The 57,671-nt window shown below is 68.6% G+C and carries 51 protein-coding genes (2 of these 51 only partly in view); 26 read left to right on the forward strand and 25 right to left on the reverse strand.

The window, feature by feature from the left end; genetic code table 11:
- Positions 1 to 1,052, reverse strand: partial view of a DUF6049 family protein gene (locus EV192_RS02265; RefSeq protein ID WP_132110581.1) — the start only. Its footprint begins 1,111 nt before the window's first position; only the first 1,052 of its 2,163 coding nucleotides appear in the window; it begins with the start codon at positions 1,050 to 1,052; its stop codon lies off the left edge, out of view.
- Positions 1,049 to 1,621 carry an NUDIX hydrolase gene (locus EV192_RS02270; protein ID WP_132110583.1) on the reverse strand — a complete coding sequence of 191 codons (573 nt, stop codon included), beginning with the start codon at positions 1,619 to 1,621 and terminating at the stop codon, positions 1,049 to 1,051. Before EV192_RS02270 ends, EV192_RS02265 begins: the two co-directional genes overlap by 4 nt.
- Before the next feature lie 55 nt (positions 1,622 to 1,676).
- Here EV192_RS02270 and EV192_RS02275 point away from each other — a divergent pair, with 55 nt between their 5' ends.
- Positions 1,677 to 3,170, forward strand: coding sequence for a CCA tRNA nucleotidyltransferase (locus EV192_RS02275; RefSeq protein WP_243726697.1), 1,494 nt, complete (start codon positions 1,677 to 1,679; stop codon positions 3,168 to 3,170).
- Here the strand turns inward: EV192_RS02275 and EV192_RS02280 are convergent.
- Positions 3,084 to 4,343, reverse strand: a complete 1,260-nt coding sequence (locus EV192_RS02280; protein WP_132112875.1) for an MFS transporter — start codon at positions 4,341 to 4,343, stop codon at positions 3,084 to 3,086. The genes EV192_RS02275 and EV192_RS02280 overlap by 87 nt on opposite strands.
- A gap of 1,043 nt (positions 4,344 to 5,386) precedes the next feature.
- Between EV192_RS02280 and EV192_RS02285 the strand changes: the two genes are divergently transcribed.
- Entirely contained in the window at positions 5,387 to 5,968 is a 582-nt protein-coding gene (locus EV192_RS02285) for a YqgE/AlgH family protein (protein ID WP_165960172.1), read from the forward strand.
- Here EV192_RS02285 and EV192_RS02290 read toward each other — a convergent pair.
- Positions 5,930 to 6,346: an SdpI family protein gene (locus tag EV192_RS02290; protein ID WP_424923330.1), complete on the reverse strand. Its 417-nt coding sequence runs from the start codon at positions 6,344 to 6,346 to the stop codon at positions 5,930 to 5,932. The genes EV192_RS02285 and EV192_RS02290 overlap by 39 nt on opposite strands.
- 66 nt (positions 6,347 to 6,412) lie before the next feature.
- On the opposite strand from EV192_RS02290, the gene EV192_RS02295 reads away from it, so the two are divergent.
- Positions 6,413 to 7,525: an esterase-like activity of phytase family protein gene (locus tag EV192_RS02295; RefSeq protein WP_132110589.1), complete on the forward strand. Its 1,113-nt coding sequence runs from the start codon at positions 6,413 to 6,415 to the stop codon at positions 7,523 to 7,525.
- A 136-nt stretch (positions 7,526 to 7,661) separates the two neighbouring features.
- Positions 7,662 to 10,496, forward strand: coding sequence for a leucine--tRNA ligase (gene leuS / locus EV192_RS02300; protein WP_132110591.1), 2,835 nt, complete (start codon positions 7,662 to 7,664; stop codon positions 10,494 to 10,496).
- Here the strand turns inward: leuS and EV192_RS02305 are convergent, their stop codons facing one another.
- Positions 10,497 to 13,667, reverse strand: coding sequence for a hypothetical protein (locus tag EV192_RS02305; protein ID WP_132110593.1), 3,171 nt, complete (start codon positions 13,665 to 13,667; stop codon positions 10,497 to 10,499).
- 22 nt (positions 13,668 to 13,689) lie between these two features.
- Positions 13,690 to 14,409 carry a TetR/AcrR family transcriptional regulator gene (locus EV192_RS02310; protein WP_132110595.1) on the reverse strand — a complete coding sequence of 240 codons (720 nt, stop codon included), beginning with the start codon at positions 14,407 to 14,409 and terminating at the stop codon, positions 13,690 to 13,692.
- Between the two features lie 146 nt (positions 14,410 to 14,555).
- Between EV192_RS02310 and EV192_RS02315 the strand changes: the two genes are divergently transcribed.
- From EV192_RS02315 to ptsP, 3 genes are all read left to right on the forward strand, one after another.
- Positions 14,556 to 16,667 (forward strand): MMPL family transporter, encoded by a 2,112-nt coding sequence (locus EV192_RS02315; RefSeq protein ID WP_207925862.1) that lies wholly within the window; start codon positions 14,556 to 14,558, stop codon positions 16,665 to 16,667.
- 280 nt (positions 16,668 to 16,947) lie between these two features.
- A complete protein-coding gene (locus tag EV192_RS02320) occupies positions 16,948 to 17,811 on the forward strand; it encodes a ribokinase (RefSeq protein WP_132110597.1) in 864 nt (287 codons plus the stop codon).
- 11 nt (positions 17,812 to 17,822) lie between these two features.
- Positions 17,823 to 19,451 carry a phosphoenolpyruvate--protein phosphotransferase gene (ptsP, locus tag EV192_RS02325; protein WP_132110599.1) on the forward strand — a complete coding sequence of 543 codons (1,629 nt, stop codon included), beginning with the start codon at positions 17,823 to 17,825 and terminating at the stop codon, positions 19,449 to 19,451.
- Position 19,452: 1 nt separating this feature from the next.
- On the opposite strand, the gene EV192_RS02330 is transcribed toward ptsP, so the two are convergent.
- Genes EV192_RS02330 through EV192_RS02345 form a run of 4 tightly spaced genes read right to left on the reverse strand, consistent with a single transcriptional unit; the run spans position 19,453 to position 23,037 of the window.
- Positions 19,453 to 20,085 carry a DUF1707 SHOCT-like domain-containing protein gene (locus EV192_RS02330; protein ID WP_132110601.1) on the reverse strand — a complete coding sequence of 211 codons (633 nt, stop codon included), beginning with the start codon at positions 20,083 to 20,085 and terminating at the stop codon, positions 19,453 to 19,455.
- 15 nt (positions 20,086 to 20,100) lie between these two features.
- Positions 20,101 to 20,754, reverse strand: coding sequence for a response regulator (locus tag EV192_RS02335; RefSeq protein ID WP_132110603.1), 654 nt, complete (start codon positions 20,752 to 20,754; stop codon positions 20,101 to 20,103).
- A complete protein-coding gene (gene macS / locus EV192_RS02340) occupies positions 20,751 to 21,920 on the reverse strand; it encodes a MacS family sensor histidine kinase (RefSeq protein WP_132112881.1) in 1,170 nt (389 codons plus the stop codon). The genes EV192_RS02335 and macS overlap by 4 nt, the downstream gene beginning before the upstream one ends.
- Complete coding sequence (locus EV192_RS02345; protein ID WP_132110605.1) at positions 21,871 to 23,037, reverse strand: AI-2E family transporter; 1,167 nt, start codon at positions 23,035 to 23,037, stop codon at positions 21,871 to 21,873. Before EV192_RS02345 ends, macS begins: the two co-directional genes overlap by 50 nt.
- A gap of 96 nt (positions 23,038 to 23,133) precedes the next feature.
- Here EV192_RS02345 and EV192_RS02350 point away from each other — a divergent pair, with 96 nt between their 5' ends.
- From EV192_RS02350 to EV192_RS02370, 5 genes are all read left to right on the forward strand, one after another.
- Positions 23,134 to 25,209, forward strand: a complete 2,076-nt coding sequence (locus tag EV192_RS02350) for a translocation/assembly module TamB domain-containing protein (RefSeq protein WP_132110607.1) — start codon at positions 23,134 to 23,136, stop codon at positions 25,207 to 25,209.
- 210 nt (positions 25,210 to 25,419) lie between these two features.
- Positions 25,420 to 26,166, forward strand: coding sequence for a hypothetical protein (locus EV192_RS02355; RefSeq protein ID WP_132110609.1), 747 nt, complete (start codon positions 25,420 to 25,422; stop codon positions 26,164 to 26,166).
- Positions 26,167 to 26,335: 169 nt separating this feature from the next.
- On the forward strand, positions 26,336 to 28,459 hold the full coding sequence (locus tag EV192_RS02360; protein ID WP_132110611.1) for an autotransporter outer membrane beta-barrel domain-containing protein: 2,124 nt from the start codon (positions 26,336 to 26,338) through the stop codon (positions 28,457 to 28,459).
- Positions 28,460 to 28,512: 53 nt separating this feature from the next.
- Complete coding sequence (locus EV192_RS02365; RefSeq protein ID WP_132110613.1) at positions 28,513 to 29,025, forward strand: hypothetical protein; 513 nt, start codon at positions 28,513 to 28,515, stop codon at positions 29,023 to 29,025.
- 53 nt (positions 29,026 to 29,078) lie between these two features.
- On the forward strand, positions 29,079 to 29,864 hold the full coding sequence (locus EV192_RS02370; RefSeq protein WP_132110615.1) for a hypothetical protein: 786 nt from the start codon (positions 29,079 to 29,081) through the stop codon (positions 29,862 to 29,864).
- A 57-nt stretch (positions 29,865 to 29,921) separates the two neighbouring features.
- Here EV192_RS02370 and EV192_RS02375 read toward each other — a convergent pair whose 3' ends face one another.
- Both EV192_RS02375 and EV192_RS02380 read right to left on the reverse strand, forming a co-directional pair.
- A complete protein-coding gene (locus EV192_RS02375) occupies positions 29,922 to 30,293 on the reverse strand; it encodes a nucleotidyl cyclase domain-containing protein (protein WP_132110617.1) in 372 nt (123 codons plus the stop codon).
- 43 nt (positions 30,294 to 30,336) lie between these two features.
- Positions 30,337 to 31,116 carry a dioxygenase family protein gene (locus EV192_RS02380; RefSeq protein WP_132110619.1) on the reverse strand — a complete coding sequence of 260 codons (780 nt, stop codon included), beginning with the start codon at positions 31,114 to 31,116 and terminating at the stop codon, positions 30,337 to 30,339.
- Positions 31,117 to 31,216: 100 nt separating this feature from the next.
- Between EV192_RS02380 and EV192_RS02385 the strand changes: the two genes are divergently transcribed.
- From EV192_RS02385 to EV192_RS02400, 4 genes are read left to right on the forward strand one after another with little or no spacing between them, the layout of a single operon-like run.
- The gene (locus tag EV192_RS02385; RefSeq protein ID WP_132110621.1) at positions 31,217 to 31,555 is read left to right on the forward strand and encodes an ArsR/SmtB family transcription factor; all 339 of its coding nucleotides are present in this window, start codon (positions 31,217 to 31,219) and stop codon (positions 31,553 to 31,555) included.
- Complete coding sequence (locus tag EV192_RS02390) at positions 31,548 to 31,991, forward strand: SRPBCC family protein (RefSeq protein WP_132110623.1); 444 nt, start codon at positions 31,548 to 31,550, stop codon at positions 31,989 to 31,991. Before EV192_RS02385 ends, EV192_RS02390 begins: the two co-directional genes overlap by 8 nt.
- A complete protein-coding gene (locus EV192_RS02395) occupies positions 31,988 to 32,710 on the forward strand; it encodes a DUF899 domain-containing protein (RefSeq protein ID WP_132110625.1) in 723 nt (240 codons plus the stop codon). Before EV192_RS02390 ends, EV192_RS02395 begins: the two co-directional genes overlap by 4 nt.
- A 23-nt stretch (positions 32,711 to 32,733) precedes the next feature.
- Positions 32,734 to 33,555, forward strand: coding sequence for a class I SAM-dependent methyltransferase (locus tag EV192_RS02400; protein WP_132110627.1), 822 nt, complete (start codon positions 32,734 to 32,736; stop codon positions 33,553 to 33,555).
- A gap of 1 nt (position 33,556) precedes the next feature.
- Here EV192_RS02400 and EV192_RS02405 read toward each other — a convergent pair whose 3' ends face one another.
- Positions 33,557 to 35,158: an FAD-binding oxidoreductase gene (locus tag EV192_RS02405; RefSeq protein WP_132110629.1), complete on the reverse strand. Its 1,602-nt coding sequence runs from the start codon at positions 35,156 to 35,158 to the stop codon at positions 33,557 to 33,559.
- 215 nt (positions 35,159 to 35,373) lie between these two features.
- Between EV192_RS02405 and EV192_RS02410 the strand changes: the two genes are divergently transcribed.
- Positions 35,374 to 35,850 carry a cupin domain-containing protein gene (locus EV192_RS02410; protein ID WP_132110631.1) on the forward strand — a complete coding sequence of 159 codons (477 nt, stop codon included), beginning with the start codon at positions 35,374 to 35,376 and terminating at the stop codon, positions 35,848 to 35,850.
- Positions 35,851 to 35,852: 2 nt separating this feature from the next.
- On the opposite strand, the gene EV192_RS02415 is transcribed toward EV192_RS02410, so the two are convergent.
- Positions 35,853 to 37,094: a flavin-dependent oxidoreductase gene (locus tag EV192_RS02415; protein ID WP_132110633.1), complete on the reverse strand. Its 1,242-nt coding sequence runs from the start codon at positions 37,092 to 37,094 to the stop codon at positions 35,853 to 35,855.
- A gap of 96 nt (positions 37,095 to 37,190) precedes the next feature.
- On the opposite strand from EV192_RS02415, the gene EV192_RS02420 reads away from it, so the two are divergent.
- Positions 37,191 to 38,078 (forward strand): aminoglycoside phosphotransferase family protein, encoded by an 888-nt coding sequence (locus tag EV192_RS02420; protein ID WP_132110635.1) that lies wholly within the window; start codon positions 37,191 to 37,193, stop codon positions 38,076 to 38,078.
- 68 nt (positions 38,079 to 38,146) lie between these two features.
- A complete protein-coding gene (locus tag EV192_RS02425; protein ID WP_132110637.1) occupies positions 38,147 to 38,710 on the forward strand; it encodes a dihydrofolate reductase family protein in 564 nt (187 codons plus the stop codon).
- Positions 38,711 to 38,731: 21 nt separating this feature from the next.
- Here the strand turns inward: EV192_RS02425 and EV192_RS02430 are convergent, their stop codons facing one another.
- Entirely contained in the window at positions 38,732 to 39,625 is an 894-nt protein-coding gene (locus tag EV192_RS02430; protein ID WP_132110639.1) for a LysR family transcriptional regulator, read from the reverse strand.
- 83 nt (positions 39,626 to 39,708) lie between these two features.
- On the opposite strand from EV192_RS02430, the gene EV192_RS02435 reads away from it, so the two are divergent.
- Together EV192_RS02435 and EV192_RS02440 are read left to right on the forward strand one after the other, a co-directional pair.
- The gene (locus EV192_RS02435; protein ID WP_132110641.1) at positions 39,709 to 40,965 is read left to right on the forward strand and encodes an MFS transporter; all 1,257 of its coding nucleotides are present in this window, start codon (positions 39,709 to 39,711) and stop codon (positions 40,963 to 40,965) included.
- Positions 40,962 to 41,639 carry an alpha/beta fold hydrolase gene (locus tag EV192_RS02440; protein WP_132110643.1) on the forward strand — a complete coding sequence of 226 codons (678 nt, stop codon included), beginning with the start codon at positions 40,962 to 40,964 and terminating at the stop codon, positions 41,637 to 41,639. Before EV192_RS02435 ends, EV192_RS02440 begins: the two co-directional genes overlap by 4 nt.
- Here EV192_RS02440 and EV192_RS02445 read toward each other — a convergent pair.
- Positions 41,636 to 42,316 carry a TetR/AcrR family transcriptional regulator gene (locus EV192_RS02445; protein WP_132110645.1) on the reverse strand — a complete coding sequence of 227 codons (681 nt, stop codon included), beginning with the start codon at positions 42,314 to 42,316 and terminating at the stop codon, positions 41,636 to 41,638. The two genes, EV192_RS02440 and EV192_RS02445, sit on opposite strands and share 4 nt — an antisense overlap.
- A 66-nt stretch (positions 42,317 to 42,382) precedes the next feature.
- Here EV192_RS02445 and EV192_RS02450 point away from each other — a divergent pair, with 66 nt between their 5' ends.
- A complete protein-coding gene (locus EV192_RS02450) occupies positions 42,383 to 43,492 on the forward strand; it encodes an FAD-dependent oxidoreductase (RefSeq protein ID WP_132110647.1) in 1,110 nt (369 codons plus the stop codon).
- 21 nt (positions 43,493 to 43,513) lie between these two features.
- Here the strand turns inward: EV192_RS02450 and EV192_RS02455 are convergent, their stop codons facing one another.
- Positions 43,514 to 44,668 (reverse strand): FAD-dependent oxidoreductase, encoded by a 1,155-nt coding sequence (locus tag EV192_RS02455; RefSeq protein ID WP_243726587.1) that lies wholly within the window; start codon positions 44,666 to 44,668, stop codon positions 43,514 to 43,516.
- An 87-nt stretch (positions 44,669 to 44,755) separates the two neighbouring features.
- Here EV192_RS02455 and EV192_RS53585 point away from each other — a divergent pair, with 87 nt between their 5' ends.
- On the forward strand, positions 44,756 to 45,337 hold the full coding sequence (locus EV192_RS53585; RefSeq protein WP_165960174.1) for a TetR/AcrR family transcriptional regulator C-terminal domain-containing protein: 582 nt from the start codon (positions 44,756 to 44,758) through the stop codon (positions 45,335 to 45,337).
- A gap of 137 nt (positions 45,338 to 45,474) precedes the next feature.
- Here EV192_RS53585 and EV192_RS02465 read toward each other — a convergent pair whose 3' ends face one another.
- From EV192_RS02465 to EV192_RS53590, 7 genes are all read right to left on the reverse strand, one after another.
- Complete coding sequence (locus EV192_RS02465) at positions 45,475 to 45,969, reverse strand: DUF3592 domain-containing protein (RefSeq protein ID WP_132110649.1); 495 nt, start codon at positions 45,967 to 45,969, stop codon at positions 45,475 to 45,477.
- Between the two features lie 179 nt (positions 45,970 to 46,148).
- Complete coding sequence (gene dnaB, locus EV192_RS02470) at positions 46,149 to 47,960, reverse strand: replicative DNA helicase (protein ID WP_424923331.1); 1,812 nt, start codon at positions 47,958 to 47,960, stop codon at positions 46,149 to 46,151.
- 430 nt (positions 47,961 to 48,390) lie between these two features.
- Positions 48,391 to 48,846, reverse strand: a complete 456-nt coding sequence (gene rplI / locus EV192_RS02475; protein ID WP_132110651.1) for a 50S ribosomal protein L9 — start codon at positions 48,844 to 48,846, stop codon at positions 48,391 to 48,393.
- A 14-nt stretch (positions 48,847 to 48,860) separates the two neighbouring features.
- Positions 48,861 to 49,103 (reverse strand): 30S ribosomal protein S18, encoded by a 243-nt coding sequence (gene rpsR / locus EV192_RS02480; protein WP_054296255.1) that lies wholly within the window; start codon positions 49,101 to 49,103, stop codon positions 48,861 to 48,863.
- 37 nt (positions 49,104 to 49,140) lie between these two features.
- A complete protein-coding gene (locus tag EV192_RS02485; RefSeq protein WP_132110653.1) occupies positions 49,141 to 49,671 on the reverse strand; it encodes a single-stranded DNA-binding protein in 531 nt (176 codons plus the stop codon).
- A gap of 27 nt (positions 49,672 to 49,698) precedes the next feature.
- Positions 49,699 to 50,007: a 30S ribosomal protein S6 gene (gene rpsF, locus EV192_RS02490; RefSeq protein ID WP_132110655.1), complete on the reverse strand. Its 309-nt coding sequence runs from the start codon at positions 50,005 to 50,007 to the stop codon at positions 49,699 to 49,701.
- Between the two features lie 110 nt (positions 50,008 to 50,117).
- Complete coding sequence (locus EV192_RS53590; protein ID WP_165960175.1) at positions 50,118 to 51,131, reverse strand: hypothetical protein; 1,014 nt, start codon at positions 51,129 to 51,131, stop codon at positions 50,118 to 50,120.
- Between the two features lie 186 nt (positions 51,132 to 51,317).
- Between EV192_RS53590 and EV192_RS02500 the strand changes: the two genes are divergently transcribed.
- From EV192_RS02500 to EV192_RS02510, 3 genes are all read left to right on the forward strand, one after another.
- Positions 51,318 to 52,088, forward strand: a complete 771-nt coding sequence (locus tag EV192_RS02500) for a deoxyribonuclease IV (protein ID WP_132110657.1) — start codon at positions 51,318 to 51,320, stop codon at positions 52,086 to 52,088.
- A 39-nt stretch (positions 52,089 to 52,127) separates the two neighbouring features.
- Positions 52,128 to 53,570: a glycosyltransferase family 87 protein gene (locus EV192_RS02505; RefSeq protein ID WP_132110659.1), complete on the forward strand. Its 1,443-nt coding sequence runs from the start codon at positions 52,128 to 52,130 to the stop codon at positions 53,568 to 53,570.
- A 96-nt stretch (positions 53,571 to 53,666) separates the two neighbouring features.
- A complete protein-coding gene (locus EV192_RS02510) occupies positions 53,667 to 54,929 on the forward strand; it encodes an SGNH/GDSL hydrolase family protein (protein WP_132110661.1) in 1,263 nt (420 codons plus the stop codon).
- A gap of 49 nt (positions 54,930 to 54,978) precedes the next feature.
- On the opposite strand, the gene EV192_RS02515 is transcribed toward EV192_RS02510, so the two are convergent.
- Positions 54,979 to 57,671 carry the 3' portion of a hypothetical protein gene (locus EV192_RS02515; protein ID WP_132110663.1) on the reverse strand. The gene runs 67 nt beyond the window's last position, so the window shows 2,693 of its 2,760 coding nt (coding positions 68-2,760); the start codon falls outside the window, past its right edge; it ends in the stop codon at positions 54,979 to 54,981.

A 57,671-nucleotide genomic window follows, 5' to 3' on the forward strand; every position in this document is an offset into this window, starting at 1 on the left:
TGGACCGGCTGCAGCACCTCCGCCACCTTGGCGAAGCCCTGCTCGACCGCGATCTTGGTCAGGTCCGCGACGCCCGCGCGAGACAACGCGGAAAGGTCCGCGTCGGCGTACGGCAACGCGATCACACACTGGCCCTTGGTCAGCTGCCGGAGATTGTCGAGCCAGCGCTGAGCCGCGTCCCTGCCCCTGCCGGGCGCGGCCTGGCCGGTCGGGCCGAGCACCTGGTAGCCCTCGGACATCGACTTCACGGTCGCCAGCAGGTCACCGTCCACCGCGAAGCAGATCGACGACGGCAGGGACTGGTTGTCCTTGGTGGCGATCTCGACGGCGTTGAGCATCCCGAAGAGCCGTCCGCCGACCGACAGCGAGGTCGACAGGTCGTCGTCGGTCAACACCGCCTTGCCGTTCACCACCTGCTGCACCACTCGCGGGTGGTCGTCCACCAGCGGCCACAACACGGTCACCCCGGCGGTCTTGCCGGGCGGGGCGGCGCCGCGCAGCACGGGCAGCAGGATGTTCAGGCCCGCGAGGCGTTCGACACCGCCGTACGCCGGCCGGCCGTTGACGTTGATCAACACCGGGTAGACCCCCGGCTGGTCGACCTTGAGCGAGTCCACCGGGGTGCTGAACGTGAAGTCGGTGCTGGCACCCGGATCCAGCGCACTGCGCACCGGCTGGAACTGCGGCTTGACCAACTCGGCCGCGGGCGCCTGGCGCATCGCGTCGCGCAACTTGCCGTCGTTGGTGATCGGGTCGCCGCGCTGCAGGCGGATCTCGATGTCCTCGATGCGTCGGTCGCTGGTGTTGGTCAGGCGCCCGGACACGGTGACCGCGCCCTCGGTGCGGATCACCCGCGGCGCGAGCTGGTTGACATCCAGCCGTACCCGGGACGGGGTGTCGGCCGGCTGCGGTGGAGCCAGCCCGATCGGCGCCACCAGCGGCTCCAGCGCGGTTGGCGGCTGTTGGGCGGCCGCGCTCGAGCCGGTGGCGGCGAACGCGCCGGCGGCCAGCGCGGCGAGGACGATGTGGGTGGCGGACCGCACCCGACTCATGGTTTTCGACCCTTCGGCACGTCCAGTCCATCCGGCACGGCACCCTCGCGAGGCGCTGGTGCGTGCCTGGGATGTGTCGACTCGGAGAGTAGTTGCATGGCCTTGCGCACCAATCGGCGCTCGTCCGCGTACGCCAGCCGGTCGTCAAGATCATCAAGCGCGACCCAAGCTACCTCAGTCACCTCGGTGTCCTCGTCGGAGAGCTCCCCTGACTGCGCCACCAGCAGATAGTGGTGCACGGTCTTGTGCACCCGCCGGTTCTCCGCCACGAACCAGTAGTCGATCGAGCCGAGCGACCGGACCACCTCACCAGTGATCCCGGTCTCCTCCCGGACCTCGCGCACCGCCGTCTGCTCCGGCGTCTCACCCTCCTCGATGTGTCCCTTCGGCAACGACCACAGCAACCGGCCCTTGCGGTCCAACCGCCCGATGATCACCGCGTTGACCTGGTCCTCGTCGACCACCAGGCCGCCAGCCGAGGTCTCGTCGACCGTGGTCAGGCGTCTGCTCCGGCGCCGGCCACGGCGCCCGCCGCGGGCGCCGTTGGGACGGCCGGATGCCGGGGACATGAACTCGATCGTAATCGGGTCGCGACGTCAACTAGCCTGGTTCGCCGTGTCGACGATGCTGGCAAAGCAGAATGCGGTGGTGGAACTGCTGCGGATCTCCCCGGTCGCGGACGAGCTGACCGCCTTGTTCACCAAGGCTGGTCAGAGCCTGTTCCTGGTCGGTGGCAGCGTCCGGGACGCGCTGCTCGGCCGGCTGGGCAACGACCTCGACTTCACCACGGACGCTCGACCCGATCAGGTGATGCGACTCGTGTCCGGCTGGGCCGACGCGGTGTGGGACATCGGCATCGAGTTCGGCACCGTCGGCCTCACCAAGAACGGGGCGACGTGCGAGATCACCACGTTCCGGGCGGACGCCTACGACGGGGTCACCCGAAACCCCGAGGTGCGGTTCGGCGACTCGATCACCGACGACCTCAAGCGCCGGGACTTCACCGTCAACGCGATGGCCGTCAACCTGGCCACCAAGCAGTTCGTCGACCCGTACGGCGGGATGGACGGCCTGGCCGCGCGCGTCATGGACACGCCCGCGGCGCCGGAGGAGTCGTTCGGGGACGACCCGCTGCGGATGATGAGGGCCGCGCGGTTCGTCAGCCAGCTCGGCTTCACCGCCGCGCCACGCGTGGTCGAGGCCATGACGGCGATGGCGGAACAGATCGAGCGGATCACGCCGGAGCGGATCCAGGTCGAGCTGTCCAAGCTCCTCTGTGGCGCGCACCCGCGCGCTGGTGTCGAGCTGATGGTCGACAGCGGGCTCGCCCAGCATGTCCTTCCGGAAGTGCCGGCGATGCGGTTGGAGATCGACGAGCACCACCAGCACAAGGACGTCTACCAGCACTCGCTCGTGGTGCTGGAGCAGGCGATCGACCTGGAGGAGTCGGCCGAGCCCGACCTGGTGTTGCGGCTGGCGGCGTTGCTGCACGACATCGGCAAGCCGGACACCCGCCGGCACATCCCCGGCGGCGGGGTCTCGTTCCACCACCACGAGGTGGTCGGCGCCAAGATGGTCCGCAAGCGTTTGCGGGCGTTGCGGTACTCCAAGGAGATCATCGAGAACGTCGCCGACCTCGTGTTCCTGCACCTGCGGTTCCACGGGTACGGCAAGGGTGAGTGGACCGACTCGGCGGTCCGCCGGTACGTGACCGACGCCGGCCCGTTGCTGGACCGGTTGAACAAGCTCGTGCGAGCGGACTGCACCACCCGCAACCGGCGCAAGGCGCAGGCGCTGCAGCGGTCGTACGACGACTTGGAGGCTCGGATCTCGCGGATCGCGGCCGAGGAGGACCTCGCCCGGGTGCGGCCGGACCTGGACGGCAACGAGATCATGCGGCTGCTCGGCATCCCGGCCGGGCCGTTGGTCGGCAAGGCGTGGAAGTTCCTCAAGGACCTGCGGCTGGACCGCGGCCCGTTGGACCACGACGACGCCGTGGCCGAGCTGTTCGCCTGGGCGCGCACCCAGGGGCTAGGCCCGTACCCGGCGGATGGCCAGCAGGTAGCCGACGATGCCGAGCAGGTAGATGACCACGATCCCGATGATCAGGCCGGGTGAGTGGCCGTTGTCCGGCACCACGGTGGCGGCCAACGCGATGGCCGCCACCTGGGTGATGTTGAGCAGCGTGTCGTAGAGGGCGAAGACGCGGCCGCGGGACTCGTCGCCGACGTCGGTCTGGATGGTCGCGTCCACGCACAGCTTGGTCACCTGGCTCCCGCCGAACAGCAGGAACGCGGCGCCCAGCACGGACGGCAGGGTCATCGGCAGGCCGAGGCCGAGCATCGCGGCGGCCACCACCAGCAGTGACGCCACGATGACGCGGTTCTGGCCGAACCGGGTGACGAGCCTCGGTGTGATCACGCCGGCGATGAAGATCGCCACCCCCACGACCGCGGCGATCTCCCCCAACCCGGCCAGACCGGCCTTCAACGGGCCGTAGTCGTGGAAGTAGTACCGCATCAGCAACACAGCCATCAGCAGCGCGACACCCGTCGACGCGCGGTGTGCGATCAACGCGACCAGCCCAGCCACCACGCGCGGCGCCCGCCAAGCCGCCCGTCCGCCGTCGATCAGGCCACGAGCCACCGCGAGCATGGTCGCCGCGGGTTCGTCCACTTCGTCCGGTCCGAGCCGGCCACGGGCGAACCTGATCGCGAAGAACGCGGCCAGCACACACCCGATGACAGCGAACGACGTGGTGATCCCCGACCCGGTGTCACCCTCGCCGAACAACTTCCGCAGCCCGATCGCGCACCCACCGCCGACCACGGCCATGATCGAGCCGAGAGTCACGGCGAACGAGTTGGCCTGGATGATGTTCTGTCCGGGCACCACGTGCGGCAACGCGGCCGACAACCCCGACCCGGTGAACCGGGTGACCCCGAGAACGAACAGCGACAGCAGGAACAACAAGTTGCTGTTCGCCCCGCTGAGCAACCCGACCGTGGCCGTGACGACCAGAACACCCCGCAGCAGGTTGGCGCCCACAAGCACCCGCCGCCGATCCCACCGGTCCAGCAAGGCCCCCGCGAACGGCCCGACAACGGAGTAAGGAAGCAGCAGCGCGGTGAACCCCGTCGCGATGGTCAACGGATCGGCACCACGCTCCGGATTGAACAGAACAGCCCCAGCGAGCCCGGTCTGAAAGAGCCCATCCCCCCACTGGGAAGAAAACCTGCAGTACAAAAGCCGGCGAAAATCCCGACGAGCCAGCAACAGCCGAACCGGCACCCGATGCTTGTCCTCGACAACCGCCGTCACGAGCGCTCAGCGTACTGAAGACAGCAAACAGACAGCCCCCACCACCAGGACAAAACATAAAAACAAGAAGAGAACAGCAACCAGACGCCAGACGAGCCACCCACAAAGCCGCCAGCGAGGCGCCGCCAGGGCCAGAAGCGGGTAGCTCAGGCGGTGCCAGCAGCACGAGGCCCGGTAGCTGGGGGCACGGCGACCAGAGGCGGGGATCGGCAGGCGGCCCGAGCCGCGCACGGACCTGGTGGATGGGGCGAGCTGCAACAGCCAGAGGTGGGTGATGCGCGGGCCGGAAGGCGAAGCGGCGCGACCTGCACCGGGGGCCGGTCGGGTGCAGCGACCAGAGGGCAGTGAGCGGGCTGAGAAGTGAGGCGGCGAGAGCCGGGCGATGAGGTGCAGACAGCGGCCAGAGGCAGGCGGTCAGCGAGCTGAAAGGTGAAATGGCACGAAGCCCGGGAGGCTGACGCTGAGCTGCTGGCAGCGACCGGAAGTGGCGGTGACCAGGCTGGAAAGCGGCGGCGAAGCCACATCTGGGCTGGCGGCGAGGTGGAGACAGCAGCCGGAAGTGCGTGGTGACCAGTCTGGGAGTGAGGCGGCGAGAACCACGTGTGGGCAGGGCGGCGAAAATGCGCAGCGGCGGGGTGGGTGGCGAATGGGCTGGAAGACCAGGCGGCGATAGCCGCACGCAGGGCCGGCAGTGAGCTGGGTGGCGAGCGGGCTGGAGAGCGAGGCGACGAAGCCGCAACTGGTGCTGGCGGTGAGGTGCCGAAAGCGACTGGAGGTGCGCGGTGACCGGGCTGGGGAGCGGCGAGAGCGGGAGTGTGCAGGGCGGTGAAGTGGGACCAGCGGGGGGTGGGTGGCGAGCGGGTTGGAAGGTGAGGCGGCGACAGCCGCACGCAGGGCCGGCAGCGAATATTCCACGAAGGCTCTTTGTGGTTGAGCCCGGGGGACACGTTGACGTACCGACCCGACGTCACAACGTGCGGTGTGCTCGTGTTGTTCCCGGGGCTGATGGGATCATGTGCGTTGTGCGACCCGATGCTGACGTTGAGCCAGGAACGCTGCTGGTCGCGGCACCGAGCCTGGTCGACTCGAATTTCCGCCGGACGGTGGTCTACATCATCGACCATCGGGGTGAGGGCACGCTCGGGGTTGTCCTGAACCGGCCGAGTGATGTGCCTGTGCACGATGTGCTGCCGGCTTGGGGGCCGCATGTCAGTTTGCCGCAGTCGTTGTTCGTGGGCGGGCCGGTCGAGCAGAAGACGGCGTTGTGCCTGGCCGCGCTTCGGACTGGTGAGGACGCGGCGAGCCTTAAGGGGGTGATCAGTGTTCGTGGGCCGGTCGCGCTGGTGGACCTGGACGCCGATCCGGATCAGCTCGCGCCGAAGGTGAAGGGGTTGCGGGTGTTCGCCGGGTATGCCGGGTGGGATGTGGACCAGTTGGCCGGGGAGATCGAACGGGGTGACTGGATCGTGGTGCCGGCACTGCCGAACGACGTGTTGGCGTCGCCTGACCAGGATCTGTGGGGGCGGGTGTTGCGCCGGCAGGGGATGCCGGTGGCGCTACTGGCCACTCACCCTGGCGACGTCCGACTGAACTAGCTTCTTGACGCCGCAGTTCCCGCAGGCGCAGCCCGCGCAGCCGGCGGGCAGCTCTTTCGCCGGCTCGGGGACGGCCAGGGCCGCCTTGTGGCCGAGGACGCCGCCCGCGACGGTGATCGCCACCATGCCGGCCGCGGCGACGATGGTCGCGATCAGGGTCGCCAGCCCGAGCACCCCGCCGATCACGCCGACCATGCCGGCGACGAGGACCGGGAGGCCGGCGACCTTGTTGCCGATCCGGAACGTTTCCGCGTCCCGCATGGTCGCCGTGGTGCGGACTCCGGCGAACCGGTTCATCGGCAGCCGTTCCAGCAGGCCGAGCAGGCCGACGGTGGCCACGAGGAGCCCGACGGCGGCGAGGGCGATAGCTCCGATCACGAATGCGATGGTAAGTGTCAGGTGTCCTTCACCTGTCAGACACCCTCGTTGGATGTGCTACACGCCATGCCCAGACGCTTAGTCGCGGCGAGTGCCGCCGCCTTGGCCGCGACCGGCCTGCTGGCCGGTCCCGCCGCCGCTGCCACATCGAACGTCCGCCTGCTCGGCGAGCAGATCGTGCCGCACCTGCTGCAGTTCCAAGGGACCACGGTCGGTGGCCTGTCCGGTATCGACCGCGACCCGTGCACCGGCGAGTACGTCTTCATCAGCGACGACCGGTCGGCGGTCAACCCGGCGCGGTTCTACACCGCTCGCATCCCGGTGACGTCGGCCGGGCTCGGTCCGGTCACGTTCACCGGCACCCGCCCGTTCCTCCGGCCGGACGGGACCACGTACCCGAACGGTGGCGTGGATCCCGAGGACATCCGGGTGGATCCGTGGACCGGCCGCTACACCTGGAGCCAGGAGGGCGAACGCAAGCCTGGCGTGCTCATCGACCCGTCGATCCGCAACGCCGCCCGCGACGGGAAGTTCGTCAACGAGCTGCCGCTCCCGGCGAACGAGCACATGTCGGCCGAGGACCGTGGGCCGCGACAGAACCTGACCTTGGAGGGTCTGACGTACGCGGCGGCCGGGACGCTCGTTGTCAGCTCGATGGAGTCGCCGCTGATCCAGGACGGCCCGGTGGCGACACCCAGCCAGGGGGCGCTGTCCCGGGTGACTGTCCAGACGCGGACCGGCCACGTCCTCGCCCAGTACGCGTACCCGCAGGAGCCGATCTTCGCCACGCCGGTCCCGCCGACCGGTTCGGCGAACAACGGTGTGTCCGCGATGGTCGCGGTCGACCAGTTCGACCCGACCCGGTTCCTCATGGTCGAGCGGGCGTTCGTCGCAGGTGTCGGCAACAAGGTCCGGATCTACGAGGCCAGCACGGTCGGCGCCACCAATGTGCTGAACGTCGACTCGCTGGCGACGGCCAAGAACGTCCGGCCCATGCACAAGCGTCTGATCGCGGACGTCGCCGACCTGAAACCCTCCACTGTGGACAACATCGAGGGGATCACGTGGGGCCCGCGGCTGCAGTCCGGGGAGCGGACACTGCTGCTGGTCAGCGACGACAACTTCGCGGCCAGCCAGGTCACACAGATAGTCGCTTTGGCGGTCCGCTATCCTCGGTGACATGGGCACGGCCCGCCTGCTTCTTAGCCGGCCGCGCTGACCACATAGAGACAGGTTGGCGCGGCAACCCCTCATGCCCGAACACCGGGCTGAGGGGTTTCGCGTTTGTTCGGGGCCGACACGGAAGGACTCGCAGATGAGCGAGAGTGCCGCTGAAGCTGTACCAGCGCACCGCTACACGGCCGCGCTGGCCGGGGAGATCGAGCGCAAGTGGCAGGAGTTCTGGGCGCAGAACGGCTCCTACCACGCGCCGAACCCGGTCGGTGACCTGGCCGACGGACCCGTGCCCGACGACAAGATGTTCGTGCAGGACATGTTCCCGTACCCGTCCGGGGCCGGGCTGCACGTCGGGCACCCGCTGGGCTTCATCGGCACGGACGTGTTCGCCCGCTACTACCGGATGCTGGGCCGTAACGTTCTGCACACGATGGGCTTCGACGCCTTCGGCCTGCCCGCCGAGCAGTACGCCATCCGGACCGGCGAGCATCCGCGCAAGACCACCGAGGACAACATCAACACCTACCTGCGGCAGATCCGCAGGCTGGGCCTGGGGCACGACGAGCGGCGCCGGATCTCCACCATCGACCCGGCGTACTACCGCTGGACCCAGTGGATCTTCCTGCAGATCTACAACTCCTGGTACGACGCCAGGGCCGACCGGGCCCGGCCGATCGGCGAGCTGGTCACCGAGTACGCCCAGGACAAGCGGCGCACCCCGGACGGCCGCGGCTGGTGCGAGCTGACCGTCGGCGAGCAGCAGGAGATCATCAACTCGCACCGGCTGGTGTACCTGTCCGACGCGCCGGTGAACTGGGTGCCCGGCCTGGGCACGGTCATCTCCAACGAGGAGGTCACCGCGGACGGCCGCAGCGAGCGCGGCAACTTCCCGGTGTTCCGCCGCAACCTGCGGCAGTGGAAGATGCGGATCACCGCGTACGCCGACCGGCTGATCGACGACCTGGACCGGCTGGACTGGCCGGACAAGATCAAGGCGATGCAGCGCAACTGGATCGGCCGCTCGCACGGCGCCCGGGTCACGTTCGCCGCCGGCGCCGCGGGGATCGAGGTCTTCACCACCCGGCCGGACACGCTGTTCGGCGCGACCTACATGGTCCTGGCGCCGGAACACCCGTTGGTCGACCAGTTGGCCGCCCGGTCATGGCCGTCCGATGTGGACAGTCGGTGGACCGGGGGCGAGGCCACGCCGGCCGACGCGGTGCAGGCGTACCGCCGGGCCGCGTCGATGAAGTCCGACCTGGACCGGCAGGAGAACAAGGACAAGACCGGGGTGTTCGTCGGCGCCTACGCCACGAACCCGGTGAACGGCAAGCAGATCCCGGTCTTCATCGCGGACTACGTGCTGATGGGCTACGGCACCGGCGCGATCATGGCCGTGCCCGGCCAGGACCAGCGCGACTGGGACTTCGCCACCGCCTTCGGCCTGCCGATCATCCGGACCGTCGAACCCAGTGAGGGCTTCGACGGCGAGGCGTACACCGGTGAGGGCCCGGCGATGAACTCGGGCTTCCTGGACGGCATGGCGATCGACGAGGCCAAGAAGACGATCATCGTCTGGCTGGAGGAGCACGGCCACGGTCGCGGCACCATCCAGTACAAGCTGCGGGACTGGCTGTTCTCCCGGCAGCGCTACTGGGGCGAGCCGTTCCCGATCGTGTACGACGAGGACGGCGTGGCCCACCCGCTGCCCGAGTCGATGCTGCCGCTGGAGCTGCCCGAGGTCGACGACTACTCCCCGACCACCTACGAGCCGGAGGACGCGGACACCGATCCGCAGCCGCCGCTGTCCCGCGCGACCGAGTGGGTCGACGTCGAGCTGGACCTGGGCGACGGCCGCAAGCGGTACCGCAGGGACACCAGCACCATGCCCAACTGGGCCGGGTCGTGCTGGTACCAGCTGCGATACGTGGATCCGAACAACGCCGAGCGGTTCGTCGCCGCGGAGAACGAGCGCTACTGGCTGGGGCCGCGTACGGAGAAGTTCGGCGCGCAGGACCCGGGTGGCGTGGACCTGTACATCGGCGGTGTCGAGCACGCGGTGCTGCACCTGCTGTACTCGCGCTTCTGGCAGAAGGTCCTGTTCGACCTGGGGCACGTCACGTCGCCCGAGCCGTACCGGAGGCTGTTCAACCAGGGGTACATCCAGGCGTACGCGTATCAGGACTCGCGTGGGCAGTACGTGCCGGCAGCCGAGGTCGTTGAGCGGGACGGCAAGTTCTTCCACCAGGACCAGCAGGTCACGCAGACCTACGGGAAGATGGGCAAGACCGAGCAGAACGTGGTCACGCCCGACGAGATGTGCGAGACGTACGGCGCGGACACGTTCCGGTTCTACGAGATGTCGATGGGCCCCATGGAGGTCTCGCGGCCGTGGGCGACCAAGGACGTCGTCGGCGCCCAGCGGTTCCTGCAGCGCCTGTGGCGCAATGTCGTCGACGAGGTCACCGGTGCCGTCCGGGTGACTGGGGACGAGCCGACTGAGGACGACCTGCGGCAGTTGAACAAGGCGATCGCGGGAGCCCGCGACGACTACTTGGAGATGCGGTTCAACACGGCGGGCGCCAAGCTGATCGAGCTGAACAACCACGTCACCAAGACGTACAGCTCGACGGCGGGAACTCCGCGCGCGCTGGCCGAACCGCTGGTGCTGATGCTGGCGCCGCTGGCCCCGCACATCGCCGAGGAGCTGTGGTCGCGGCTGGGCCACGCCGACTCGTTGGTCCACGGGCCGTTCCCGGTCGCGGACGAGCGCTACCTGGTCGACGAGACCGTGGAGTACCCGGTCCAGGTCAACGGCAAGGTGCGCTCGCGGGTGGTCGTCCCCGCCGACGCGAGCCAGGAAGACGTGCGCGCGGCGGCCCTGGCGGACGACAAGATCGTGGCGCTGACGAACGGGAACGAGCCACGCAAGGTGATCGTCGTCCCCGGCCGTCTGGTCAATGTTGTGCTGTGACTACTCGGTCGCGGTCATGATCGCGAGGGCCGCGTCGCGGACACTCGGATCGGTGTGCCGGCGCAGCCCTCGCAGCAGGTCACGCCATGGTTCGGGCCAGCCCATGCGGCTGCCTTGGGCGGCGAGGATGCCGGTCATGAGATGGCCGTTGGTGAGTTCGCCGGTGGCTGCCAGCAGGAACGCGGCGGTTCGGTAAGGCTGCCTGAGCTGCTGGCCGACGCGCGTGGCCAGCTGCGGCCGGCCCTCGACGAGCCGCTCGATGTCGCGGAGATCCGCCAGCAGGCCGGCGTTCTCCACGTCGATCGTGGTGGCCACCAGTTCGACCGTCTCGGTTCGGAACTGGTCGTAGCGCTCCAGTTCGCCTGCGATCCGGCGCATCGGCGCCCGGTGACTCGGGTGGTAGCTCCAGCGACGGGTCATGACGCCGGTGATGGAGCGGGCGCGTTGCAGCATCGGCCGGTCCCGCTCCGCGTCGGCGTCCGGGCCTTCTCCCCGCAGCAACAAGTGCAGCGTTTCGACGGCGGTGGCCTCGCCTGCGGGTGTCGTCGCCAAGGAGCCCAAGGATCCCGCGGCGGCCTGCCAGCCCGCGCGTTCGTCCAGGTTGACCACGGCTTGGGCAAGGACGGTGACCGCCTCGGGATACCACTGGGCCCAGCTGTCGATCGCGCCGAGCGCCGCTGACCGCAGCTGGTCGTCCGGGCCGACGGCGACCTCCCGGATCAGCGCGGCGATCCCGGCCCGGTGCTCGGTCGGCACCGCGTAGGGATACGTGCGCAGGACCTGCATGCTGACTTCGCGCGGACCGGACACGGCCGCTCGCAACAGATCCCAGGCTCGGGTGTCGTCCAACCAGGACAGTGCGACGAACGTGGCGGCCGCGCGGACGTCCCGGTGCTGGTTCGGGGTTTCCCAGACGTTCCACAGGATGCCGACCGCGTCGGGCAGCCGGAAGTCGCTGACCAGCCGGACCAGTTCCTTGCGCACGGTCACCCGCCCGCCTCGCGCCAGGGCGTCGCTGAGTTTCGGGACCAGCCGGCTGGGCGCGACCCGCCGGGCGCACTGGCGAATCGTGTACATCGAGGTCAGTTCCGCCTGGCCGCGGTTGTCCCCGAGGGCGCGTTCCAACAACAGGTCCAGCGCTTCGAGCGGGTCGTCCTGGTTCGGCAGGCGGCCGATCGCGGCCTGCGCGACCAGTTGGTCCGTGGAGTCGAGGTAGCGCAGGATGTTCCGCTTGGCCGGGCCGTGGATGGTGCCGAGCGTCTCGACCGCGCGGGCCCGGGTCTCCCGGGACTGCTTGCCGCTGTCGGCGAGGGACATCACCAGCTCGGCGTACCGAGTCCGTTGCGTGGGCAGCCAGCGGCGGGTTCCCCGGAGGTGCAACGGAATCAGCCGGACCTTCTTCGGCGCGAACGTGCCCTCGGGGATCTCCTGGCCCAGCATGACCTCCAGCAGGTCGGTCCGGGCGTACTGGAGGACGTCCAGCACGTTCGGCAGGAACACCGCGGTGGGATCGAGATCCAGGATCCGCTGCACGCGGTCGTTCCGGGCGCGGGGGTCGGCCAGCAGCAGGTTGATCGCCTCCCTGGAGGCGTACTCCAAGCCCCACGGGATTGCCGACCACACGAGTTCCAGCAGGTCAGGCATAGCCCACGCGCGTCGTCCGAAGGTACGGGCCAGCGCGAACGCGGGGTCGAAGTCGACCTGCTCGGCCGCTGTGGCGATGGTGTTCTTCAGCGCGGCGAACAGGTCGTGCTCCTGCCCGTGCCGCAGCTGCCGGCCGAGCCCGCCCATGGCGGACCAGCCGGTCCGCTGCCACCACCGGGTCAGTATCTCCAGCGCCACCGGGGACCCGTTGTGGATCAACAACTTCACGCAGAGGCTGGCCAGTGCCTCGCCGGTGGCGGTGGAGAAGTCCCTGGCGTCAAAAGCGTCCGTGGCGATCTGGGTGAGTTCGGTCGCGTCGCCGAACGCGCGTGGGCTGGCCGCGGCGAGGGCCTCGATCGCGTCCAGCCGGACCGGATTCTGTTCGCGTTTGAGCCGTTCGACCAGCCACGGCAACAAGTCGACCAGTCGGAAGTCCTTGGCGGCACAGTCGATCAGCAGCGCGTAGCCGTCCGCGCGGTCGTCGGCCTCGCCGCTCTGCGTGACCTTGATCAGGTCTTCTCTTGCCTCGTCGAACGGTAGGCACGAGGTCAGCTGGTGCACCGTTGTCTCGTCGCCGGTTTCGACGGCGATCGCGCGCATCCGTCGCGCCTCCTGTGCGCGGCGAGCGCGCGGCAACAGGCGGAGTACGTCCTCAGGCACTTCGACGCGGGCCATGTCCTTGTCCGCGTGGACCTTGTCGAAGAACTCCGCGCGCTGTGACGGAGGCATGGCGCGCAGGACTTTGACCAGGTCCTGGCGGCCCAGCCAGACGAGTTCCGCCGGAGCGGCGGCCACGAGCGCCAGGTAGGCCGGCTTGCCCAGGGTGTACTTCCGGTTCTCCAACTGCTGGATGAACCGGCTGGCGTCGACCTTCGCGAGCCGTGTCATGGACCGGACCGAGAACGGTAGCCACGTGCTGGGCCCGTATCGCTCGATGAGGTCGAGAACCCGCGCGGGCGCGTACTCGACCACCTCGTCCAACGCGTAGCCACGCTGCCGCCACCAGTTGTCCCGAACCTCAAGCCCGGCGAGTTCTTCGACGGCACGGGTCAGCATGAGTTCTGGGTGTCGTTTGGCGACGGCTGACTGGTTCACCGCGTGCTCCAGTACGGCCAGCCAGCGTTCGACCGTCGCGGTGTCGCACAACGGCAGGAGCGTGGCCGCCTCGTACACACCGTGGGCGGCGTGCACCGCCTCGATGAGCGCGCTCGCCATGGGGGTGAGGCGCCGGGATCTGATTCGGCGGTACAGCACTCGACGGACCGCCATCGGCAGGTCGGGCAGGGCCGCGACCAGCACCGCCGGGTCAAGCCGAGGCATACTGCTCGACCCGGCCGCGCGGATCTGCAGGTCGACAACGCCCGAGTTCAGCGCGCGGACCAACGTGGGCAGGTGGTTGACCACCTCGGCCATGTCGATCGCGAGTTCGGGATCCTCGGACCACAGCGCGGTCAGCGTGTCGTCCGGATCGGACAGTGCGCGGGCCCGTTCGGTGATCTCCCGGCGGCGTTCGACATAGGACTGCATGCCGCCATCATGGCGGGCTCGTCTACTGGATTCGCAGCCCGGCGGCCGCGATCAGCTCGCCGAGCATGATCTCGAAGAAGCCGTCGGTGTTGGTCACCAGGAGCGGGAAGTGGCCGAACACCTCCAGGGCGACCTGGCCGTACAGCCGGATCCAGAACTGCAGGATCATGTAGGCGGTGCCGAGCGTGAGGATTTCGTCCGGCACGTCCACGCCCGAATCGGCGATGGTCGCCAGCAGCTCGGCCCGGAACAGTTCGAGGTCGGGCCGCATGACGTCAGGCACGGTCTCGTCGGGCGGCGGGGTGATCTGCTTCGTCAGCAGGACCCGGCCGGCGACCGTCATGAAGATCCGCCCGAACGGGTCGGTCTGCAGCTCCGGCGGCCGGCTGTTCGGGTACGCGAACACCATCGTGAACTCACGCGGATGCGCCAGCGCCCACGTGCGGAAGCCGCGGCAGATGGTGACCACCTGGGCCACTGTGTCGGTCTCCGGGATCGCGGCCAGGTCCGTGCTCAGGTCGTCGGCGAGATCGGCGCAGATGTCGATCCGGACGTGGTACACCAGGTCCTCGCGGGACGCGTAGTAGCGGTAGAGGGCGGGCGCCGTGATCCCGAGCCGGCGGGCGATCGCGCGCAGCGTGACGGCGTCCGGACCTTCGTGGACGAGCAGCGTTCGTGCCTGCTGTCGGATCTCCCGGTCGGTCGCCGCCCGCGCGCGTTCGCGCCGTGTGGGCTCGCTCATGCTTGGCTCCATTGGTTGTAAACACCGTTAACTCGCCCGTACAGTGACACCGGGGACAAGTGAACGGTGTTTACCAGAGTTTTTACCGTTCACGAAGACGCTAGTCACGACGAGCGTCGTGCACCACTGAACGGGAGGAACGGGACGTGTTCAGCAGGTGGGGAATGGTGGCATACCGCCGCCGTTGGACAGTGGTCGCGGCGGTCCTGGTGCTCGCCGTCGTCGGCGGGCTCTGGGGACTCGGTGTGTTCGACCGGATGAAACAGGGCGGGTACTACGACGAATCCAGCCAGTCCGCGCAGGCCACCCGGATCGTCGAGCAGACCTTCGGCCAGAGACAACCCGACGTCGTGGTGGTCTACGACGCCGGACCGGGCAAGTCGGTCGACGACCTGGCCCCGCAAGTGCTCGGAGTCGTCAACGCACTGCCGGCGGACGTGGTCGGCAAGCGGATGACGTACTGGGAGAACCCGGCGCTGACCGACCCGGCGCACCGCTACGGCATGGTCAGCCTCACCCTGGTCGGCGACGAGAACACCCGGCTGGCGAACTTCGCCATGATCAGGGACAAGCTGGCCGTGCCCGGCGCGACCGAACAGGTCGCCGGCCGCACCGCCATGGCGAAGACCATCGGCGACCGGTCCAAGTCCGACCTGACCAAGGCTGAGGCGATCTCCCTGCCGATCGTGCTCGTGCTGCTGCTGTTGATCTTCGGGTCGGTGGTCGCCGCGCTCCTGCCGGTGCTCGTCGGCGGGCTGGCGATCATGGGTGCCCTCGGAGTGCTGAACGCGTTGTCGTACGGCGTCGACGTGAACAACTTCGCCATCAACGTGGCCACCCTGCTCGGCCTCGGACTGGCCATCGACTACGGGCTGTTCGCGGTCGGCCGGTTCCGGGAGGAACTCGCCGAAGGCCGGACCACGGCCCAGGCGGTGCACCGGACCGTCGCCACGGCCGGCCGGACCATCGCGTTCTCGGCGACCCTGCTGGTCATCGCGTTGGCCGGGCTGCTGGTGTTCCCCCTCGACTTCCTGCGGTCGATGGCGTACGGCGGGATGGCCGCGGTCGCCATCGCCGCCGTCGTCTCGCTGACGCTCCTGCCCGCCCTGCTGGGCATTCTCGGGCCGCGAGTGGACAAGCTCTCCTTGCCGTGGCGGCGGAACACCGGCGGCGACTCTCGTTGGCTCGCCCGGCTCGGCGGGGCCGTGCTGCGTAAGCCGCTGGTGTTCGCGTTGCCCATCGTGGCTGTCCTGCTGGTACTGGCTGTGCCGTTCGGCTCGCTGAGCTTCGGCGCGGTGACCGAGAAGCAGTTGCCGCCGGGCGATCCGACCCGGCAGGCGTTCGAGACGATCAGCGCCAACTTCCCCGCCGCCGGAAACAACGGGGTCGACATCGTGGTCCAGGGCAGTGCCGACCCCGCGTTCGTCACGCAGGTCAGCGGCGTGCCCGGAGTCACGCGGGCAGCGGTCGTCGGCGCCAAGGGCGACATGACACTGATCCACGCCCAGCTGACCGGTGATCCAGTGAGCTCCGAGGCGCACGCGGCGATCGACGGGCTGCGTGGGTTGCCGCCGCCGCACGGGGCGACTGTGCTCGTCGGCGGGTTCGCGGCCCAGGTGATGGACGGCAACCAGGCGATCGTGGACAACATGCCGTGGATGATCGTGATCCTGGTCGGGGCGACGCTGATCCTGATGCTCCTGGCGTTCGGATCGGTCCTGCTGCCGGTCAAGGCGGTGGTGATGAGCGCGCTGAGCCTGTCGGCGACCTACGGCGTGCTGGTCTTCGTGTTCCAGTTGGGGCACGGCGCCGGGCTGCTGAATGTCACCCCGGAACCGCTGCAGGCGGGGATGTTCGTGCTGATCGGGGCCGTGGTGTTCGGGTTGTCCACGGACTACGAGACGTTCCTGCTGTCCCGGATGATCGAGGCCCGGCACGCCGGGATGAGCACGCCGGACGCGGTGCGGACCGGGTTGGTGCGGACCGGACGGATGATCAGCGCAGCCGCGCTGTTGCTGATCGTCGTGACTGGCGCGTTCGCCATGTCCGAGCTGTCCATGATGCGGTTCGTCGGCGTGGGAATGATCGTCGCTCTCGTACTCGACGCCACGGTTGTGCGGATGATGCTCGTCCCCGCTGTACTGCGGTTGTTGGGCAATGCCGCCTGGTGGGCGCCCAAACCGCTCAGGCGCCTGCAGGCGCGCGCGGGAATCAGCGAGGTCCCTGCTGAGTCCCGACGGGAGATGGAATTGGTATAGGAAATTCTCTAGAGTGGGTTTGGGTGTTGTCGGTGCCGATCGTTCGGGGGGCTACACGACCGGCACCGACAACACAGAAGTCCGGCTGTGCCCAGGATGGACCTGGCCGGACCCCAACACCGCGATGATGGTCGCGGCGAGGGTCTTCTTCCCGTCACGGACGGGTATACACGACCTTCTCTCACATTGTGGCATCGAGTATCCACTTGGAGCCGCAATTGTTAACAGATGCGCATGCAGATGCACTTGCATGCCGCTGTCCATGGCAGGGTGATCCCTCGTGCGCGCGGACGTGGTGGTGGTTGGTTCGGCAAACGCCGATCTGGTGGTCTCGGTCGCGCGGCGGCCGGGTCCGGGCGAGACCGTGCTGGGGTCGGATACCGAGGTGCTGCCCGGCGGGAAAGGCGCGAACACGGCGGTGGCCGCCGCGAAACTGGGTGCGCGGGTTTCGCTGCTGGCGGCGGTCGGCCATGACTCGTATGGCCGGATGTTGGTGGATTCGCTGGAATCGGCCGGAATCGACACCGCGTCCATTCGTCACCTGGAACGGCCGACCGGCGTGGCGTACATATTCCTGACGCCGGACGGCGAGAACTCCATCCTCGTGTCACCCGGCGCGAACAGCGCGCTGAGTCCGGCGGATGTCCGGATCGCCGGCGGCAAGGTGCTCGTGGCCTCGCTCGAAGTTCCGTTGCCGACCATTGAGCATGCTGTGGCGCTCGCGGCCGAGCAGGGCATTCGGGTTGTGGTAAACGTGTCGCCGCCTGCCGAACTGTCGCCGCAAACGCTTGCTGTCCTCGACCCGGTCGTGGTGAACGAACATGAGGCCGCCGAGTTGCTCGGACCGGATTCGGATCCACGCCGGTTGTTGGATCTTGGCCCGCGATCGGCCGTCGTGACATTGGGCGCTCGCGGAGTGCTCGTGATCGAGCCGGACGGCGTTCAGGAAATCCCGTCACCTCAGGTGGCGGCTGTGGACACGACCGGCGCCGGTGACGCGTTCACCGGCGCTCTCGCCGCCAGGCTCGCCGAAGGCGTCGACCTCGCCACCGCGGCCCGGTTCGCGGTGCGGGTCGCCGCGGTCTCCGTCACCCGACGGGGTGCCCAACCCTCCTATCCGACAGCCGACGAAATACCCGGGTAGTGTCAGTCATCATGCTGAGTGGCGTCGGTGTGAGTCCCGGCCGGGCGGCAGGTCCGGTGGTCCTGGTCGCTGAACCGCCCGGGGAGCCGCCCACCGGCCCGCCACCGTCGGATCCCGTCGCCGAAGCCGGCCGGATCGGACCGGCCGCCGAACTCGTCGCGGCCCGCCTGCAGGAACGTGCCGACGCGGCCTCCGGCGAGGCGAAGAAACTGCTGGAGACGACCGCGATGATGGCGGCCGACCCTTCGTTGCGCACCCAGGCCGAGCAGTCGGTCACCACGAAGCAGATCCCTGCGGCCCGCGCGGTCCACGATGCCGCGGCGACCTTCGCCGACGCGTTGCGCGCGGCAGGCGGTTACATGGCTGAACGCGTCCGGGACATCGAGGACGTGCGGGACCGTTTGGTCGCGGAACTCCTTGGTGTGCAGGCACCTGGCGTGCCCGAGCTGACCGCGCCGAGTGTGCTCGTGGCGCGTGACCTCGCGCCCGCGGACACGGCTGTGCTCGACCCCGCCATGGTGCTCGCGCTCGTCACGGAGGAAGGCGGGCCGACGAGCCACACCGCGATCTTGGCTCGGTCGTTGGGGATTCCCGCGGTGGTCGCGGTGCACGGCGTGCTGGCCGCCGCGCCGAAGGATCTCGTCGTCGACGGTGAGGTCGGCACGGTGGAGATCCCGACCGGCCCGGTGGTGCCGTTCGCCGCCGAAGTCACGGCCGCCGCGGTATGGAACGGGGTCGGCGCTCTCTCGGACGGTATGCGGATCAAGGTGCTCGCGAATGTCGGCTCGGCCAAGGACGCGCAAGCCGCCGCGGACGCCGGTGCCGAAGGCGTTGGCTTGTTCCGGACCGAGTTCTGCTATCTCGCCGCGACCGACGAACCGTCGGTCGACGAACAACGCAAGGCGTACGCGGCGGTCCTGGCGCCGTTTCACGGGAAACCGATCATCGTCCGAACCCTGGACGCGGGCGCGGACAAGCCACTGGCGTTCCTGAGCCCGGACCCGGAACCCAACCCGGCACTGGGTGTCCGCGGCATTCGCGTGGGCAGGCAGCGGCCAGAGGTGCTGGAACGCCAACTCGAGGCGATCGTGGCCGCCGCCGAGGAGACCGGGGTTCAGCTGTCGGTGATGGCCCCGATGGTCGCCACGGTCGAGGAAGCCGCGTGGTTCGCCGACCGCGCGCACGAAGCCGGCGTCACCCGTGCCGGCGTGATGATCGAGGTACCGGCCGCCGCGCTCGTCGCGGACGAGATCCTGAACGTGGTCGACTTCGTGAGCATCGGCACGAACGACCTCGCGCAGTACACCCTCGCCGCGGACCGCCAGCTCGGCGCGGTCGCCGCCTTGAACGACCCGTGGCAGCCGGCGTTGCTGCGCCTGATCGCGATGATCGGCAAGGCGGCCAACGAAGCCGGCAAACCCGCCGGTGTCTGCGGCGAGGCAGCGAGCGACCCGGTGCTCGCCGGCGTCCTCGTCGGCCTCGGGATCAGCAGCCTGTCCATGAACGCGGCCGCGGTCCGCCAGGTCGGCGCGGCCCTGGCCCAGCACTCCGAGGACTTCTACCGTCAGGTCGCGCGGGCCGCGCTGGTCTCGCACACCCCCACCGACGCCAAGGCCACCGTGCGCGCGATGGTGTCATGACTCAGTCCGACTCGGTGGTGACCTTCCAGGGGAAACGGATCAGCAGGGAGCCGATCCGGATGTAGGTCGGCCGCTTCACGGTCACCGAGCCGGCCCGCACCATGCCCCGCAGCACGAAGTGGGGCTGGCCGGTCGCGTTGCCGGGGACCTTGTTCTCCAGCTTGCCGGCGGCCAGTTCCAGGGCGTCCACGTCCACGGTCGCGTGCTGCGGCAGCAGCAGCTTCACCGAGCCGGCGGTCACGTCGAGCTCGATGTCCACCACGTCGTGCTCGATCTGGGCGTCGGTGAAATCCAGGTCGCACGCCCCCATCTTGTTGCGCACGACCAGTTCGCGCGGCACGGCCCAGCGACCGGTCCGGCTCAGCTTCGACATCGTGTTGCGCAGTTCCAGCCGGGGCTTCGCGGCGGGCACGTCCCGGGGCGCGCTGTCCTTGTGGGTCATTCCCGGCAGGTCGATCAGCACCGCGTTCAGCTCGGCCCTGGTTCGGGCGGCGAGGGCGCTGTCCGTGCGCTGGGTGAACTCGTCGAGCGTGATCAGCCCCTGGCCGATGGCCTTCTGCAGGAGGGTCACCACGTGCTCCCGCTCGGCGTCGGAGACGCGGAGGTCACGAGGGTCGACAGGCGAGTCACTCACTCATGAACCGTAGCGCTAATCCTCGTCGAGTCCGTGCTCTATGGCGTATCGGGCGAGCTCGACCCGGTTGTGCAGCTGCAGTTTCCGCAGCGTGGACTGGACGTGGTTCTCCACCGTCCGGTGCGAGAGCACGAGCCGGTCCGCGATCTGCCGGGCGCTGAGTCCTTTGGCCACCAGGCGAAGCACCTCGGTCTCCCGGTCGGTGAGCTTCGGCGCCTGGTCCTCCTCGGGCGCGGCGGCCATCCGCCGGTACTCCCCCAGCACCAGGCCGGCCAGGCCGGCGGTGAACACCGCGTCGCCCTGGGCGGTCCGGTTCACCGCGTCCACGAGCTCCTCCGCGGACGCGGACTTCACCAGATAACCCGAGGCCCCTGCCTTCACGGCTTCGAGCACGTCACTGTGCGCCCCGCTCGCCGACAACACGAGTACGCGCGTGCCGGGCAGGTCCCGCACGATCGTCCTGGTCGCGTCCACCCCGGAGGCCGTGCCCAGGTTCAGGTCCATCAGCACCACGTCCGGCACGACAGTGCGCGCGATCCGGACGGCCGCGTGTGCGTCTCCGGCGGTCGCCCGGACGTCGAAGCCGCGCTCGGTCAGGTCACGGGCGACGCCGTCGCGCCACATCGGGTGGTCGTCGACGACCATCACGGAGATCGTTCTCCCGGTCATCGCTTACCTCGCTTGGGCTCCCTGGGCACCCGGACCTCCCACTCGGTGCCGGCCCCGGGCTCGCTTTCGAGGATGATCGTGCCACCCAGATCGGCCACGCGGCCACGGATGGACCGGGCCACACTCATCCGGCCGGCCGACGCCGCCTGCTCGAGCCGGCCGGCCGGGATGCCGGCGCCGTCGTCCCGCACGCTGACCACCACCTCATCGCCCAGGTCCTCCAGCAGAACCCAGGCGTGCGCTCCGTCGCCGGCGTGCCGGGCGACGTTCAGCAACGCCTCGGAAACCAACGCGGTGAGTTCGGTCACCGCTGCCTCCGGCAGCTGCACGGCCGTCGCCGGAACCGACACCTGTACGGACGCGGTCGCCATCACCTGTAGCCGTGGCCGCAGGTCGGCCGTGCCGTCGGCGGCCGTCTCCGGTGGCGCCGCCGCGACCAACGCGCGCAGGGCCTCCTCCTGCTCACCGGCGAGTTCGGCCAGTTCCGCCGCTTCACCACCGAGTTCGTTGCCACGCTTACGGACGCGCGCAAGGACCTGCAAGACACTGTCATGGATGCTGCGGGCGAGCCGTTCCCGTTCAGCGGTCGCGGCCTCAGCACGTAACGCGCGGGCCATGCGCTCCTGCGAGCGACGCGCGGTGACGGCCGCGAGCCCAACGACAAAACCGCTGCCCATGAGTAAAACGGCGTCCCGGACCACGTCCGTCGTGAACGCGCCGCGCGCGAAGCCCGTCGCCAGCGCGACCACCAGACCTGCGGTAACTCCCGCGATCTGACCGCTCAGCACAGCGACCGCGATCGGCGGAACACTTGCCCAGACCGTCGTGATCAACGGGTCGATGTCGACCATCTGCTGGTGCGACAGGATCCACACCGAGGTGTACAGCAGGACGGACGTCACCACCACGTCCGACCACACCACCCACGCCCGGCGGCCCGCCCGGCGGAGATACGCGATCACCGTGAAGACGGTCCACAACGCCATCACACCGAGGGCCGTCCACGCCAACCACAGCCTGGCGTACTCGTGCCTGTGCACCACGACGGCGGCGACGGCGAAGAAGAACGTCACCACCCGCAGGATCGCGGCGCTCGTCCAGAGCGGCTTGATGGCGTCAGCTGTGCGCACTGCCGGGATCCTGGACGGTGCCGGGCCGGGACCCATCATCGTCGAGGACGTCGACCGAGTCCGGGTCGGTGTCGTGGTCGTGCATGAGCGAACGAATACCCGCGTTCAGCACGGCCAGCAAGGGCACCGCGAGCAACGCGCCCGGAATCCCGCCGGCGACCAAGCCCACTGTGATCGCCAGCACGACCGCCAGCGGATGCAACCGGACCGCGCGCCCGAGCAGCCACGGCTGCAGTACGTGTCCTTCGAGCTGCATCACCGCGGTCACGATCCCCAGCACGATCAGCGCTGACACGAAACTGTTCGCGACGAGCGCGACCAGCACGGCGACCGTGCCCGCGATCAGGGCGCCGACGATCGGGATGAACGCCCCGAGGAACACCAGGGCGGCCAGGGGCACGACCAGTGGAACGCCCACGATCCACAGGCCGATCCCGATGCCCACCGCGTCGACCACGGCGACCGCCGCAGTCGCCCGCACGTAGCTGACCAGCGACGCGAAGCCGCGCCGGCCGGCGACGTCCACCCGGTCGCGGACCGGCGCGGGCACGCCCCGCACCAGGAACCGCCAGATCCGGGCGCCGTCGAGCAGGAAGAAGATCAGGACGAACAGGGTCAGCACGAACGCGGCCAGCAACTCGCCGATGTTGGCCGCGGTGGTGAGCGCGCCGGACGTGATCGCCGCCTGGTTCGTCTTGATCGAGTCGATGATGCTGGTGATGAAGCCCCGGATCTGGTCCGTGCTCAGGTGCAGCGGGCCGTTCACCAGCCACTTGCTGATCGTGTCGAGCGAGTTGGAGACCTGCGTCTGCAGCTGCGGCAGGCCGTTGACGAACTCCGAGATCACGAACGTCAGCACGCCGCCGAGCAGGGCGAGCCCGGCCACGAGCACGATCGCCGTGGACAGCCCGCGGGGCACCTTCAACTCGACCAGCTTCTCCACACCGGGTGCCATCAACGCCGAAAGCAGTAAAGCGATGGCGACCGGGACGAGCACGGTCTCGAAGTAGCCCGCGAGCCAGATCAGTGCGTACAGCGCGGCGATCACGACCACGAACCGCCAGGCCAGCGCGGCCGACACCCGCAGCCCGCGCGGCACGACGTTGGTCACTTCCAGCGGGGCCAACGGACGTTTTCTCTGATCACTCGGCACGGAAGTCACGTTATCGGTACGAGCGGACAAAATGGGCCACCATCAGGCGGCCCGCCGGTAAAGAATCTTGGTGTGGCCTCCGACCAGCTGTCTGACATGGAACGTAAGGTCGGCGAGGCGTTCCAGCGCGGTGAGTGGATCGATGCCGGCGGCGAGCCCATCCGTGGCGAGGTGCTGACCGGCTTGTTGTCCGATGCCAACGGCAGTGCCGCGCTCCGGCTGTCTGGCGCGCGGATCACCGGCGCGATGAACCTGGAGGGCCGCGTGGTCCGGCAGGTGATCGACCTGCGTGACTGCGTGTTCGAGCGGACACCGGACCTGCGGATGGCCAACCTCGTCGGACTGCGGATGCACGTCTGCCGCGTTCCCGGGATGCTCGCGCGCAACCTGCATGTGGAGAGCGACCTGATTCTGGAGCCGCGGTTCACGTGCCGGGGCACGCTCGACCTGACCGACGCCAAGATCGGCGGGTCGTTGCGGATGTCCGGCGCGGTGCTCAACGGCGAGGGCACCGACGCGATGCGGGCGGCGCGGCTGCAGGTCAGCGGTTCCATGCAAGCCGTGGTACTCCGGACGACCGGCAAGATGCGGCTCGTCGGCTCGGACATCGGCGGCTCGTTCCAGCTGTCCGGCGCGCACCTGAGCAACCCGGACGGGGAGACGCTGAACGGCGTCGGGATGGTGATCGGCGGCAACTTCCTGGCCAACGCCGTGGGCGGGCGGTTCACGTCGAACGGCCGCGTGACGTTGGTGGGCGCGCACGTCCGCGGCGACGCCGTGTTCACCGGCGCCCAGTTGAGCGCGCCCGGTGACACGTCGCTGGACTGCGACCGGATCAAGGTCGACGGCAGTCTCGTGCTGGACAAGGGGTTCACCGCGCTCGGGCCGGTGTACATGGCGGACGCACGGATCGGCGGCTGGCTGCGGCTGGCCGGTGCGACGGTCGGCGACCGGAACGCGGTCGAGCATCCGGATGAGCAACGCGCGCCGATCGCGTTGCTCGCGGACGGCATCGAGCTCGGTGGCGGCCTGGACGCCCGGTCCGGCCGGATCGCCGGGCGGCCCACCCAGAAACCGCTGGTCGCGTACGGTCAGGTCAGGTTTCCCGGCGCCAAGGTGGACGGCACGGTCAGCCTCTCCGGGGCACAGTTCCACTGCGCCGGCCATGACGCGCTGTTCGCCGACCGGCTCGTGGTCGGCGAGACCCTCTACCTGGAGGAGGTCACGGCCACCGGGTGCATCCGGTTGCAGGACACGCGGATCGGCGCGTCGCTGGACTGCACAGGGGCGACGTTCACCGAGCCGCGCAAGCGCGCCGACGGCACCCGCAAGCCGTCACTGGACCTGCAGTTCGCGACGGTCGGCCACAACCTGTTGTGCAGCAGGCAAGTGGTGGCCACCGGTGGCGTGAGCACCCGGCTCGCCGAGATCCGGCACACGGTCCACCTGTCGTACGCCTCGCTCGGCGACGGCGAACCGGACAGCATGGCGTTCGACGGATACGGCCTGGTGGCGCACAGGCTGATGCTCAAGTTCCCGGCCACCGCCCCGCCCCAGGGTTCCGTCCGGCTGGAGAAGGCCCATGTCCGGGTGCTGTCTGACGGGCCCGGCCTGTGGAGCGCCGTCGGCGGGCTGGACGTGGCCGACTTCGTCTATGAGTCCGTCGAGGACGGCGGCACGGTCAAGGACCGGCTGCGGTGGCTGCGGAACGTGCAGCCGGACTTCGCACCTGGCCCGTACGACCATTTGGTCGCTGTGTACCGCAACGCGGGCGAGGAGCAGCTCGCCGAGAAGGTGCTGCTCGAGAAGCAACGAAGGCGGCACACGGAGCTCAGCCTCGCCGGGCGGCTGTGGGGGAAGCTGCAGGAGTACACCGTCGGCTACGGCTACCGGCCGTGGCTGGCCATGGTGTGGCTCGGGGTGTTCTGGCTGGCCGGCACGCTGTGGTTCACCTTCAACGTGATGTCCAAATTGGACAATGACCAGAACCCGGTGTGGAATCCGCCGCTGCTGGCGATGGATCTGCTGTTGCCGATCATCGATCTTGGCCAGGACAACATGTGGCGGATGGTCGGTGCGTCGCAGTGGATTTCGGACGTGCTCATCGCGGCGGGCTGGATTCTCGCCACGACCGTGGCGGCGAGCGCGACCAGGCTGCTCAAGCGGGACTGATTACCCACGGTGTTCGTTGAGAACACAGCGTGTTCGTCACACGATCGGGGGGACTGGTCGTGTTGAAGGTGCGCCAAGCCGATCCGGTCTGAGAGTGTTGCGTCCGCACCGGGCTCCGTGACCGAACCGAGACCCCGGTGACCTACCAACCGAGACACGGCAGACAGGGACTCCAACGTGGACACGGCACGGACAGCGAGGGGCGCGCGCATGCGGCGGTTCCTTGTCCGCGCCGGGATCGTCCTCGGCGGAGCCGTCGCCGGGACCGCGGCCGCATGGCTGATGTCGATGTCCAGCGCCTCCGCGGACACCGCGGTACCGCAGACCATCGAAGTACCTCAGGTCGTCCAGCCCGTGGTCGACACGTTGACCGCGCCCGGCAACACGCCCCAGTTCGTCGAGCACATCGTGACCGACGTCGCCGCACCGCACGCTCCGACGAAGGAGCTGACCGAGTTCGGCAAGGGTGTGCAGGGCGCGTTCGACCGGGTTGGCCAGCAGGTCGTGACCCAGTTGTCGCTGCCCACGGGCGTTGACGAGCCGATCTTGTCGAAGCCTCGACTGCTCCTCTCCGGCGACCACGAGACAACGCCGTCCGCGCACTCGCTCGCCACCGAGTCGAACACTGAGTCGGCTCAGGCAAGCCACGACCGTGCGGCCGCGCGTGACACCGGCCGCCAGCTCGCGACCGAGTCGTCCCGGCGTGCCCCGCCGCGGGATGACGAGTCGCCGGCACTCCCCGCCCTCCCCCCACTCCCCGCGCCACTGGCTCCCCCGACTGCGCCGTCCGGTGCCTGCTCCTCCTGCGGGCACGGCTCGAACGACGACCGCAGCCTGCCCGTGTCGCACACCTGGCCGACCGCGAACACCGGGTCCGCCACTTCGCGCGCGCTGCGGATGATCACGCAGCACGTCGCCACCGCCATGGGCGAGCAGCCCGGCGTCACTCCTGACTGAAACCAAGCACGCGCGGCCAGCGGTAGCCCTTTGACGGCTCCGCGCAGCAGGCCTGTGTGTCCTGCTGGCGCGCGCACCACCCCCACAGACCTGGGTTGGTCGCTTGCCCCGACGTACTCACGTGCGACCACCCTCCGTGCCACCGCACAACGAAAGGAGAACACGGCGCATGCAAACCTTGGCGCGGTGCGGTCTACAGACCGCGCTGGTCACCGGTGGTTTGCTGATGCTCGGTACCGGCATCGCTTCTGCCGAAGAGAACGTGAACCCGGATCGACCGGCGTCGCCGCTCGACCCGCGGATCAAGATTCCGGTGCGGATCCACGACAACGCGATCGGCACCCCGCTCGGCCAGCTGAACACGCCGCACGTCCACCGTGACATCAAGGTCAGCGCCGACGAGCTGACCATGAAGCTGCCCGCCGGCAAGGCGACGTCCCTCGGCAGTGGCTCGCTGGCCAAGGCCAAGGGCGTCGCCGGCAAGGCGAAGAACGTGGCGGCGAGGCTGCCGCGGTCCGGTGTCACCCAGCCTCGTCTCAACGCCGCGAACGACCTGTTCCGCGGCAACAAGGTTCCGATCGAGATCGCGGGCAACGCGATCGCCGCGGGTGGTGACGCGCACGTGGACGCGACCTCTAGCGAGAACGACACCGTCTACCGTCCAGTGTGGACGAACGGGTCGGGCGCCGTGCTGGCCGGCGACGTGGTCGAGCTGGACTGGGCGCTGCCCGTGCGGATGAGCGGCAACGCCGTCGTCGCCGCGCTCGGCAATGCGACCACAAACTTCGTCTCCGACAACACCACCATCGCCGGTGGCGACATCGTCACCAAGGGCACCTGCGACGCGGCCACTCTGGTCGGCGGCGCCGACTGTGCGGGAGGCGACACTGACACCCTCACGAAGGCCGGTGGCAGCACCACAACCAACGGTGACAAGTCCACGGGCGGTGGCACCATCGCCGCGGTGCCGCTGGCGGTTCCGGCCCAGGTGTTCGCGAACTCGATCGCGGGCGGCGGCCTGACGAACGTCCACCACGAGAACATCGACAAGGCCACTGCCGGCGGGCAGTCCCTGACCAGCGGCAACGACGCCGTGCTGGCCGGGACGAACGCGAACGCCCCGGTCACCGGCCCGGCCGAGGTTTTCGGCAGCGCGCTGGGCATCGCCAAGACCGACTCGCTGGACACCGTGACCACCAAGGCCGGCGGTGACGCGTTCGCCAACGCGGTCAGCAGCGTGGCGTCCGGCTCGATCGTGCATCCCGCTGTCGCGTTGCCCGTCGAGGTGTTCGGCACCGCGGCCGCCGTGGGTGGCGAGGCGGTCGCCCTTGTCGGGGAACACAAGTCGGCCACCGCCGGCGGCGGCCAGATCGTGCACGCCGACAAGTCCGTGCTGTCCGGTACCGCGGTCACGCCGGCTGTGACCGGTCCGGTCCAGGTGCTGAGCACCGCCGCCGGCAACGTCGCCGCTGTCCCGGTCGCACTGCCGTCCCAGGTGTTCGGCCTGGCAGCCGGCGCGCTGGGCAAGGCGACCGCGTGGGCGTCGGGTGACACGTCGTCCACCTCGGGCGGCGCCATCACCACTGACGGGAAGTACGGCACGGTCAGCGGGAACGTCGCGTCCGTGCCGGACGCCGCGGCCGCACAGGCCTCTGGTTGGGCCGCGAGTGTGGCCCGGATCGTCAGCTCCACGGATGACAACACCACCGGTCCCAACGACAGCATGGTCCACTCGGGCGGCGACATCATGACCAACGGTGACCACGGGTCGATCTCCGGCAACCTCGTCGACGTGCCAACGGCGGCGGCCGCGCAGGTCTCCGGCAACGCGATGGGGATCGCGCCGAACCAGACCACGGTCCTGGCCGGCGGTGACGGCAGGACCTCGGGCGAGGACGGCTCGATCTCGGGCAACCTGTTCGCCGAGCCGGTCGCGGCCGTCGCGCAGGTCTTCGACATCCCGATCCCGATTCTGGCGCACGCCATGACCTACGCGCCGAACACCACGGTCGTGAAGGTGGACGACACCGTTCCCCTGATCGACCTGCCGATCGGCGGCGGTGGCCTGCCGATCAACAAGCTGCCCAGCCTGCCGGTCCGCGGCATGCTCGGCAAGAAGCAGTCCCGCTCGAACCCGCCCGGCGCGCCGCTGGGCGGGATCAAGCTCCCGGACTCTTCGCCGTCCGGCGTCGCCGGGCCGATCAACGGTTCTGCGTTGTCCTCTTTGGATATCACGCAGGTGCTGTCGGCCCTTGACGTCACCAAGCTCCCGCCCGGTTCCGAACCGGGCTGAGCGATTCTCCGGTCCCCGCCGGTTTCATCCGACCCTCCCCAAGGAGATTTGACATGCTTAAGACCATCCGTCGTGGCGTTCTGCTCGCTGCTGCCGCCGGCGTCACCCTGCTCGGCCTCGGCTTCGGCCAGGCGTCCGCTGCCCTTCCGGCCCTGCCGGCGCTGTCCGGAACGGGCCTGCCGGGGTTGTCTGGAACGGGCCTGCCCGGGCTGTCCGGCGCGGGCCTGCCGGCGCTGTCCGGCGCGAGCCTGCCTGCCTTCGGCGCGACGACCCCGGCGTCGTCCGCTGACCTGTCTGCGGTCCAGGCCCCGGGCGTGGACAACGTGGACGTCGCCGGGCTCGGCTCGGAGAAGGGCGCCCAGCTGCCCGGCGTCAACGTCGTGCCGAAGCTGAGCGGCACCGCCCTCGACGGCGTCACCCCGTCGAGCCTCACCGAGAACGGGTCGCTGCCGGCCACGGACAAGCTGCTCGACGGCTCCGCCCTGTCCTCTTTGGACACGATGAAGACCGTGACCGGCCTGGTGCCGACCCTCGGGGTCCTGAAGGCGCTGCCCCAGCTCGGCTGAACCGTCCCCATCCCCGTCCCCACCGCTTCCACTTCGTTCGCAAGGAGATTCACGTGCGCAAGACCATTCGCCGCAGCATGTTCCTGACCGCGACCGCGGGGCTCGCCCTGCTCGGCTTCGGCTTGGGCCAGGCGTCCGCCGCGGTGCCGGCGCTGCCCGCGTTGCCGGCCACGCCGGTCGTGCCGGCGCTGCTCGGCAAGTTGACAACCATCCCCGCGCTGCCGGACTCGTCGTCCTGGCTGACCGGCTTTGACGACCTCACCGGCGACCGCTCCGCGATGCCGACGCCCCAGCTGCCGGCCCTCGGTAGCCTGCCCGGCGTGATGGACCTGCTGCCGGACCACAACTTGCTTGGCAACCTGTCCGACGCCACGGACCTGCCGAACCTCGGCCGGGACGCGCTGCCTGTCGCCGACCTGCCCACCGACCAGCTTGGCCTGCCGGTCAACGTCGATTCATCGAAGCTGCCCCAGCTGCCCCAGCTGCCGGTCCAGACCAGCGACATCACCAAGGCGCCGATCGCCGAGCTGCCCAACCCCAGCAAGATGCCGTTGACCGCCCAGGTGGACTACAACGACATCGCCAACAAGATCATCCCGAACACGGATGGCGTGGACATGCAGGGCCTGCCCAAGCCGCAGGTGCCGGAAGTGGCTTCGACCCTGAACGCGGTGCAGCTGCCGACCTCCACCCCGCTGACCCCGGGCATGCAGAGCGTCGGCGTGCCCAGCAAGCTGCCGCTGGTGGGTGACGTGGACACCACCATGCCCAGCGTGGACGACCTGACAGGTGGCGGCCTCAGCATGCCGAAGGGGACGCCGCAGCTGCCGGCGGTCTGATCCGTCGGTCCCCGGGACGGGCCCAGGAGCAGCGTCGCTCCTGGGCCCGTTTCTTCGTTACCTCATGCGATCCTCAGCGCGCAGCAGCATCTCGTGCACCTTGTGCCCGCCGTCGCTGGTGTGCCAGCCGGTGTCGGTTCGCGCGATCCGCGCCACCCGTTGGGCGATCGCCGCGCCGGAGCCGTAGGGATGTTCCGCGACGACCGCGATGGTGTCGTCGTCAGGACGGGCCACGGTGTGGTCGGCGCGCATCGCGTCCCGCAGATGTCTTGCCATTGTGGCGTTTCCGCGCACCAGCACGAGAGTGACGAGCGTGCCGTGGGTTTGGGCGCGGACGAGCGCGTGGCCGAGGCGGTCGATCAGCAGTTCGCGGCCGGGTAGCCCGGTCCGGGGATCGAGCAGGCCCTTGCCGTGCAGCACGGCGTTCATGGCCGGAGCCTTCACTGTCCACGTTGGACGGTCAATGCCTCGTTCAGGTGAACTGGACCGAGCGTTTCGCCAAGCCGTACCAGTAGCCGTCGATCACGGTGTCGGCGTGCTCGTTGTGGTCAAGGCTCGCCCCGAGCGAAACGAACAGCGGCGCGAAGTGCTCGGTGCGGGGATGGGCCAGCCGGACGGCCGGCGCCTTGTGCGAGAAGTCGATCAGGCTGTCGAAGTCCCGCTCGGTGAGCACCCGCCGGCCCCAGTCGTCGAACTCGCTCGACCATCGCGGCGGCGTGACACCCGTGCCCGCCGACATGCTCAGCTCGCTCAGGTTGTGGGTGAAGAACCCGCTGCCCATGATCAGCACGCCTTCGTCCCGCAGTGGCGCGAGCTTGCGGCCCAGGCGTACCAACGCCTCCGGGTCGAGCGTCGGCATGGAGATCTGCAGGACCGGGATGTCGGCGTCCGGGTACATCTCGACCAACGGCACGTACGCGCCATGGTCCAGGCCTCGACCTGGGTCGTCCTTGACCGGTGTCTCGGCGGAACGCACCAGCTTGCGGACCTTCTCGGCCAGTTCGGGTGCGCCAGGGGCGGCGTACTTCACCTGGTAGTACCGCTCGGGGAAGCCCCAGAAGTCGTACACCAGCGGCTGGGTGGTGGTGGCGCCGACGGTGAACGGGGCCTCCTCCCAGTGCGCGGACACCACCAGGATGGCCGTCGGCCTCGGCAGGTCGCGGGCCCAGTCCGCCAGTTGGCGGGTCCACAGCGGGTCGTCGGCCAGCGGCGGCGCGCCGTGGCTGAGGTACAGCACTGGCATGGCGGTCATGAACGGCTCCAGATTGTTCAATTTTCAACAACTGTAGCAGGGTCTTGACCGAACGGCTATGTTGAACCTGTTGGTTAATTAACTAGGTGGTTCAGTACGCATGACAGTCGATCAGTTGAGCGTCACGTTCGCGGCGCTGGCCGACCCGACCCGACGGGCCATCCTGGCCCGGCTGGCCAGGGGCGAGGCCGGCGTCACCGAGCTGGCCGAGCCGTTCGCGATGAGCCTGCCCGCGGTGTCCAAACACCTGAAGGTGCTGGAACGGGCCGGGCTGATCACGCGCGGCCGGGAGGCACAGTGGCGGCCGTGCCGGCTCGCCGCCGAGCCACTCGCCGAAGTCGCCGGCTGGGTCGAGCGCTACCGGCGGTTCTGGGAAGGCAACTTCGACCGCCTCGACGCGCACCTGCGCGAGATCATGAAGGGCAACACCGATGACTGACCGTGAGTTCACCATCCACCGCGTCTTCGACGCGCCACGCGAGCTGGTGTTCCAGGCGTGGACGCGGCCGGAGCACATGGCGCAGTGGTACGGCCCGGTCGGCACGACCACACCGCTGGACACGATCAGCATGGACGTCCGCCCTGGGGGTGCGTGGCGAGCCTGCATGATCGGGGACGACAACGGCGAGCGTTACCCGAGCGGTGGCGAGTTCCGTGAGGTCGTCGAGCCGGAGCGGTTGGTGTTCACCTGGGGCGAGCCGGGCGGCGACGAGGTCGCCCTGGCCACGGTCACGTTCGACGATCTCGGCGGCAAGACGGCGATGACGTTCCACCTGGCCGGCCTGCCGGCCGACAACTCGGAGCTGTTCGACAACGTCCAAAGCGGTTGGGCCAGCGCGTTCGACCGCCTCACCGCACACATGGAGAACCGATGAACCTGCCAACCGCCGTCAGCCAGGACACCTGGCTCACCGCGCGAAAAGCCTTACTGGCCAAGGAGAAGGAGTTCAGCGCCGCGCGGGACGCACTGTCCGCCGCCCGTCGTGAGCTGCCGATGGTCCAGGTGGACAAGGACTACGTGTTCGACGGCCCGAACGGCAAAGCCACCCTGCTCGACCTGTTCGAAGGCCGCCCACAGCTGATCGTCTACCACTTCATGTGGCGGTTCGACCTCGGCAAGGGCTGCCCGAGCTGCTCGCTGCTGGTGGACAACATGGGGCACCTGGCGCACCTGCACGCCCGGCGGACCTCGCTCGCCATCATCACCCGCGGCCCGCTGGCCGAAAGTCTCGCGTTCCGGGACCGGATGGGGTGGACGTTCCCGTGGTACTCGTCCGCGGAGTCCGACTTCAACTACGACTTCCACGTCACGCTGGATCCGGCGAAGGGCGCGGTCGAGTACAACTACCGGCCGGATGACTCGGGGTGGTCCGGGGAAGGGCCCGGGGTGAGCGTGTTCGTGCGCGACGGTGACCGCGTGTTCCACACGTACTCGACCTACGCACGCGGCGGGGACATCCTCCTCAACACGTACAACTACCTGGACCTCACCCCGTACGGCCGGCAGGAGACGTTCGAGAAGTCACCTGAGGGACGGCCGCAGGAGCCGTTCATGTCCTGGGTGCGCCACCACGACGACTACGGCAAGGCGTGACAGGTCGCTCTACTCTGGCCGTTGTGGACGACTATCTGACGATCAACAGGACCATGTGGGACGAGCGTGCCACGGCGCACGCCGCGTCCCGGGAGTACGGGTTCGACCGGTTCGTGGCCGACCCCGCGCACCTGAGTGCCGTCGTCCGCTTCGACCTGCCCCGGCTCGGGGACATCAAAGGCCTGCGCGGTGTACACCTGCAGTGCCACATCGGCACCGACACGTTGTCGTTGGCCCGTCTCGGTGCCCGGATGACGGGCCTGGACTTCTCGCCGTCGGCGTTGGTCCAGGCCCGTTCCCTCGCGGCACAGACGGGCACCGACATCACTTACCACGAGTCCGATGTGTACAACGCTGTGTCCGTGCTCGGCGCCGCCGAGTTCGACCTGGTCTACACGGGGATCGGCGCGCTGTGCTGGCTGCCTTCGGTGTCGCGGTGGGCTGAGGTCGTCGCGTCGCTGCTGCGTCCGGGCGGCCGGTTGTTCATCCGTGAGGGCCACCCGATGCTGTGGTCGATCGACGAGAAACTCGACCCGCCCACCTTCGGCTACCCCTACTTCGAGACCGCGGAACCGCTGGTGTTCGACGACCCCGGCACGTACGTGGAAACCCCGCAGCCGCTGACGGTCGGCCTGAGCCACAGCTGGAACCACGGCCTGGGCGAGATCATCACGGCCCTGCTCGGCACCGGTATGCGGCTCACTCACTTCGTCGAGCACGACAGCGTGCCCTGGAACGCCATTCCCGGCCACATGACCCGGGACGAGCACGAGGAGTGGCGGCTCACCGAACACCCGGAGTACCTCGCGGCGAGCTACACCCTGCAGGCGGTGAAACCAGGGTGAACTACGCCGGCTCGATCGCCAGCGCGTGCCGGAACACGTTGCGCGGGTCCCAACGGGCCTTGACCTGTTGCAGGCGGGGGTAGTTGTCCTTGTAGTAGAGGGTGTGCCACGGCACGCCCGAGGTGTTCCACGCCGGATCGGCCAGGTCCGAGTCGGGGTAGTTGATGTACGACCCGTCGTTGATCTCGTTGGGCACCGGTACGCCGCCGGTGTCCGCGTACACGTCGCGGTAGAGGTTGCGGACCCAGCGGAGGTTGGTCTCGTCGTCCGTTTCGTCCATCCAGATCGACTGGTAGACCGCCTTCATCACCACGTCCCGCTGGGCGGTCGCGGTGGCTCCCGAGGGCACGGTCCGGACCTGGCCGCCGTAGCCGATGAGGAGCACGCCGGCGTTCGGCAGCTTGTCGTCAGTCGTGAGGTTCCGGTAGATCGCCGTGAGCTGGCGGTCGGTGAGGGACCGGCGCAGGTAGCCGGCCTTGAGCTTGTACCGCCGCGTGATCGCGTCGCCCGGCTCGCCCAGGCCCGGCCAGGTCACCATGTGCAGCCACGGCAGCGTCCGGCGTTCGCTGAAGAGCGGTTTCACGTCGACGCCCGCGGTCACCGCGAACACCAACTCGGTGATCAGGTCGTCCACGTTCGGGATTCCCGCGTCCGCCTGGACCACCATGGCGAAGCTGCCGCCACTGCGGTGCGCCGGCAGGAAGACCGGATACAGGCCGGCGTACCGCGAACCAGGCGCGCTGTTGCGTTCAAGCCAGGTCCCGAAGTTGCGCAGCAGACCGACGCACGCCGACTCGGTCATGGTGTCCCAGGACCACACGACGAGGCACTCCCGCATCTCCTGCGGTCCGGCCGGCAGCAGCCGGGACGGGTCGGTGCCGGTGGAGTCGGGCGACCGGAGCCAGTATTTGGTGACCACACCGAAGTTGCCGCCGCCACCGCCGGTGTGCGCCCACCACAGGTCGCGGTTCGGGTCGTTGGGTTCGCGTGTCGCGACGACCACGCGTACCTTGCCATCCCGGTCGACCACCACGACCTCAACGGCGTACAGGTGATCCACCACTGAGCCGTACCGTCGTGACAACGGCCCGTATCCACCACCCGCGATGTGGCCGCCAGCTCCCACTTCCGGACAGCCACCCGCGGGGATCGTCACACCCCAGCCGCGGAACAACGTTCGGTACACGTGCCCGAGCGTCGCCCCCGGTTGCACCGCGAACGCCCGCATCCCGGGGTCGTAGCAGACCGCGTTCATCGGCGAGAGGTCCAGCAGCATCCGGACCGCCGGGTCCGCCGTGAAGTTCTCGAAACAGTGCCCGCCGCTGCGGGGCGTGACCCGCCACCCGGACCGCACGGCGTCCGACACCGCGCGGGCAACCTGGTCGCTCGACTCGACGACCCGAATCTCATCCGGCCGGCCCACGAACCTGAAGTTGTTGCCACGCAACAGGCTGCTGTACCGCGGATCGTTCGGGCGAATCGTCACCGCCGCCGTGCCCGTAGACGGGGACGCCGCAGCGGTTCCCGAAGCGGCCGCGCCGACTGCCACCGCACCCGCGCCGATCAGCACTCCCCGGCGACTGACCTTGCCGTGCTCTGTCATCGAACCCCCTCCTCGAGACGTTGTCCCCGGTGAGGGTTTCAGCAACAGAACCGGGCGCGGATCAACCGATCTCCTGGTCCGGCGGCTGAGCCGCGGCACCAGCCGAACGGCTGAGCCGGTCCACCGATCGATTGATGGTGGCCGGACGAAGGTTGTACATCCCGACCGTTGTGGCGCAGAGTGCGTAGGCGGTGGATCAACAGCCTGGAGGTGTCATGACCGGCGAGGAAATCATGCTCGGCCCGTTGCCGAAAGGGATCACGCTCGCGAAGGAGGGCATGCGGAAGAGGGTGTGGAATGTGCTCGGGCACACCTACTTCATGAAGGCCAGTAGCGAGTCGAGCTTCGCGTTCGAGACCATGGACCCGCCGGGGACCGGTGTACCGCCGCACGTGCATCCGACCCAGGACGAGCACATCTACGTCCTCGAAGGAGTGTTCACGCTCTACCTCGACGGGCAGTGGGAGACCGCGGGCCCAGGCGACACCGTGCGAATGCCGAAGAACCTTCCGCACGCCTACTACAACCGCAGCGAGGACATCACGCGTGGACTGTTCTGGGTGAGTCCGGCCGGGCGGCTCGCCGAGTTGTTCGACAAGCTGCACAACGTGGCGGACCCGGCGGAGGTCGTGCGGCTGGCCGCGCTGCATGACGTCGACTTCCTGCCGCCCGGGTCGGTCGAGGGCGCCTGAGCTCAGCGATCGTTCACCTGCTGCTGGGAGAACCCGGACGCCTGGGCGTAACCGCTGACCACGGCTTCGAGCGTGGCTCTGTCGATCACGTCCTCGATCCGGGAAAACCCTTGCGGCGCACGGCGTTCGACCTCGTCGATCACGTTCTCGGGCCCGCCGGTCCGGTTGCGTGTCACCACGTCGGCGGTGGCCGCCAGCCGGTCTTCCTGGTACGCCCGCAACGCGTCGGCGGGGTCGTCGTGCCGCGCGAGGTGGCCGCTGAGGCTGGTGGCGTCGAGGATCGCCTGGCCCGCCCCGTTGGAACCCATCGGATACATCGGGTGGGCGGCGTCGCCCAGCAGCGTCACCCGACCCACCGACCAGTACGGCAGCGGGTCCCGGTCGCACATCGGGAACTCGAAGCATTCCTCGGTGGCCGCGACGAGCCCGGCGTGGTCGACCGGCGGCATCCGGAACAGCCCGACGTGCCCAGCCAGTTCGGCCGGGTCGGCGGGCCGCGACCAGTCCTGGCGGCTCGGTGGCGGATCACCGGCGCGCCCGGTCTGGACACAGATCGCCCAGTTGGTGAGCTTGGTACCGGCGGTCCGTCCGGGCGCGATCGGGTACACCACGAGCTTGGCCGCGGTCCCGCCGGCGATGATCATCGAAGCTCCGGTGCCGAACTCCGGCCACTCGGTGGCTCCGCGCCACATCGTGACGCCGTTCCACCGCGGCGGGCCTTCCGCCGGGAACAGGATGGACCGCACGGTCGAGTGGATGCCGTCGGCCGCCACCAGGACGTCACCGCGAACCGGGGCCAACGCCCTGTCCTGCCTGTCCACGAACCGCGCCAGCACACCCCCGGAATCCTGCTCGAAACCCGTCAACCGGTGACCGGTCCGAACCGCGCCCTCGCCAAGCCGTTCACGCACCGCGCGCAGGAGCACGCCCTGCAGCCTGCCCCGGTGCAAACTGAACTGGGGCAAGGCGAATCCGGCGTCCAGCCCGCACGGCTTGCGCAGGATCTCGTGCCCGAGACGGTGCGTGTAGAACAGTTCCCGGGTGCGGATCCCAACCTCGTCCAACTGCTCAAGCAGCCCCAGCGCGTCGAGTTCCTTGACCGCGTGTGGCAGCGCGTTGATCCCGACACCCAACTCGCCGATCTGCTCGCCCTGTTCGTGGACCGTGCAGTCAATGCCTTCGTGGTGCAGCCGCAGCGCGAAGGTCAACCCGCCGATCCCGGCGCCGATGATGACAACTGTCATGGCCCACCGTCCCGTCCTGAACCTGACTGCCAGGATGGTCGAGACACCTGGTTTCGCACCAGCCGCAGTCGTCGCCAGCGGAATGGAGGCTCATCCTTGGCCGAGTTGAGGTTCGAGCAGGACCTGGTACGAGCGCTGCTGGCCGAACAGCATCCGGATCTCGCGGACCTGGAAATCCGAGATGTCGCCGGTGGCTGGGACAACCAGCAGTGGCGCCTCGGGACGGAGCTGGCCGTGCGCTTGCCGCGCACCGAGCGTGCCCCGGCCTTGCTGCGCACCGAGCAGAAGTGGCTGCCCGTTCTGGCTGAACGCCTGCCACTTCCGACGCCCATCCCGGTGCGCGTCGGCGAACCTTCGCCCCTGTTCGAGCACACCTGGACGATCACCCGCTGGGTTGAGGGCGAGCCGGCGGACTACGCGCCGATCACCCGCGCTGACGCGGCCGGGACCCTCGCGGGTTTTCTGAAGGCCCTGCATCAGCAGGCACCCGCGGAAGCCCCAGCCAACCCCGCGCGCGGCATTCCGCTGACCGGCATGCAGGACGGTTTCACCAGTTCGTTGGCGGTCATAGCCGGCGACACGAGCGCTGATGCCGCCCGAGAGATCTGGGAAAAGGCCGTCGCGGCGCCCGCGTGGCATGAAGCGCCGACGTGGCTGCACGGGGATCTGCATCCCGCGAACGTGATCGTGCGGGAAGGGACGCTCGCCGGAGTGATCGACTTCGGCGAGATGTGCGCAGGCGATCCCGCGACCGACCTGTCCGCCGCCTGGATCCTGCTGCCCGCGGGCGCGGCAAGCCGGTTCTTCGGCACCTACAAGGACGCGGACGAGGCCACCATCGCGCGAGCCCGTGGCTGGGCCGTCCTGCGAGCCCTGCACCTGATCAGCGTCGGACGCAATGGCAGGCTCGGTCTCCCCGGTGGCAAACCGACTTGGGAACCGGCAGGCCGAGCCGCACTCGAACGCGCCTTGGCCGAGAACTGACCGACCGATGAGTTCCGCGCGCCGCGCTGGTCTGTACGCCGGAGACCGACTGACGGAAGGCTGGCGCCATGCGGAAACTGATCTACGGCATGAACCTGACCCTGGACGGCTACATCGCCGCGCCCGGCGACGATATCGGCTGGAGCGGGCCGAGCGACGAGCTGTTCGAGTGGTGGCTGGACCAGGTGCGGGCGAGCAGCCTGTCGCTGTACGGGCGCAAGCTGTGGGAGACGATGAGCTCCTACTGGCCGACCGGCGACCAACAGCCCAACGCGACCCCGGCGGAGATCGAGTTCGCGCGCGTCTGGCGGGACATGCCGAAAGTGGTGTTCTCCTCGACGATCGACCAGGTCGACTGGAACACCCGCCTGGTCACTGGCGACGCGGTCGCCGAGATCACCCGGCTCAGGGCCGAGGACGGCGGTCCGATGGACATCGGCGGCGCGACACTCGCCGGGGCGGCCATGCGGGCCGGGCTGATCGACGAGTACACGCTGGCCACCTACCCGGTCCTGCTGGGTAGCGGCACGCCGTTCTTCACCGCGCTGGACAACTGGGTGAACCTGAACCTGGTGGAGACGCGGACGTTCCCCGGCGGCGTGGTCCTGACCAGGTACGAGACGAAGCGCTGAGCGGCATCGCGTAACCGACCGCTACATCTGCTCGGCGAGATCGCGCGCGACGTCGATGGCGATCTCCCGTGTCCGGATCGCGAGCGGGGACTCGGTGCGCCCGGCAGGCCAGTACAGGGACAACTCGCGGGCGGGCGACGGCGTCAGCCGGTGGATGCTGAGCTGGTCGTCGGACCAGGCATCGTGTCCGTGCAGGGCAAGCCATGGCAGCACCGCCCAGCCGATGCCCGCCCGCACCATCGACAGGATGGTTTCGTGGCCCGTGGTACGGAACACGACTCGTGGCCGCGCGCCGGCGCGGGCGAGCGTCCGCTCCAGCCATCTTTGGTGGTAGGTGGGCGGCCAGGCGACCATCGGAGCGTTGTCGAGCAGCTTCACCCCGACCGGACCATCGGGGACCGCGCCCACGCTCGTCACCAGGAGGTACGGCTCGTCGAAAAGCCTGACGTGCTCGACGTCGCCTTCGACCGGGCCGTCGTGGAACAGCAGGTCGAGATCGCCGATCCGGGGATCCTCCGGTTTCACGTCGGACAGCCTGATGTCGCAGCCGGGATGCTCGTCCAGCAGTTGGCGGATGACGACCGGCAGGATCAGGTTCGACACGCTCTGAAAGGTGCCGATGTCGATCCGGCCGTTGCCCGCCCGGAAGCGGTCGACGGCGTCGGTCAGCGCCTCCGCCTTCGTCAGCAGATCGCGGCCGTGGGCCAGGACCACCTCGCCGAGCGGCGTGATCCGGACCGGCCGCGGCCCGCCGGGCCGGTCGAAGACCGGGCCGCCGACGGCCTTCTCCAGCGCGGCGATCTGCTGGCTCACCGACGACTGGGTGTAGCCAAGCCGGGCCGCCGCTTGGCCGAACGTTCCTTCCTCGGCGATCACGGCCATCGCCCGCAGGTAACGCAGTTCGACATCCGCCACAGGACCTAGCATAAGCTATTGCGATCGATTCGATCTGAAATTATCGCTTTTCTTAATGTTGTTGCGGTCCTAGCGTCGTTGCCATGACGAGCACGATCAGTCCGGCAGCCACGGCAATCCTGAGCGGGCCGCGCCTGGGACTGCCCAAACTGGTCTGGGCCCTGGCGGCCACGCACTTCGTCGGCCGGGCCGGCGGTGTGGTGCGGTCGTTTCTGGTGCTGTACCTGACGCAGGCGCAGCACCTCTCGCCCGCGACCGCGGGTGTGGTGGTCGCGGCTGTCGGTGTCGGGGACATCGGATCCCAGTTGCTCGGTGGCTGGTTGGGAGACCGGATCGGCCGGCGCAACACGATGCTGGTGGGGTTCGTCGGTGCCGCTGTGGCGCTCACCGCGCTCGGCTCAGCGGATTCGATGCCCGAGATCTGGGCGGCCGCCGTCGGTGTCGGGCTGACGATCGAGCTGTTCCGCCCGGCCGCGTCGGCCGCGGTGGCCGATCTGCCCACGCGGCAACGGATCCGCGCGTTCGGATTGCTCTACTGGGCGGCCAACCTCGGCTTCTCGGTCGCCACGGTCACGGCCGGGATCCTGGCCAAGTACGGATACGGGCTGCTGTTCTGGATCAACGTGGTGGCCTCGTTGATCGCGGCGCTGATCGTCTGGCGTCAGGTGCCGGAAACCCGTCCGGCGGGTTCGACGCGGACGCGGCGGGCGCTGCTGCCCGTGGTGCTGCGTGACCGGTTGATGATCGCGATGATGGTGATCCACGTCGGCTACTTCACGCTGTTCCTGCAGACGTTCACGACGTTGCCGCTGCTGATGACGGCCGACGGTCTTGGCCCCGCGACGTACGGCGCGGTGTTGGCGCTGAACGGGATCGCCATCGTGGTCGGCCAGCCAGTGGCGGTCCGGCTGCTCGCTGGCCGCAACGGCAGTGTGGTTTCGGCCGTTTCGATGCTGCTGGTCGGGGTTGGCGCCGGGCTCGGCGCGATCAGCCACGGCACCGCCGGCTTCGCCGGATCGGTCCTGATCTGGACCCTCGGCCAGATCGGTATCGCTGTGCGGTTCGGCGACACCTTCGCCGACCTCGCACCCGCCGAGCTGCGTGGCAGGTACATGGGCCTCGCCTCAACCACCTGGAGCGTCGGCGCGGTGTTCGGCCCGCTGGCCGGAACCGCGCTGCTCGATCTGGCCGGACCAACCGTCCTCGGATCGGCATGCGCGATCAGTGGGATCGTGCTCTTCTTCGCTCAGCGGGCGCTCGCACCGGCACTGCGCCGCCGGGCCGCGGCGCACGACGAATCCCTCGAAACGAACAACGACAGGAAAGGCAGTGCCGCATGAGTACATATGTGTTGATCCACGGTGGCGGAGACGTCGGCTGGTCATGGCACCTGGTCGCAGCCGAACTCCGAGGTAGGGGACACGAGGTGGTGGCTCCGGATCTGCCCGCCGACGACCCATCGGCCACGTTCACCGACTACGTCGACGCGGTGGTCGAAGCCGTCGGCGACAGGAAGGACCTGGTCGTCGTCGGCCACTCGTTCGGCGGGTTCACCGCACCGCTGGTCGCCGATCGACTCGCGGCCGATCTGCTGGTTCTGGTGGCCAGCATGATCCCCGCGCCCGGCGAGTCGCCGGACGATTGGGGCCGCAACACCGGATGTGACGAGGCAGTGCAGGCACAGGCGGCGCGCGACGGTGGCCGCACCGGTAACGCCGACCCGTACGTCAGCTTCTACCACGACGTACCACGTGCACTCGCGGAAGAGGCACTGAGCAAGGAACGGGCACACCCGTCGCCCGCCGCGATGAAAGAGCCGTGGCCGCTGGACGCGTGGCCGGATGTTCCCACCAGGTTCGTGCTGTGCAGCGAGGACCGCTGCTTCCCGCCGGACTTCCTTCGCGGGCTGGCGGCCGAACGTCTTGGCATTGTCCCCGAGGAGATCGCCGCCGGCCACTGCGTCGCCCTCAGCCGTCCCACCGAACTGGCCGATCTCCTGCTGGCCGGGCGTTAGCTTGAGATACGGGCTTCGATGCCGTCGAGGAGGAAGTCGAGGCCGGTCCGGAAGGTTTGGTCGGCGTCGAGGTGGGGGCCATCGTGGACGACCTTGGCCAGCGCGGGGAATCGGCCGGTGGCGAAGGTCCGCCGCAGATAGGGCCCGAAGGCGGCCTGCCACTGCTTCTGGTCCATCCCAGAGGTTCGCTCGGCGCGTCGCTCGGTGATCTCCCGGCGCACCGCGCCGATCACGTACGAGTTGACTGCGGCGATCGCCGGCACGACGGTGTCCAGGTCGACGCCGTCCATTCCGGCCGCCACAGCCTCCCCGCTGGCCAGCGTGTTCGGCCCGAGTTGGGGCCGGCCACCGATCAGGTCGGCGAGCCATTCGTGCTGGTGGGCGGCTTGCCGGATGGTTTCGGCAAGGGAGCGCAGCACCTCCCGCCAACCGTCCCCGGCCGGCCGGATCTCGGCGTGGACCGCGTCGACCATCAGGTCGAGCAACTCGTCCATGGTGGCGATGTAGCCGTACAGCCGCATGGGTCCGACGTCCAGGGCCGCGGCGACCTTGCGCAGTGACACCGCGGCCAGGCCGTCCGCGTCGGCCAGCTGGATCGCCGCTCGGACGATCCGCTCCCGGCTCAGCGGGGCCGGCGTCGGTCGATTCGGTGGCTCGGGCCGCTCCCACACCAGCATGCTGCCGACAATACATCGCATGTAGCGATACACTGCATCGAACAGTGCAGTGAATCGGAGGCAGCTATGACCATCACCATCGTCGGAGCCGGACTGGGCGGCTTGGCACTTGCTCGGGTGCTGCACGTGAACGGCATCGACGCCGTCGTGTACGAACGTGAACCGTCGCGCGGTGCGCGCGGCCAGGGCGGCATGCTCGACATCCACTCCGGCCAGCGGGCGCTGCGCGAAGCCGGGCTGATCGACCAGTTCTTCGCGATTGCCCGTGGTGAAGGCCAGGACATGCGGCTTCTCGAACCGGACGGCACCCTGCTGCTGCAGGAGGACACACCCGAGGATGCCCCGCTGTTGCGCCCCGAGGTGGACCGCGCCGACCTGCGCAGTCTGCTGCTGGACTCGCTTCCTGAACACACGGTTCGCTGGGGGCACGCGTTCGAATCCGCCGACAACGGCCTGCTGCACTTCGCCGACGGCAGCAGTGCGACGTATGACCTGCTGGTCGGCGCCGACGGCGCGGGCTCCCGAGTCCGTGCACTGCTCACCGACGCCCGGCCGACGCACATCGGCCAGAACGTCGTCGAGCTCAGCATTCCCGACATCGACCGCACTCACCCCGACCTCGCGGCAATGGTCGGGCGCGGCAACTACTGGGTGTTGGGCGACGGGAAATCCCTTGCGGCACAGCGCAACGGCGACGGCCGCGTGCGCGTCGGCCTCAGCTTCTACAACACCGCCGAGGACTGGTTCGCCACCAGCGGGATCCCGTTCGACGATCCCGCCGCCGCCCGGGCGCGGCTGATCGAGGAACTCAACGGCTGGGACCCACGGTTCACCGCACTGATCGCCGCCTGCGACGACACCATCCGGCAGTGGCCGATCAGCACTCTCCCGGTCGGCCTGACCTGGCCGTCGACACCAGACGTCACGCTGCTCGGCGACGCCGCGCACCTGATGCCGCCAGTGGGAGAAGGCGCCAACATGGCACTGCTCGACGGCGCCCTGCTCGGCCTCGCGCTGGCCGCGCACCCGGACGACTTTCCCGCCGCCATCAAGGAATACGAACGCGAGATGTTCGAACGCAGTAGCGCTGCCGCCCGGATGTCCGCGGACATGCAGGAATTGCTGATGTCGCCGGACGCCAGCCAGAAACTGCTCGCGTTCTTCCAACCTGGCTGAAGTAACCGAAGCGCGGGCGGGCTAACGCTGTTGGGCGTGGCGCATCTCGTCCAACGAATCGAAGAACTTCTCCGCATAGCCAAGGGCTTCCGCGGCATAGCCACACATCTGCTGCTCGTAGTCGGCGAGGGCGGCGATCAGGTGTTCCGTCCCGTCGTTGACCGCGATGAGCTTGCGGCACAGCAGCTCGCCGTCGATGAAGGCCAGGTTCGCGCCGAGGCCACCGGGAGGTGCCGGGTGCGCGGCATCACCCAGCAGCGTGACCGGTCGGGTGGGCCAGGGGCGGACCGGGTCGGAGATCCGCAACGGGCCGATCCCGCTGTTGCCGGCGTCGGCCTGGTCGAACAGCGCTCGCAGGTCCGGATGCCACTCCTTGACCAGATCCTGGAGCAGCGCCAGCCCGGCCACCGGGTCGCCTTCCAGTTCGAGCGCGTTGTCCGCGTACTCCATCGGAATCATCATGACCCAGCGCAGATAGCTGCGCGTGTCCGGCAGGGTGACGTCCGGCGCGAGTTCGGCGGCGGCTTCGGTGGGTACGCGGCGGAAGGGCATCTTGCCGAGGAACAGCTGCAGTTCAGCTGCGTTGACCATGGTGCTCCAACCCGGCACCAGACCGGCGAACCGATCGGTCAACGGGGTGCGTCCGATTGCCCCGACCCGGTCCATCTGACGAATCTGAACCGAGGGAATCAGCTGTCGACGGACCGTCGAGCCCATGCCGTCCGCGCCGACCACCACGTCCGCGACCTCGGTGCTGCCGTCCGCGAAGGACACCCGGACGCGGCCGTCGGACAGTTCTTGGTAGTCGTCGAGCTTCTTGTCGAACACCACGTGCTCGTCGAGGCCGGCCAGCAGCAGATGCCGCAACACATGCCGGTCGAACAGCGTGCCCTCGTCCTTTGGCGGCACCTCGCCGAGCACTCTGAGCTGGGTGTCGACCATGCGGCCCATTCCGGTCATCTCCCCGCCGATCGCGTGCAACAGCGGCAGCAACCGCTCAGGCAGGCAGCCCCGCAGCGCGGCAAGTCCAGGGCCGCCAAGGCCGATCCGGTAGCCCTGGAACCGCGATTCGACCGCCGAATCCCGTTCTCGGACGCTGACGTCGATCCCCGCATCGAGCAGCCGCCGTGCGAGCGACAGGCCACCCAGCCCCGCGCCGATCACCAACACCTTCATCGCAACCTCCCCGTCGAGTGGGTGAACTAAGTTCACGTGAACTAAGTTCACCCTACGGCTCGGGCGACGAACTGGCAAGATGTCGCGGTGTCCCGTCGTGACGAGGTGTTGCAAGCCGCGCTTGACCTGCTGGATGAGGTGGGCCTTGACAGTTTGACCACCCGACGGCTCGCCGAGCGGCTCGGCGTCCGTCCGGGCGCCCTCTACCGGCACTTCGACAGCAAGCGGGCTCTGCTCGATGCCATGGTCGACGTGGTGATCGGCGGCGGATCTGAAGTGGACGACGGACCGCCGCAGCCGACCAAGGACACCTGGGACGAGCAGATCCGGACGATCGCGACCGGCGCCAGGGCAGCCATGCTCACCCATCGCGACGGCGCCCGACTGGTGGTCACCCACCTGCTACCCGGTCCGCGCGCCGAGCCCGGCGTGGCGCAACTGGCCTGGGAAACGATGCTGACCATTCTGCGGCCGACCGGCCTGTCCGAGGCGGGCGCGGCAGGGGTGATCGACACGATTTTCGCTTATGTCAACGGGTTCACCATCGAGGAACAGGCTCGGGACGGTTTCCCGCAACCGGCGGAGCGGCGAGCGTTGCGCGACCAGGGGTTCGCGATCGGCCTTGACCTGATACTCACCGGTGTCCGCGCGAAAATGAAGTCAGTTTGAGGCCCGGCAAAGATGTAGGTTCTCAAACGACGTGACATGTCGATCTTGAGTCACCTGGGGTTTCTCGGTTGTCGCACGGCAATGGCACCATGATCAGTCTCGAACCCACTGTCGCTGCCGCTGGAGCGCCTGGCCCGTCATCTGGGGCGGTCTGGGCGCAAGTCGCTCCACAGGGTGAGCCCGTCGGGCCGATTGACAGGCACATCGGAGGTCTGCGGCAGCTGGGAGGAGGCTCGCGGGTCGCCTGTGCTGGGCCGCCGCCACTGCCATCCGGCCACGCCCAGCATGAGTACCGCGGAGACCAGCAGGACTGCGAGGACTGACCAGCGGCTCTCAAACGACTCGGCCCTGTCGACCACCTCGGGGCGCTGGGGGTCGTAGGTAACCTGCACGCGGTCGCCCACGCTGGGCTCGGTCCCGACGACCACAAACTCTTGGACCGCCGTGCCGTCCACCGTGGTGAACCCGACCCACGCTCCCCACCCCCGCCTGTCTGCGTGAGGCACCGCCTGCTGCACGGTCGCCATGGTGGTGACCGCGCGCGCCTCCACCTGCGACATCGCCACCATCACTACGGCAGCACCCGCCAGTAGCACCACCGCAAAGGCGACCGCGATCCAGAACGCCGCCACCTGAGCTGCGCTGCGGCGGGCCCTCGACCCCCTGGCTCTCACCCCCGCATCTTGCGCCCCCAGGCTGGCCTGCCACAACATCCCCGTCAGATCCGCGCGCGACGCCGTGAGACGCCGCAAGGTCCACCGAGAATGGACAGCAAGTCTCACACCGATTTGAGACCCTACAAAAGATCCCGTTATGCCTGGGCGAGGTCGGCGAACTTCGAGTAGTGCAGTTGGTGTGCCACGGTTACGGTCGCGGTTGGGCCGGCGCGGTGTTTTGCCAGGATCAGGTCTGCTTCGCCGGCGCGGGGATCGTCGCGTTCCCACGCGTCCGGCCGGTGGATCAGGACCACCATGTCGGCGTCCTGCTCAAGGCTTCCTGATTCGCGGAGGTCGGCGAGCATTGGGCGCTTGTCGGTTCGTTGTTCCGGGCCACGGTTCAGCTGGCTCATCGCGACCACCGGCACTTCGAGTTCCTTGGCCAACAGCTTGAGTTGGCGGGAGAACTCGGAGACTTCCTGCTGCCGGCTCTCCACCCGCTTGCCGGAGGTCATCAGCTGCATGTAGTCCAGCACGATCAGTTTCAGGTCGTGCCGTTGCTTCAGCCGTCTTGCCTTGGCGCGGATCTCCATCATCGTCATGTTCGGTGAGTCGTCGATGAACAGTGGGGCCTCGCTGATCTCGCTCATCCGGCGGGCCAGCCGGGTCCAGTCGTCGTCGGTCATCCGGCCGCCGCGCATGTCCGCGAGCCGGATCTTGGCCTCGGCGGACAGCATGCGCATCACGATCTCGGTGCGGCTCATCTCCAGCGAGAAGATCACGCTGGACATGCCGTGCCGGATGGAGCACGACCGGGCCCAGTCCAGCCCTAGCGTGGAGTTGTGGGTCGGCACCATCGAGCGGCCGGCCAGGTAGAGGTGGTCCACGTTGTCCACTTCAACGCACCTGACCGGCACGCCGGCCGTCCTGCGAACGTCCACAATGGAATGAACGCGCGGTTCGTCGGCGAGCACGGTGTGCGTCCGGCCGAGCTCCAGGGGTTGAGCGGCGGCGATGGCGGCGCCGGCGACCAGCTCGCCCGTTGTCCGGATGCCGTCGACTGTCGGCCATTGGTGCTGCTCGTCGGCGACGATCACGGTCCCGTCGGCGAACTTCACGTCGTAGCAGGGACGGCCGTGCATGACCTCGGTCGCCGCCACGACGTTCGTGGGTTTGCCGTCCGCGCCAAGCAGTTGGTCGCCGACGGCCACTTCGCCCATCGTGGTCCAGCCGGTCGGCGTGGGCAGCGGGGTGTCCAGCGCCAGCGCCTTGCCGACACCGGGACGGGCCGCGACGATGATCATCTGGCCGGGGTGCAGGCCGTTGGTGATCTCGTCGAAGTCCGCGAAACCGGTGGGGACGCCGAGGGACGACCCGCCGCGGGAGGCGATCGCGTCGATCTCGTCCATCGTGGGCTGGAGAAGCTCCTCCAGTGCCACGTAGTCCTCGGTGGTGCGGCGCTCGGTCACCTCGTAGATGGCGGACTGGGCGCGGTCGACGATCTCGTTGACGTCGCTGCCGTCCTGGCCGGAGTAGCCGAGCTGGACGATCCGGGTCCCGGCTTCGACCAGCCGGCGCAGGACCGCCTTCTCCGCGACGATCTCCGCGTAGTAGCCGGCGTTCGCGGCCGTCGGCACGGTCGCGATGAGCGTGTGCAGATAGGGCGCGCCGCCGATCCGGCGGAGCTCCCCCCGGCGTTCCAGCTCCGCGGCCACGGTGATCGGGTCGGCGGGTTCACCCCGGCTGTAGAGGTCGAGCACGCAGTCGTAGACGCTCTGGTGGGCCGGGCGGTAGAAGTCGCCGGGCCGCAGGACTTCGACCACGTCGGCGATCGCGTCCTTGGACAGCATCATCCCGCCGAGCACCGACTGCTCGGCCGGCAGGTCCTGGGGCGGCTGCTTGTCAAAACCCGGGCTGCCCCCGTTCGACATCTCCGGTGCCGTTCCCCGGTCATCGGTGAGCGCCACCGCGCAGCCCCTCCTCGCTCATATGTTCGAATCTACACCACGCATCTTATCGGCGTTCGATCATTCGTCGGGCAGCCGAACGGGGTGTGTCGCGATGGACCCTAGGGGCCGGCCGACCCGGCCATCAAATCCCGGTGTTGACCGATCTGTGGACAACCTGTGGACGGTTGACCCGAGCTGACCACAGGGCGCGGGCAACCTGTGGGCAACCTGGGGACAAGTCGCTGCGAACACGGCAAAACAGCAGGTCAGAGCCTGTGTGCCTGGTGTGGAAAAGGTCGTGGAAAATCTCTCGGCGTGTCGCTCGAAAACCACGCTTCGGCGTGTCGGAAACGCCGGTTCACCCCATCGTGGGCACCAGCCTGTGGATAACTCACGTGGGTACACGAAACACCCTCCCGGAGGCCCGGGAGGGTGTTCGGTGATCAGTTCAGCCGGCCGCGCTGACGTCCAGGCGGACCGCCACGGTCACGTCCGGGTGCAGCCGGACGCTGGCGGTGTGCTTGCCGACGTTCTTGATGTGCCCGGCCAGTTCGACGGTCCGCTTGTCGAGCTGCGGACCACCGGCGGACTTGATCGCGGCCACGATGTCGGCCGTGGTGACCGACCCGAACAGCTTGCCGGAACCAGCGGCCGCCTTGGCCCTCAGCGTGACCGCGCCAAGGCCTTCGAGGATGCCCTTGATCTCCTTGGCGTGGTCCAGGTCGCGAACCCGGCGGGCGTCCTGTGCGCGCCGGATCGTCCGGACGTTCTTCTCCGCGCCCTTGGTCGACAGGATCGCCAGGCCACGCGGCAGCAGGTAGTTGCGACCGTAGCCGTCCTTGACCTCGACGACGTCGCCGGGGCCACCGAGACCGCTCACGTCCGTGGTGAGAATCAGCTTCATCTCTCCGACTCCGATCAGCGCGCGGTCGAGGTGTAGGGCAGCAGCGCCATTTCCCGAGCGTTCTTCACCGCGATGGCGACGTCCCGCTGGTGCTGGCTGCAGTTGCCGGTCACCCGACGGGCCCGGATCTTGCCGCGGTCGGAGATGAACTTCCGCAGCAGCGCGGTGTCCTTGTAGTCGATCAGGGTGTCCACGGCGTCCTTCTTGCAGAACGCGCAGACCTTCTTCTTGGGCTTGCGAATGGGTGGCTTGGCCACAGGTGTACTCCTGAAAAGTCAAAAAGTCCGGGGAAGATCAGAACGGCGGTTCGTCGGAGAACCCGCCACCACCGCCACCGCCGGCGGGCGGTGCCGAGCCCCACGGGTCGTCGGCCGGCGCGGACTGACGGTTCCCGCCGCCACCGCCGCCACCGGAGCCGTTCCCGCCGCCTCCGCTGTAGCCGCCACCCTCGCCAGATCCCCGGCTCACCCGGTTGACCTTGGCCGTGGCGTACCGCAGCGACGGGCCGACCTCGTCGACCTCAAGCTCGATCACGGTGCGCTTCTCGCCCTCGCGGGTGTCGTACGACCGCTGCTTGAGCCGGCCGGACACGATCACGCGCGCGCCGCGGGTCAGCGACTCGGCCACGTTCTCCGCGGCCTGACGCCAGATGCTGCACCGCATGAACAGCGCCTCGCCGTCCTTCCACTCGCCGGACTGGCGGTCGAAGGTGCGCGGTGTCGAGGCCACCGTGAAGCTGGCCACGGCCGCGCCGGACGACGTGAACCGCAGCTCAGGGTCGGCGGTCAGGTTGCCGACCACCGTGATCGTCGTGTCGCCTGCCATTTCGGGCTCTCCTTGGCTTCGCTTGGATCAGACGCGCGCGGCCGGGCGCTTGTCGACGCGACGCAGCACCTTGGTGCGCAGGATCGTCTCGGACAGCGACAGCTGCCGGTCCAGTTCCTTGACGGCGTCGGGCTCGGCGTTGACGTCGAGCACCGCGTAGATGCCCTCGGCGTGCTTGTTGATCTCGAACGAGAGCCGGCGCTTGCCCCAGACCTCGACCTTCTCAACCGAGCCGCCTGAGGTGCGGATCACGTTGAGGAAGTTCTCCAGCGACGGCTGCACATTGCGTTCGTCCGTGCTGGGATCGAGGATGATCATTACCTCGTAATGACGCATGAAGACCACTCACCTCCTGTGGACTGGCGGCCATGGTCTCTCCATGGCAGGAGGGTCTACGGCCAATCAGCCTACATGACGCCGTTCCGAGTCGGCCGCGCCGGTCGGCTTCAGGCGGAGCGAGGAGCGTCGAACATCGGCTTGCGCAGGACCCAGGTCCGGACGAGTGCGGCGGTCACACCGGACAGCGCCAGCACGGCCAGCAGCACGGAGATGTCGATGTCGCGACGCCCTTGCGGGCCGCCGAGGGACTCCGCGTGCCCGGCGGCCTGCACGCCGTCGGCGGGTGGGTTGTCGGTGCCGAGGATGCCGAACTGCGGGCTGTAGTTGGGCACGTTGCCGCCGTACCGGACGCCGGGCGACGGGGCGTACAGCCCGGCCTGGGCGAACGGGATCGAGCTGTAGTCCGTCATCGGTGCCCGGCCGTAGTCGCCCCAGCCCCAGCCGTTGAGCGGGGACGGTGCGCCACCGATCACCGGGAAGTTGGCGCCGGGAGGGATCCCGCCGCCGTCGCTGCTGCCGGGGGTGCCACTGCCGGGGATGGTGCCGGGCTTGCCGGGTTGCTGGCCGCCGGGCTTGCCGGGGGCGGGCTGGCCGCCGCCGGGCATCAGGCCGCGTTCGACTTTGTTGGCCTGGTCGGCCATTGCGGCGCTGCCGTCCTGGACCACCGCGCCGATGGTGTTCGCGGCCTGCACGGTGACCCCGCACATGCCGGCGAAGACGCTCTGTACGCCCTGGGCCACGGCACTGATGATCGGGCCGAGCAACGGGATCTTGTTGAGCTGGCCGATCACCGCGTTGGCGATCTGCCCGGCGGTGATGAAGCCGGTGCCGGTGGGGATCGCGCCGATCGGGATCGGCGGCAGCTTGGCCAGGGTGCCGCGGACGGTCGGGGTGATCAGGTTCAACGGGTCGAGTGCCCGGACGACGTTCACCACCGGCTCAAGGACGGCCGCGGGCTGCAGTTGGATCGGCGTGCCCGGCGCGCCCTGGATCGTGGCCGCGCAGCTGCCGACGACAAGTGGGGTGGAGGCCGCGGCTGTACTCCCGCCCAGCACGCTGCTCGTCGCGACGACGAACGCCACCGCGAAAGCGGCGGCCAGCCTGCGAGCGAGCCGTTGCATTCCTCTGACCTCCGTCTTACCGGCCGGTAGCCTCTACGGGATTGAACGACCCTACGCGTCTGTGGTGACGTCAACCACCCCGAATCACCCGCCACATCATCGAATATTCCGCCAGGTGGAGTAGTGCCGGCCGCTCGGCCGTACCACCGGGCTCGTCGTCGTACCCGCCGACTAGGCTCGCTGGTCATGCGCATAGGTGCCCACGTCCGCGACGACGACCCGCTCGGCGCCGCGGTTGAGCGGGGCGCCGAGGCCGTGCAGTTCTTCCTTGGCGACCCGCAGTCCTGGAAGAAGCCGGCCCCCCACCCGCAGACCGAGCAGCTGCTGGCCACCGAGCTGGACGTATACGTCCACTCCCCTTACCCGGTCAACCTGGCCTCGATGAACAACCGGATCCGGATCCCGTCCCGCAAGACCGTCACGCAGCACGCCGAGGGCGCGGCCGCGGTCGGCGCCAAGGGCCTGATCGTGCACGGCGGCCATGTCACCAAGGGCGAGGATCCGGCCGAAGGGATCGCCAACTGGCGGAAGTTCTTCGAACGCCAGGCCGCGGACGGCGGCTTCCCGCTGCCGATCCTGATCGAGAACACCGCGGGCGGGGACAACGCGATGGCCCGGCGCCTGGAGATGCTGGCCCGGCTGTGGGACGCGGTCGGCGAGTTCGGCGCGGGTTTCTGCCTGGACACGTGCCACGCCTTCGCGGCCGGTGAGGAGCTGGTCGACATCGTCGACCGGGTCAAGGCTGTGACCGGCCGGATCGACCTGGTGCACCTGAACAACTCGCGGGACGAGTTCGGCTCGTCCCGCGACCGGCACGCCAACATCAAAGCTGGCACGATCGAACCCGAGGTTCTCGCCGCGGTGGTGGCCGCCGCGGGGGCCACCGTGGTGGTCGAGACGCCGGCTGACGGCCAGGCGGAGGACATCGCCTTCCTGCGCCAGGCGCTCGGAAGGTGACATGCGGTGTCTCCAGGAGAGCGGCTTGGTGCCGTGACAATGGCAGGGGAGGCGGAGAGCTCGGTGGCGCGGGAGACCGGGGAGCCCGCGCGGGACGCTGTGCGCACCGCCCGGGTGCTCAGGTTCGGCCGGGTCGGCCTGGCCGCCATGGTGCTGCTCTGCGGGATCACCCTGCTGCTCGGGTTCGCCAACAAGAACCGGTGCACCGGCCCGGAGTTCGACAGTCTGGGCCGTAGCGCGCCGCAGCCCACCGAACGGGCGCGTGCGGACGCCTGCTACTCCGACATCCAGTACCTGTGGGTCGGCCGGGACATCGACAAGCACGTCTTCCCGTACATGCACGGCTCGATCGACGCCAAGGGCGACCTTGAGGGCGGTACGGTCGAGTACCCGGTGCTGACCGGTGTGCTGATCTGGCTGGGCGCGCTGTTCGCGCACAACGACGCTGGTTTCCTGCTCGGCTCGGCGATCCTGATGGCGCCGTTCGGGCTGCTCACCGCGTGGCTGCTCGGCCGGATGGCGAGGTGGCGGACGCTGCTGTGGGCGATCGGTCCGCCGCTGGTGCTGTACGCGTTCCACAACTGGGACCTGCCGGTGGTCCTCTCCGCGGTCGCCGCTGTGTACGTTGTACACAGGGGGTGGGGCCGGCTGGGCGCGGACCGCCCGCTGGTCGATCGCGCCACCTTCTCGGCCGTGCTGCTGGGCATCGGCTTCACGCTCAAGCTCTATCCCGCGGCGTTCGTCCTGCCGCTGATGCTGTACGTGCTGACCGGCGGCCGCGACGGCATGGAACTGCCCAAGGGCAAGAGATACGACGTGTACGGCGCGCTCAAGGTCGCGTTGGTCGCGTTGGTCACCGCGGTCCTGATCAACCTGCCGTTCGCGGTGTTCGGCTTCGAAGGCTGGAAGGCGTCGTTCACGTTCCAGGGGCTGCGCAAGGCCGACATCACCACGAACTCGATCTGGTTCTGGGCGTTCCGGCCGGACTCCGAGCCGAAGAACGCGGCCTTCCAGGACGTGGTGAGCCTCTGGTCGCCGATCCTGGTGCTCGCGTCGTTCGCGCTCGCGCTGTACCTGGGCTGGCGCCGCTTCAAGCGTGAGGGCACGTATCCGTGGATCGCCGTGTCGGCCGCGATGCTGTGCGGGTTCCTGTTGCTGCACAAGGTCCACTCCCCGCAGTACACGCTGTGGCTGGTGCCGATGCTGGTGCTGATGCGGGTGCACATCGGCTGGTCGATCGCGTACTTCATCGCCGACTTCTGTATGGGGACCGGGATCTTCCTCTGGTACCACGCGATCGACGTGGGCAAGGGGATGACGATCTACGACGGGTTCACCGCGCAGATGGTGATGATCGGCGTGTGGGGCCGGGCCGCGTTGCTGGTCGGCCTGTTCTTCGCGTTCCTCAACGCCAAGTCCACTGTGGACGATCCGGTGCCGGAGAGCTTCCTGCCCAAGGGCTACCGGCCGGCCACGGCGTAGCGCTCACGCTGAGTCAGGGCGTTTGTCCTGGCCGCCCGCCGTTTGTCAGCCGAACGGCGGTGGTCGGAAAATCACCGTGCGTAGCACGGTGACTCCATGAGGCGACTGCTTGCTCTCGGCGCGGTGAGCGCGTTCGCGTTGGGCCTGGTGGCGATACCCGGCTCAGGTGACATCCTCCGGCCGCTGGCGACACCCGGCGGCTGGGTCGGTACGTGGGCGGCGGCACCGGCCGCCGGTGTGGCCGGAACCGACAACGGTTACCCGAACTTCTCCATCCGCAACGTCGTGCACAGCAGTGTCGGCGGCGCGTCGGTGCGGGTCCGCCTGTCCAACGCGTTCGGCGCGAAGCCGGTGACGTTCGGGCACGTCACCGTCGCCGTGAACGCGCAGGCCAACACGCCGCGCGCGGTCGCCGGCAGTGTGCGCGACCTGACGTTCGGCGGCTCGGCGACCACCACCGTCCCTGCCGGGGCGGACGTCCTGAGTGACCCGGTGTCCCTGCGGGTGCCCGACGACTCCGACCTCCTTGTCACCACGTACGTCCCGACACCGTCCGGCCCGGTCACGTACCACCCGACGGCGCTGCAGACCTCGTTCTTCACCCGCGACGGCGACTTCGCGGCTGAGGAGTCCGGCGCGTCGTTCACCGAGCAGACCTTCGTCTGGCACTACGTCACCGGTGTGGACGTGCGCGGCTCGACCGCGTCCGGCTCGGTGGCGACCCTCGGTGACTCCATCACCGACGGCGTCGGCTCCACCGCGGGTGCCGACCACCGCTGGCCGGACTTCCTTGCCGACCGCCTACTGGCCGGTATCGATGCGCCCTCGGCGGGGAAAAGCACCTCGGGCGGTCCTCGCCGGCTCGGCGTGGTGAACGCCGGCATCGGCGCCAACCGCCTGCTGCTGGACGTGCCCGGCTCCGGCGCCGGCCGCAACGCGCTGGCCCGTCTCGACCACGACGTGCTGAGCCTGGGCACCGTGCAGACCCTGATCGTGCTGGAGGGCATCAACGACATCCAGCAGGATCCGCACCAGACCGACCCGGCCCAGATCATCGCGGCCCACCGCCAGATCATCGCCCAGGCACACGCCCGCGGCCTCCGGGTCATCGGCGCCACCCTCACACCGTTCAAGGGCTGGCGGGTCTACGACCAGACCTTGGAGAACACCCGTCTCGCGGTCAACGACTTCATCCGCACCAGCGGCGCCTTCGACGGCGTCGCCGACTTCGACGCGGCCATCCGCGACCCGCAGGACCCGCTGCGGATGCTGCCCGCCTACGACTCCGGTGACCACCTGCACCCTGGTGACGCCGGCTATCGGGCTATGGCCGCAGCGGTGAACCTGGCCCAGCTCTGAGGTGGCCGAGTGGGCCCGTGGCACGCGGTCACGAGCCCACTCGGTGCTCCTAGCGGCAGTCAGTTGGCGTGGACGCACCCTTCAACCAGAACGCCATCTGGTCGAAGACGATGTCCTTTGACCCGTCGCCATCGTTCGTGAGATTGCTCAGCATCACCCGGGCACCCGGACTGAGCCACGTCCGGGTGAGTATTTTCGAGGTATCGCTGGACGTCTGCTGAATCGAAACCTCCACCGCCGGCATCTCTACGCCACCCCTGATACCAGGAAAAATGACATAGGTGACGTTGGCTTCCGCGCCGTGTGACGGCATCCAGGTTTCGATCTGATAGCACCCCTCTCTTGGCAGGTCGGGCGACCACGTGCCGGTTACCTGGAATTTCTGGTTCACGTAGGGAGCAGGTTTGACGTCGGGAGATTCCGGGAGTTTGTCATTCTTGTATGTGTGGGTGAACCACATGTGCCCTTTGTAACCCGCGCCGAAGGAATGCAGGTCGATCTGTGCGATGTACGCGTTGGGTGACTGGTTTCCGCCAGTGCGCAGGGTGAACTTGCCACCTCGGACATCACCGGGACACCCCCGAATGTTCAATGCCGAGTCTGGGATGTCGTCGACGATGGTCAGTTCAGGTGCCGGTATTCCGGGCCGTGCGCAGTCCGCGAAGTCGGGATACTGGGCCTTCATCGGCGGTTCGCCGCTGCCAGGTGCGTAGGTCACGTCCTCGAATGAGCACACGCCCGTGTTCGCACAGTTCGCCCATGAGCTGCTCCCGTGGAACCAGCAGCTGGAGTTCTCGGCCGGGCATGGGCTTGACTGTGAACAGTTGTTGACGGATGTGCAGAACTGGAACAGGCCAGGATCGTGGACGATGAAGAACATCTTGGCGCTCTTGTAGGACTCCTGGCCGAAGTAGGTCTTCTGCGGTGTTTCGATCCAGCCGAGGATCTTCTCCGGGTAGGACCAGAAGCCAGGGTGTGCGGCGTCGTCGTACGTGTCGCGCAGGAAAAGATTCCTGCCTGGTTTGTACCGAGGGTTGGCCGGGTTGTTCAGCCAGCCAACTCCCCAGTCGCCGGCACCCGGAGGATGGAAGCCGCTGTTGTAGGTCCAGGTCGCGAAGAACCAGTTTTCGATGAACCTGGGGTCGCCGCCGTTGAGGAGCATCCCGGCGTCGTAGAGCTCATTCCATTTGGTGGCAAGGATGCGTAGTCCGGCTGCGATATTGGCCGCGTAGTCGATGGCAACGGCGGCCTGCTGCGTCGGGTTGAACACCGTATCGGTTTTCCTCATCCCGTCCGTGACCTGGGTGATCCCGTAACCACAGTCGGCCTTGGTGTAGTCGATCTTGTCGACCGCCGGGGAGAGACCGTAGTAGTTGCCGACGAGGACGTTCCCGCCGTCGCCCGGCCGGGCGTGCGGAGTGGCCTGCCTGAAGTTGGACTCCTGAGCCATGATGCCGAGGAGTACCTGTGCCGGAACGGTCCCACCGCCTCGGAGAGCAGGCAGTGGGAACAATCCCTGTGGCGAGTAGGCCGGCAGGCCGGATCGCAGGTAGTCCGCCGGTCGTTGAACGTTCAACGCACCCTTGACCGCGAGATCCGCGGCCCATTCACCCATGGGCGCTGTTGGTTGTAGGACCTGACGGTGTAGGTCGTTGCGGAGCACCGCACACGTGGGCGAGTCGACGTTGACAGCCTGTATCCGCGCCCCTGGATTGGCAGTATCGGCCTTGCCGGTCCACATCAGCCTTGGGGCGCGCGACGCGACGATCTCGCCTGTCCGGGTCGCGCCACTGCGCGGCGCTCGAACTGACACCTCGTAGCGACCGGCGAGCTCGTCGGTCAACCCACCGGGACCGGCCTTCGCGGCCTGGGACACCTGCGGGCTGGCCACCCGGCCGGCGATGAGGTCGCCGTCAGCCGAGATCGCGGCGATTTCCTTGCCGCTCCAGGGGAACGTGGCAAGACCTGGAACGGTGTCCGGGTTGATCGTCCCAGTGTCACCGACCAGGGCGGTGCGGCCGCCCCGAAGTGCCAGCATCTGCAACCGGCCAAGCGGAGCGTCGGCGAAGGTGCTGAGCCGGCCGTCGGCAAACCGTTGGGCCACAGCACGATCGCCGTGCTGCTCCAGCAAGTCGACGCCGTTGTTGTTGGCCACCACCGCGAACGGGCGCCCGTCCAGCTTGCCGACCTGTGTCAAGGTGCCGGAATCGGCGACCTTGACCAGCGCGCCCTGCGCCACCCCATAGGTTCCGTCCTTGGCCGGAACCATGTTGGTCAACTGCTTGCGCACCCGAGAAGTCGATGTCACCTGTCCCTTGGCGGCGTCGACGTGCAGCAGGTCGGTCTCCTGCTCGTCCGCGCCGATCGACCTGGTCAGCAGCACCTCGTCGCCGGGCCCACAGGCGGGCGAGAAATAGCTCAACGCCACGTCGTCGGCAACCATCCTGGCCTGGCCGGAATCAACGTCCACCACGGCGGCGAGCGCTCCGGCCTGTAACACCTCGGGTCTGTTCGTGTCCTGAACGGGGACGAAGACGGCGGCTACGTACTTCCCTGACCCGGTCAGACAGGTGTAGCCGGTCCAGGGGCTGCCATTGGGATTCGGCCCGGCCAGTGTCGCCAACGTCGACCAGCGGAAGGCATCTCTTTCTCGGGCGATCTCGATCTGGTAGCCCTTGGTGTCGCCCACCCCGGCGGCAACCAGGTCCGTTGAGCGCCGCCAGTTCGCGCCAAGGGCGTGGT

Origin of the sequence: Actinocrispum wychmicini, from assembly GCF_004345645.1 — a bacterium.
Classification (GTDB): Bacteria; Actinomycetota; Actinomycetes; order Mycobacteriales; family Pseudonocardiaceae; genus Kibdelosporangium; species Kibdelosporangium wychmicini.

Coding starts and splice junctions, on each gene's coding strand:
- EV192_RS02270 (WP_132110583.1), bottom strand. CDS start 1,621: ATGTCCCCGGCATCCGGCCGTCCCAACGGCGCCCGCGGCGGGCGCCGT.
- EV192_RS02275 (WP_243726697.1), top strand. CDS start 1,677: ATGCTGGCAAAGCAGAATGCGGTGGTGGAACTGCTGCGGATCTCCCCG.
- EV192_RS02285 (WP_165960172.1), top strand. CDS start 5,387: ATGTGCGTTGTGCGACCCGATGCTGACGTTGAGCCAGGAACGCTGCTG.
- EV192_RS02295 (WP_132110589.1), top strand. CDS start 6,413: ATGCCCAGACGCTTAGTCGCGGCGAGTGCCGCCGCCTTGGCCGCGACC.
- leuS (WP_132110591.1), top strand. CDS start 7,662: ATGAGCGAGAGTGCCGCTGAAGCTGTACCAGCGCACCGCTACACGGCC.
- EV192_RS02305 (WP_132110593.1), bottom strand. CDS start 13,667: ATGCAGTCCTATGTCGAACGCCGCCGGGAGATCACCGAACGGGCCCGC.
- EV192_RS02310 (WP_132110595.1), bottom strand. CDS start 14,409: ATGAGCGAGCCCACACGGCGCGAACGCGCGCGGGCGGCGACCGACCGG.
- ptsP (WP_132110599.1), top strand. CDS start 17,823: ATGCTGAGTGGCGTCGGTGTGAGTCCCGGCCGGGCGGCAGGTCCGGTG.
- EV192_RS02335 (WP_132110603.1), bottom strand. CDS start 20,754: ATGACCGGGAGAACGATCTCCGTGATGGTCGTCGACGACCACCCGATG.
- macS (WP_132112881.1), bottom strand. CDS start 21,920: ATGGGTCCCGGCCCGGCACCGTCCAGGATCCCGGCAGTGCGCACAGCT.
- EV192_RS02350 (WP_132110607.1), top strand. CDS start 23,134: ATGGAACGTAAGGTCGGCGAGGCGTTCCAGCGCGGTGAGTGGATCGAT.
- EV192_RS02355 (WP_132110609.1), top strand. CDS start 25,420: ATGCGGCGGTTCCTTGTCCGCGCCGGGATCGTCCTCGGCGGAGCCGTC.
- EV192_RS02360 (WP_132110611.1), top strand. CDS start 26,336: ATGCAAACCTTGGCGCGGTGCGGTCTACAGACCGCGCTGGTCACCGGT.
- EV192_RS02365 (WP_132110613.1), top strand. CDS start 28,513: ATGCTTAAGACCATCCGTCGTGGCGTTCTGCTCGCTGCTGCCGCCGGC.
- EV192_RS02375 (WP_132110617.1), bottom strand. CDS start 30,293: ATGAACGCCGTGCTGCACGGCAAGGGCCTGCTCGATCCCCGGACCGGG.
- EV192_RS02380 (WP_132110619.1), bottom strand. CDS start 31,116: ATGACCGCCATGCCAGTGCTGTACCTCAGCCACGGCGCGCCGCCGCTG.
- EV192_RS02385 (WP_132110621.1), top strand. CDS start 31,217: ATGACAGTCGATCAGTTGAGCGTCACGTTCGCGGCGCTGGCCGACCCG.
- EV192_RS02390 (WP_132110623.1), top strand. CDS start 31,548: ATGACTGACCGTGAGTTCACCATCCACCGCGTCTTCGACGCGCCACGC.
- EV192_RS02395 (WP_132110625.1), top strand. CDS start 31,988: ATGAACCTGCCAACCGCCGTCAGCCAGGACACCTGGCTCACCGCGCGA.
- EV192_RS02405 (WP_132110629.1), bottom strand. CDS start 35,158: ATGACAGAGCACGGCAAGGTCAGTCGCCGGGGAGTGCTGATCGGCGCG.
- EV192_RS02410 (WP_132110631.1), top strand. CDS start 35,374: ATGACCGGCGAGGAAATCATGCTCGGCCCGTTGCCGAAAGGGATCACG.
- EV192_RS02415 (WP_132110633.1), bottom strand. CDS start 37,094: ATGACAGTTGTCATCATCGGCGCCGGGATCGGCGGGTTGACCTTCGCG.
- EV192_RS02425 (WP_132110637.1), top strand. CDS start 38,147: ATGCGGAAACTGATCTACGGCATGAACCTGACCCTGGACGGCTACATC.
- EV192_RS02435 (WP_132110641.1), top strand. CDS start 39,709: ATGACGAGCACGATCAGTCCGGCAGCCACGGCAATCCTGAGCGGGCCG.
- EV192_RS02440 (WP_132110643.1), top strand. CDS start 40,962: ATGAGTACATATGTGTTGATCCACGGTGGCGGAGACGTCGGCTGGTCA.
- EV192_RS02445 (WP_132110645.1), bottom strand. CDS start 42,316: ATGCTGGTGTGGGAGCGGCCCGAGCCACCGAATCGACCGACGCCGGCC.
- EV192_RS02450 (WP_132110647.1), top strand. CDS start 42,383: ATGACCATCACCATCGTCGGAGCCGGACTGGGCGGCTTGGCACTTGCT.
- EV192_RS02455 (WP_243726587.1), bottom strand. CDS start 44,668: ATGAAGGTGTTGGTGATCGGCGCGGGGCTGGGTGGCCTGTCGCTCGCA.
- rplI (WP_132110651.1), bottom strand. CDS start 48,846: ATGAAGCTGATTCTCACCACGGACGTGAGCGGTCTCGGTGGCCCCGGC.
- EV192_RS02485 (WP_132110653.1), bottom strand. CDS start 49,671: ATGGCAGGCGACACGACGATCACGGTGGTCGGCAACCTGACCGCCGAC.
- rpsF (WP_132110655.1), bottom strand. CDS start 50,007: ATGCGTCATTACGAGGTAATGATCATCCTCGATCCCAGCACGGACGAA.
- EV192_RS53590 (WP_165960175.1), bottom strand. CDS start 51,131: ATGCAACGGCTCGCTCGCAGGCTGGCCGCCGCTTTCGCGGTGGCGTTC.
- EV192_RS02500 (WP_132110657.1), top strand. CDS start 51,318: ATGCGCATAGGTGCCCACGTCCGCGACGACGACCCGCTCGGCGCCGCG.
- EV192_RS02505 (WP_132110659.1), top strand. CDS start 52,128: ATGGCAGGGGAGGCGGAGAGCTCGGTGGCGCGGGAGACCGGGGAGCCC.
- EV192_RS02510 (WP_132110661.1), top strand. CDS start 53,667: ATGAGGCGACTGCTTGCTCTCGGCGCGGTGAGCGCGTTCGCGTTGGGC.